36 protein-coding genes and 1 pseudogene are annotated in these 40490 nt (G+C 56.7%); 29 read left to right on the top strand and 8 right to left on the bottom strand.

Translation table 11 applies throughout. The features are described 5' to 3' along the window. Positions 1 to 286, top strand: a 286-nt coding sequence (locus VNZ60_RS02250; protein ID WP_325656758.1) for a hypothetical protein, incomplete at its 5' end; no start/stop codon positions are given. On the opposite strand, the gene VNZ60_RS02245 is transcribed toward VNZ60_RS02250, so the two are convergent. The 3 genes from VNZ60_RS02245 to VNZ60_RS02235 all read right to left on the bottom strand — a co-directional run bounded on the left by VNZ60_RS02245 (position 283) and on the right by VNZ60_RS02235 (position 3194). Next, positions 283 to 831 carry an acyloxyacyl hydrolase gene (locus VNZ60_RS02245; RefSeq protein ID WP_325656756.1) on the bottom strand — a complete coding sequence of 183 codons (549 nt, stop codon included), beginning with the start codon at positions 829 to 831 and terminating at the stop codon, positions 283 to 285. The two genes, VNZ60_RS02250 and VNZ60_RS02245, sit on opposite strands and share 4 nt — an antisense overlap. Before the next feature lie 190 nt (positions 832 to 1021). Then, entirely contained in the window at positions 1022 to 1909 is an 888-nt protein-coding gene (locus VNZ60_RS02240) for an SMP-30/gluconolactonase/LRE family protein (RefSeq protein WP_325656754.1), read from the bottom strand. A gap of 91 nt (positions 1910 to 2000) precedes the next feature. Beyond that, on the bottom strand, positions 2001 to 3194 hold the full coding sequence (locus VNZ60_RS02235; RefSeq protein WP_325656752.1) for a M20 aminoacylase family protein: 1194 nt from the start codon (positions 3192 to 3194) through the stop codon (positions 2001 to 2003). A 126-nt stretch (positions 3195 to 3320) separates the two neighbouring features. Between VNZ60_RS02235 and VNZ60_RS02230 the strand changes: the two genes are divergently transcribed. The 10 genes from VNZ60_RS02230 to VNZ60_RS02185 all read left to right on the top strand — a co-directional run bounded on the left by VNZ60_RS02230 (position 3321) and on the right by VNZ60_RS02185 (position 17956). Next, the gene (locus VNZ60_RS02230; protein WP_414648761.1) at positions 3321 to 4907 is read left to right on the top strand and encodes an ABC transporter substrate-binding protein; all 1587 of its coding nucleotides are present in this window, start codon (positions 3321 to 3323) and stop codon (positions 4905 to 4907) included. Between the two features lie 67 nt (positions 4908 to 4974). Then, on the top strand, positions 4975 to 5952 hold the full coding sequence (locus tag VNZ60_RS02225; protein WP_325656750.1) for an ABC transporter permease: 978 nt from the start codon (positions 4975 to 4977) through the stop codon (positions 5950 to 5952). Position 5953: 1 nt separating this feature from the next. Beyond that, positions 5954 to 6859, top strand: coding sequence for an ABC transporter permease (locus VNZ60_RS02220; RefSeq protein ID WP_325656748.1), 906 nt, complete (start codon positions 5954 to 5956; stop codon positions 6857 to 6859). A gap of 18 nt (positions 6860 to 6877) precedes the next feature. Continuing rightward, entirely contained in the window at positions 6878 to 7867 is a 990-nt protein-coding gene (locus VNZ60_RS02215) for an ABC transporter ATP-binding protein (RefSeq protein WP_325656746.1), read from the top strand. Further along, positions 7864 to 8901 (top strand): ABC transporter ATP-binding protein, encoded by a 1038-nt coding sequence (locus tag VNZ60_RS02210; protein ID WP_325656744.1) that lies wholly within the window; start codon positions 7864 to 7866, stop codon positions 8899 to 8901. Before VNZ60_RS02215 ends, VNZ60_RS02210 begins: the two co-directional genes overlap by 4 nt. Positions 8902 to 8911: 10 nt before the next feature. Next, on the top strand, positions 8912 to 10117 hold the full coding sequence (gene argE / locus VNZ60_RS02205) for an acetylornithine deacetylase (protein ID WP_325656742.1): 1206 nt from the start codon (positions 8912 to 8914) through the stop codon (positions 10115 to 10117). A 79-nt stretch (positions 10118 to 10196) separates the two neighbouring features. After that, positions 10197 to 12302: a molybdopterin-containing oxidoreductase family protein gene (locus VNZ60_RS02200; protein ID WP_325656740.1), complete on the top strand. Its 2106-nt coding sequence runs from the start codon at positions 10197 to 10199 to the stop codon at positions 12300 to 12302. Continuing rightward, a complete protein-coding gene (locus tag VNZ60_RS02195) occupies positions 12299 to 13351 on the top strand; it encodes an aminopeptidase (RefSeq protein ID WP_325656738.1) in 1053 nt (350 codons plus the stop codon). The genes VNZ60_RS02200 and VNZ60_RS02195 overlap by 4 nt, the downstream gene beginning before the upstream one ends. Before the next feature lie 188 nt (positions 13352 to 13539). Further along, positions 13540 to 16167, top strand: coding sequence for an alpha/beta fold hydrolase (locus VNZ60_RS02190; RefSeq protein WP_325656736.1), 2628 nt, complete (start codon positions 13540 to 13542; stop codon positions 16165 to 16167). A 94-nt stretch (positions 16168 to 16261) separates the two neighbouring features. Then, a complete protein-coding gene (locus VNZ60_RS02185; RefSeq protein WP_325656734.1) occupies positions 16262 to 17956 on the top strand; it encodes a long-chain fatty acid--CoA ligase in 1695 nt (564 codons plus the stop codon). A 138-nt stretch (positions 17957 to 18094) separates the two neighbouring features. On the opposite strand, the gene dgoD is transcribed toward VNZ60_RS02185, so the two are convergent. From dgoD to VNZ60_RS02170, 3 genes are read right to left on the bottom strand one after another with little or no spacing between them, the layout of a single operon-like run. Beyond that, positions 18095 to 19243: a galactonate dehydratase gene (gene dgoD / locus VNZ60_RS02180; RefSeq protein WP_325656732.1), complete on the bottom strand. Its 1149-nt coding sequence runs from the start codon at positions 19241 to 19243 to the stop codon at positions 18095 to 18097. A 16-nt stretch (positions 19244 to 19259) separates the two neighbouring features. Then, entirely contained in the window at positions 19260 to 19916 is a 657-nt protein-coding gene (locus tag VNZ60_RS02175) for a 2-dehydro-3-deoxy-6-phosphogalactonate aldolase (protein WP_325656730.1), read from the bottom strand. A gap of 24 nt (positions 19917 to 19940) precedes the next feature. Beyond that, complete coding sequence (locus tag VNZ60_RS02170) at positions 19941 to 20963, bottom strand: 2-dehydro-3-deoxygalactonokinase (protein WP_325656728.1); 1023 nt, start codon at positions 20961 to 20963, stop codon at positions 19941 to 19943. Positions 20964 to 21107: 144 nt separating this feature from the next. Between VNZ60_RS02170 and VNZ60_RS02165 the strand changes: the two genes are divergently transcribed. Beyond that, entirely contained in the window at positions 21108 to 21965 is an 858-nt protein-coding gene (locus VNZ60_RS02165) for an IclR family transcriptional regulator (protein WP_325656726.1), read from the top strand. On the opposite strand, the gene VNZ60_RS02160 is transcribed toward VNZ60_RS02165, so the two are convergent. After that, positions 21941 to 22348 (bottom strand): acyl-CoA thioesterase, encoded by a 408-nt coding sequence (locus VNZ60_RS02160; protein WP_325656724.1) that lies wholly within the window; start codon positions 22346 to 22348, stop codon positions 21941 to 21943. The two genes, VNZ60_RS02165 and VNZ60_RS02160, sit on opposite strands and share 25 nt — an antisense overlap. A 91-nt stretch (positions 22349 to 22439) precedes the next feature. Here VNZ60_RS02160 and VNZ60_RS02155 point away from each other — a divergent pair, with 91 nt between their 5' ends. From VNZ60_RS02155 to coq7, 16 genes are all read left to right on the top strand, one after another. Then, complete coding sequence (locus tag VNZ60_RS02155; RefSeq protein WP_325656722.1) at positions 22440 to 24320, top strand: ABCB family ABC transporter ATP-binding protein/permease; 1881 nt, start codon at positions 22440 to 22442, stop codon at positions 24318 to 24320. A 98-nt stretch (positions 24321 to 24418) separates the two neighbouring features. After that, the gene (locus tag VNZ60_RS02150; protein ID WP_325656759.1) at positions 24419 to 25399 is read left to right on the top strand and encodes a LysR family transcriptional regulator; all 981 of its coding nucleotides are present in this window, start codon (positions 24419 to 24421) and stop codon (positions 25397 to 25399) included. Between the two features lie 257 nt (positions 25400 to 25656). Next, on the top strand, positions 25657 to 26943 hold the full coding sequence (locus VNZ60_RS02145) for a Glu/Leu/Phe/Val family dehydrogenase (RefSeq protein WP_325656720.1): 1287 nt from the start codon (positions 25657 to 25659) through the stop codon (positions 26941 to 26943). A 301-nt stretch (positions 26944 to 27244) separates the two neighbouring features. Then, positions 27245 to 28102, top strand: a complete 858-nt coding sequence (locus VNZ60_RS02140; protein WP_414648760.1) for an amino acid ABC transporter substrate-binding protein — start codon at positions 27245 to 27247, stop codon at positions 28100 to 28102. Between the two features lie 156 nt (positions 28103 to 28258). After that, positions 28259 to 29206 (top strand): amino acid ABC transporter substrate-binding protein, encoded by a 948-nt coding sequence (locus VNZ60_RS02135; RefSeq protein ID WP_325656718.1) that lies wholly within the window; start codon positions 28259 to 28261, stop codon positions 29204 to 29206. Between the two features lie 135 nt (positions 29207 to 29341). Then, positions 29342 to 30094: an amino acid ABC transporter permease gene (locus VNZ60_RS02130; RefSeq protein ID WP_325656717.1), complete on the top strand. Its 753-nt coding sequence runs from the start codon at positions 29342 to 29344 to the stop codon at positions 30092 to 30094. 2 nt (positions 30095 to 30096) lie between these two features. Continuing rightward, positions 30097 to 30792 (top strand): amino acid ABC transporter permease, encoded by a 696-nt coding sequence (locus VNZ60_RS02125; RefSeq protein WP_325656715.1) that lies wholly within the window; start codon positions 30097 to 30099, stop codon positions 30790 to 30792. A 72-nt stretch (positions 30793 to 30864) separates the two neighbouring features. Next, a complete protein-coding gene (locus VNZ60_RS02120; RefSeq protein WP_211461437.1) occupies positions 30865 to 31590 on the top strand; it encodes an amino acid ABC transporter ATP-binding protein in 726 nt (241 codons plus the stop codon). Positions 31591 to 31900: 310 nt separating this feature from the next. Next, positions 31901 to 32935 carry a dihydroorotase gene (gene pyrC / locus VNZ60_RS02115; protein ID WP_325656712.1) on the top strand — a complete coding sequence of 345 codons (1035 nt, stop codon included), beginning with the start codon at positions 31901 to 31903 and terminating at the stop codon, positions 32933 to 32935. Between the two features lie 142 nt (positions 32936 to 33077). Continuing rightward, a complete protein-coding gene (locus tag VNZ60_RS02110) occupies positions 33078 to 33698 on the top strand; it encodes an ANTAR domain-containing response regulator (RefSeq protein ID WP_211461435.1) in 621 nt (206 codons plus the stop codon). A 378-nt stretch (positions 33699 to 34076) separates the two neighbouring features. Beyond that, positions 34077 to 35249 carry a CmpA/NrtA family ABC transporter substrate-binding protein gene (locus VNZ60_RS02105; protein ID WP_414648758.1) on the top strand — a complete coding sequence of 391 codons (1173 nt, stop codon included), beginning with the start codon at positions 34077 to 34079 and terminating at the stop codon, positions 35247 to 35249. A gap of 168 nt (positions 35250 to 35417) precedes the next feature. Beyond that, on the top strand, positions 35418 to 36215 hold the full coding sequence (ntrB, locus tag VNZ60_RS02100; RefSeq protein ID WP_414648759.1) for a nitrate ABC transporter permease: 798 nt from the start codon (positions 35418 to 35420) through the stop codon (positions 36213 to 36215). A 33-nt stretch (positions 36216 to 36248) separates the two neighbouring features. Beyond that, complete coding sequence (locus tag VNZ60_RS02095) at positions 36249 to 37061, top strand: ABC transporter ATP-binding protein (protein ID WP_325656706.1); 813 nt, start codon at positions 36249 to 36251, stop codon at positions 37059 to 37061. A gap of 21 nt (positions 37062 to 37082) precedes the next feature. Continuing rightward, on the top strand, positions 37083 to 37865 hold the full coding sequence (cobA, locus tag VNZ60_RS02090; protein ID WP_325656705.1) for a uroporphyrinogen-III C-methyltransferase: 783 nt from the start codon (positions 37083 to 37085) through the stop codon (positions 37863 to 37865). Between the two features lie 46 nt (positions 37866 to 37911). Next, a complete protein-coding gene (locus tag VNZ60_RS02085; RefSeq protein WP_325656704.1) occupies positions 37912 to 38721 on the top strand; it encodes a DUF3025 domain-containing protein in 810 nt (269 codons plus the stop codon). A gap of 49 nt (positions 38722 to 38770) precedes the next feature. Further along, on the top strand, positions 38771 to 39397 hold the full coding sequence (gene coq7, locus VNZ60_RS02080; RefSeq protein WP_325656702.1) for a 2-polyprenyl-3-methyl-6-methoxy-1,4-benzoquinone monooxygenase: 627 nt from the start codon (positions 38771 to 38773) through the stop codon (positions 39395 to 39397). Between the two features lie 8 nt (positions 39398 to 39405). Here coq7 and VNZ60_RS02075 read toward each other — a convergent pair whose 3' ends face one another. Beyond that, positions 39406 to 39849 carry an OsmC family protein gene (locus tag VNZ60_RS02075; RefSeq protein ID WP_325656700.1) on the bottom strand — a complete coding sequence of 148 codons (444 nt, stop codon included), beginning with the start codon at positions 39847 to 39849 and terminating at the stop codon, positions 39406 to 39408. Positions 39850 to 40403: 554 nt separating this feature from the next. On the opposite strand from VNZ60_RS02075, the pseudogene VNZ60_RS02070 reads away from it, so the two are divergent. Beyond that, positions 40404 to 40490: pseudogene (locus tag VNZ60_RS02070) on the top strand (50S ribosomal protein L13); the annotation flags it as partial.

The raw sequence follows: 40490 nt of genomic DNA, 5'->3' as shown, positions 1-40490 counted from the left end.
TCCCATCCCGAACAGGACCGTGAAACGACTTTGCGCCGATGATAGTGCTGCAACCAGTGTGAAAGTAGGTCATCGTCAGGCTTTTATTAAAAAACCCTCTGTACTCTCGTACAGAGGGTTTTTGCTTTGCGCGGACGGTTTGCATAGTCCGCGTCATACGTTAATTTTTTGTGTACTACCTCAAGCATTCAGCAAAAAAAAGCCAGTCAGCTTTCGCGACTGGCTTTCCTGCTTATATCCTGCCTATCTATCCTGCTTCTTTATCTGGATTAATGGCCCAATTTAGAAGGGATAAGCTACCCGCAACACCGCGAAGTTCGCACCGCTATTCGGCTTCTTGATGCCGCCATTGGAGAAATGCTGCAACTTGAGACCAACATCAATGCCGTTACTGAACACATAGCCAGCGCCGAGATGATCGCCAAACTCAAAAGCGGTGGAGAAACGACGGCTATTGTTGTCATACAGATGTGACATCAGATGCACGCCAATCCCGGCTTCTCCGTACAGACCCTTTTTATCGTTGGCCTGGAAGCGGAACACCGGCGTGAAGCCGATATCAGTCAGGTTTTTCTTCTGGCCGGGAATATTCTGGTACTGGTTTTGACGGAATTCAGCCAGGCTCAAATCCCAATAACCACCGAGTTGCGTGCTGCTCCCTTGCCACAATGCTGTGTTCCAATCCCACTGGGCGGCAACTCTGGCCAGTTGGCTCTTGTTTCCGGTACCCAGTTCGAAGGACGCGGAGTCTACCGCAAAGCTAGTTGAGTGAACACCAGCCAGCAGGCTGGCTGCCGCTAGAAATTTGAGTCCGGTTTGTTTTTTTTGCATGAAAGACTTTCGAACGTAAGAAAATAAAAAAAGCGAAACAAGTCGTCGCGGTATTCATATGGAAGGCTGCGCTGGCCGCTATCTAACTTGTCGCGGCGCGCAGCTACAGCCCTAAAGAATAGTCGAAAACCGGGATCGTTGCCGAACTACAGGCAATTCCTGTCGTAAAACTGTGAATGTCTGCACCGAGTCAAGCAACGTAAGCGGGTTCAATCCTGCCAGGCACATCGACCCGGAGTGACAGGATGCAGCCGGATGAGGGGTATTTTTCAAGCTCTGCAGCGCTGCGCTTTTCCCTTACGCTGGTGATATACAGCGTACGCAAGTCAGGCCCGCCGAACGCCATCATGGTCGGGCAGCGTACCGGCAAGATCACCTCCTGCAGCACCTCGCCTGCGGGCGACAAGCGCAACAACCTGCCGCCTTCGTACATTGCGCACCAATAAGCATCCTCGCTATCGACTGCTGCGCCGTCCGGGCGGCCGCCGTAGTCGGGCGCGTTCTTATCCATGGCGAATTGCTTCAGCACGCGGCCTTCGCCAATTTTTCCGGTTGCCAAATCAAACTCGTAACTACAGATCCTGTGTGCAGTGGTGTCGCTATGATAGAGCGTGCGGCTATCGCCACTAAATCCGAGTCCGTTGGAGACGGTCACGGGATTACCGGCAGGCCGCACAATATTCTTTTCAACTGCATATAGCTGCGCGCCGGCATGATCGCGTGGCTCGTAAATCGTGCCGGCCCAGAAACGGCCGGCGGCGTCGCAACGGCCATCGTTAAAGCGTGTGGTGGCGGTGTCGTAAGGGGCGTCGGCAATCTGCGTGAATTCACCACTGTCAGTATTCAAACGCGCCAGACCGGTGCGCATGGCAACGATCAAGCCACCGCTGGCATGCCGGCCGATACAGCCAGGTTCGGCATTCAGCTGCCACATGGCGTGCTTACCGTCGCCAGGCCGCAGCCGATGTACTTGCATCGCCGAGATATCTACCCAGTAGAGCGCAGCCTCGTCGGGATGCCACAGCGGGCATTCGCCCAATTGCATAGGTTGATCATAGGCGATTTCTAGTTGGTTCATGAGTATGATGATTGGATGAGGTAAGGCGGAACGGGTTGCAGACCGACCCAGAGAAAGCTGCCTTGGCATAGATGCCAGGGCAGTATCGCAATTACAATTTCTTCAGATAGGATTCCGCAAGATTGACCCAGTAACTGGCGCCAATCGGCAGCAAGTCGTCGTTAAAGTCGTAGCTGGCATTGTGCAGATTGCAAGGGCCGAGGCCGTGGCCGCCATCGCGATGGGAGCCTTCGCCGTTACCGATGAATACATAACAGCCCGGCTTGTTTTGCAGCATGAAAGCAAAATCCTCTGCGCCCATGGTTGGCTCCACTTGCGGATTCACATTGCTGTTGCCGACCATTGCCTGCAACACCTCAACCACGAACGCAGTCTCTTTGGCGTGATTCACCAGTGGTGGATAATTGCGGTGGAATTTGAACTCGACGTCAGCGCCGAACGCCGCGCCAGTATGTTGCGCGATTTCCCGCATGCGTGCCTCGATCACATCCAGCACTGCAACCGAGAACGTACGCACCGTGCCAATCAGCGTCGCTTCATCGGGAATCACGTTAGTGGCGCTGCCGCTATGAATCTGCGTTACCGACAAGACCGCCGGATCATTCGGATTGATATTACGCGAGACGATGGTCTGCCAGCTCTGTGCAATCTGCACCGCGACCATCACCGGATCAACGCTCTTATGCGGTTGCGCAGCGTGCGAGCCCTTGCCTTTGACGATCACCTCAAACTCGTTACTGGAAGCCATCATCGGGCCAGGCGTCACACCAAAACTGCCAGCCGGCATGCCCGGCCAGTTATGCATGCCGAACACCGCCTCCATCGGATATTTTTCGAACAAACCGTCGTCGATCATGCGTTGCGCACCACCGCCGCCTTCTTCGGCCGGCTGGAAAATCAGATAGACAGTACCGTCGAAATTGCGGTGTTGCGCCAGATGATGTGCCGCACCAAGCAGCATCGCGGTGTGGCCGTCATGCCCGCAAGCGTGCATCTTGCCCTGATGCTGGGAGGCATGCGGAAAGGTATTCAATTCCTGCATGGGCAAGGCGTCCATATCCGCGCGCAGGCCGATCGCACGGTCGCTGTTGCCGTTTTTAACGATACCGACCACACCGGTCACACCCATGCCGCGTACGATGGGAATCCGCCATTCCGTGAGTTTGCGGGCCACCACATCGGAGGTCCGTTGTTCTTCGTAATTGAGTTCGGGATGTGCGTGCAGATCACGTCGGATTGCTTGCAGTTCCGCCTGGAAGGCGATGATGGGATCAATCAAATTCATATTGTGCTCCTGATATGTGGCACGCCTTTTGCCTAAAAAAATGATGCATGGCGTAAAGTCCAGAATGTGTATATTACGCCTACACGGTCCGTCGGTGTTCACTCACAGGAGAGCATTATGCGTCTGATGTCATGGCCAGCAATGGGATTGCGTGTATTTCTGATTACCTCTTGCCTGCTGTTGCTGGCGCCCATCGCGCCGACAGCCGCCGCACAGGAATTCAAACTGGCGATGAGTTCTCCGCCAACTTCGATGGATCCTCACTTCTATAATTTATTTCCCAACATCAACGTTTCCGATCACATCTTCGAGCAATTGGTAGCGATGGACGCCGACAGTCATATCATTCCTGCATTGGCCGAATCCTGGACACTGGTGAATAATCTGACTTGGGAATTCAAGCTGCGCAAGGGCGCCAGGTTCCACGATGGCAGCCCGCTGACGGCTGAGGATGTTGCCTGGTCCCTGGATCGCCCGGCCACCATCGTCGGCAGTCCGGGAAAATTCGACACCTACACCAAGGCCATCATCAATAAAAAAATCATCGATCCCTATACCATCCAACTCACGACCAAAGAGCCGTATCCGCTGCTCCTGGCCGACCTGACCTCGATCTACATCGTTTCAAAAAAAGCCACGCAAGGGCTCAGCAGCGACGATTTTGCCAGCGGCAAAGGCATGATTGGCACCGGTCCATTCAAGTTCGTTAAATTCCAGCGTGACGACCGCATCGAGCTGGAGCGCAATAACGATTACTGGGGCAAGAAGCCGGCCTGGAGCAAGGTCACCCTGCGTTTCATTCCAAACGATGCGACCCGCCTGGCGGCCTTGCTGGCCGGGGACGTGCAGGCAATCGAAAACGTGCCGACGCCGGACCTGGCGAAAGTCAGGGCGGACAAAAACCTGAGTTTCTATTCCAAGGTATCGCACCGCGTGATTTACCTGTATGCCGATACCCGTCGTGAAAAATCGCCATTCGTCACCGACAAGGACGGCAAGCCCCTGGACAAGAATCCGCTACAGGATGTGCGAGTGCGTCGCGCATTGTCGATCGCCATCAACCGCGACGCAATTCGCGATAGGGTCATGGAAGGGTTGTCGGAACCGACTAATAATCTGGTGCCGGCAGCCTTGTTTGGTCACAATCCGAATCTCAAACCGCCCAAATACGATCCCGAAGCCGCGAAGAAGTTGCTGGCCGAGGCCGGCTATCCCAACGGTTTCGGCTTGACCTTGCATACGCCGAATAACCGCTACATCAACGATGAAAAAATCGCACAGACCATCGCCCAGATGTGGTCGCGCATCGGCATTGCCACCAAGGTCGAGGGCGCGCCGATGTCAGTGTATTCCGCACGCGGCGCCAAGAGCGAGTATTCGATCGGCTTGCTGGGCTGGGGTGCACAGACCGGTGAGGTATCGTCGCCGCTGCGGGCGATGGTGGCTTGCGACAATCCGGCAAAAGGCATGGGCGCCGTCAACTGGCTGAAATATTGCAATCCGAAAATGGATGCGGTGCTGGCCAAGGCCCTGATCAGCGTCGATGACAAGGAGCGCTCACGCTTGCTGCAAGAGGCCACCGCAATCGTCATCGATGATGGCGGCGTGATCCCGATTCATCAGCAAGTGACCACATGGGCCACAAAAAAAGGTATCGTATATATCCCGCGTACCGATGAGCGCACTCACGCTTACGGATTTTACCCACAGTAAAAATCGCGCGGCATCCGCTCATCGACGGTGGCGAGCGGATTTTTTATGGATGAATTTAGGATAAACGATGCTGGCTTTTATCATCCGCCGTGTATTACAGAGCCTGGTCGTGCTGCTGGTCATGTCACTGCTGGTATTTATCGGAGTGTATGCGATCGGCAATCCGATCGACGTGCTAATCAGTCCCGATGCCGACCAGATCGAACGCGCCAAGGTGATCGTCGCCTTCGGCCTCGACAAGCCGCTCTGGCTGCAATATTTCATTTTCCTGAAGAACGCGGCGGGCGGCGATCTGGGCCGTTCGTTTGCCTATTCGACACCGGCCTTGACCCTGATTTTCGAACGCATGCCGGCCACGCTGGAACTGTCTTCGGCGGCGATCCTGCTTTCCATCGTGCTGGGCCTGCCCTTGGGTCTGCTCGCCGGGTTGCGGCCGAATGGCGTGGTCGGTAAAGCCATCATGGCGGTGTCCATCCTTGGATTTTCATTGCCGACTTTTTGGGTCGGTCTGATGCTGATCATGGTGTTCGCGGTGCAACTAGGCTGGTTGCCCACCAGCGGCCGCGGCGAAACGCAATTACTGTTCGGTGTGCCGGTCAGCTTTCTGAGCTGGGACGGCCTGCGGCATTTGCTGATGCCGGCCTTCAACCTGGCTCTGTTCAACATCGCTTTAGTGATCCGCTTGACGCGCTCCGGCGCACAGGAGGCGCTGATGCAGGACTATGTCAAATTTGCTCGCGCCAAGGGCTTGCGCAACAGCCGCATCATCGGCGTCCACGTATTGAAGAATATTTTGATCCCGATCGTCACCGTGGTTGCGCTGCAGTTCGGTTCGATCATTGCCTTCTCCATCGTCACCGAAACCGTGTTTGCCTGGCCCGGCATGGGCAAGCTGATTATCGACTCGATCCGCGTGCTTGACCGCCCGGTGATCGTCGCCTATCTGCTGTTGATCGTCACAATTTTTATCCTGATCAATCTGGTGGTGGACATGTTGTACTCTGCGCTCGATCCGCGCGTGCGCCTGGCAGAAAGCAAAGGTTGATATGGAACTGACACCAGCCTTCGAAGTTGCAGAGACGCCGTGGCAACGCTTTGCGCGAAATTTTTTCGGCAGTAAAATTGCCACTGCAGGGTTCGTGCTGCTGGTATTGATTGTGCTGGCGGCGATCTTCGCGCCTGCCATCTCGCCGCAGAATCCCTACGACCTGGCCAAGCTGGACGTGATGGATTCACGCCTGGAGCCGGGGCAGAAATCGGTCGATGCCAGCATGACCTATCTGCTCGGCACCGACGACCAGGGCCGCGATATGTTGTCGGCGATTTTGTACGGCATCCGCATTTCGGTGATGGTCGGTGTCGTCAGCACTATCATCGCGCTGTCGCTGGGCTTGACGCTAGGATTGCTGGCCGGTTACGCCGACGGCCGCATCGAAGCTTTCATCATGCGGGTTGCCGATATTCAGCTATCGTTTCCGCCTATCCTGATCGCCTTGATTTTGCTGGCCTTGACCGGGCGCGGCATCGACAAAATCATCATCGCTCTGGTGGCGGTGCAGTGGGCCTATTACGCGCGCACCACGCGCAGCGCGGCGCTGGTAGAGCGCAAGAAAGAATACATCGAAGCCGCCACGGCGCTCGGCCTGTCGCCGTTGCGGATAATGTTCCGCCATCTGCTGCCCAACTGCCTGCCGCCGCTGATCGTGGTTGCCGCCCTGCAGGTGGCGTCGGCGATCTCGCTGGAAGCGACATTGTCTTTCCTCGGCCTTGGCTTGCCGATCACGGAGCCGTCGCTTGGTTTGCTGATTGCCAACGGCTTTCAATATCTGCTATCCGGCAAATACTGGATCAGCGTGTTTCCCGGCATTGCGCTGTTGGTGACTGTGGTGACCATCAATCTGGTGGCAGACCAGTTGCGCGACGTCCTCAATCCACGCTTGCAAACACAATAAGCCGCTATAGAACCAGTCATGGACAATACAACGACACTGGTCGTCAATAATCTGCAGACCCAGTTTGCCACCCGGGCCGGACTGGTCAAGGCGGTTGACCAGGTATCGTTTTCGGTCAAGCGCGGAGAAATAATGGGCTTGGTCGGCGAATCGGGATCCGGCAAATCGATGACCGGATATTCGATCATGGGCCTGGTCGATGCGCCGGGAAAAATCGTCGGCGGCGAAATTCTGCTGCAAGGAAAAAATCTGCGCGACTTGCCGGCAGAAGCCATGCGCAAGATTCGCGGCAATCGGATCGCTATGATATTTCAAGACCCGATGATGACCCTGAATCCGGTGCTGCGCATCGATACTCAAATGATGGAAGCAGTGCGGGCGCATCAGGATGTCAGCCGGATGGTAGCGCGCGAGATGTCGCGCGAAGCGCTGGTACGGGTTGGTATTGCGTCGCCGGACGAACGGCTGCAAGCTTATCCTCATCAATTTTCCGGCGGCATGCGGCAGCGCGTGGCGATTGCGATTGCCTTGCTCAATCAGCCCGACCTGATTATCTGTGACGAACCGACCACGGCGCTGGACGTGACGATACAAGGGCAGATCCTGTATGAGATGCAGAAGCTGTGTCGCGAGTCCGGCACGGCGTTGATCTGGATCACGCACGATCTGTCGGTAGTGGCAGGGTTAGCCGATACGGTATCGGTAATGTACGCCGGCCGCATCGTCGAAAGCGGCACGGTACAGCAAGTACTGGATCATCCGCGTCATCCATACACCTACGGTTTGATTGCGTCGGCGCCGTCGCGCAATCCACGCGGCCAGCCGCTGCAGCAAATCCCCGGGATGACGCCATCGCTGCTGAATCTGCCGGACGGTTGCGCATTTCGCACGCGCTGCGCGCATGCAACCGCCGAGTGCCAGCAGACGCCGCAATTGCGCGAAGTGGAACAACGCATGCTGCGTTGCTTCCATCCGTTGCGGGATAGCGTTGCCGAGGTGGTGTCATGAATCATGTAGCAGACAATAACTTGGAACAACCATCGCCCAGCGGCCTGCTGGAACTGCGGGCGGTCAGCAAGCAGTTCGTCAAGACGCTCGACAGCGCGGCCAGGATCGCCAACCTGTTCGGCGCCGGCATGCAGCAGGAAGTGGTGCATGCGGTGGACCAGGTGAGCCTGAGTATCAGACGCGGTGAGGTGGTCGGACTGGTTGGCGAATCCGGTTGCGGCAAGTCGACGTTGGGGAGGATGGCAGTCGGCTTGCATAGCCTCACGGCCGGCACGCGGCTCTGGAAAGGGCAATCGCTGGAGCAGCTCGACGTCGCTGAAAGGCGCAAGAAGCAGCTGGCGATCCAGATGATTTTTCAGGATCCTTATGCATCGCTGAATCCGCGCATGCGAGTGCAGGATATCGTCGGCGAAGCACCGCTGGTGCATGGTTTGGTCGACGCATCGCAACAGCGCGACTACGTTGAAAGCTTGCTGCAACGGGTTGGCTTGGACGCTGCCATGCTGCGCCGTTTTCCGCATCAATTTTCCGGCGGCCAACGGGCGCGCGTGGGCATCGCACGAGCGCTCGCGGTCAAGCCGGAGTTCCTGGTCTGCGATGAAGCAGTGGCAGCGCTGGATGTGTCGATTCAGGCTCAGGTGTTGAATCTGTTCATCAAGTTGCGCGACGAACTGGATCTGACCTATTTATTCATCAGCCACGACCTGGGCGTGGTTCGCCATTTGTCGGATCGAGTGGTAATCATGTATCTTGGCCGTATCGTCGAATCGGCCGCGGCTGATTCGATATTTACCCGCGCCAATCATCCGTATACGCAGGCGCTGCTGGCGTCGGCACCCAAGCTGGAAGTCCGGCGCACGGAATTTTTTGCGGTAAAGGGAGAAATCCCATCGCCGCTGCATCCGCCGTCGGGCTGCCATTTCCACCCGCGCTGTCCGCATGCGATGCCGCGCTGTAAAGTAGAAAAGCCGGAATTGAGAGAAATCAGCGTCAACCATTTTTCCGCCTGCCATCTGAACGATGGTACGGCTTAGAGGACACGATATGAACACCTTGAATACTTTGAACAATGCCGGACTGACTCCTTCGGCCGACGTCATGGCAATGATCGAACGCCTGATTGCTTTCCAGACCGTATCGCGCGATTCCAACCTGGGCTTGATCGAATGGACCCGCGATTACCTGGCCGGCCTCGGCGTCAAGTCACGTTTGACCTACGACGCTAGCGGCAAGAAAGCCAATCTGTTTGCAACCTTGGGCGAAGGCCCTAAACCCGGCTTGATCTTGTCTGGCCATACCGACGTCGTGCCGGTCGACGGCCAGGCCTGGGATACCGATCCGTTCAAGGCCACCGTCAAGGATGGTCTGCTGTACGGCCGTGGCTCGGCCGACATGAAGAGTTATATCGCCACCGCCCTGGCGCTGGCGCCGCAATTCCTGGCCGCCGGGATGGCCGCACCGCTGCACTTCGCCTTGTCGTATGACGAGGAAGTGGGTTGCATCGGCGTGCAAGGATTGATCAAGGATTTGCAAGAACTGGGATTGCAGCCGGCGGGTTGCATTGTCGGTGAACCGACCTCGATGCAGCCGATCATCGCGCATAAGGGCACGCATCGCTTTCGTTGTTGCATCCGCGGCCGCGAAGCGCATTCCAGTTACACCACCATGGGCGTCAATTCGATCGAGTACGCGGCGCGCATCATCGTCTATATCCGTCAGATGGCAGATCGTTTTGCGCAACTGGAAACCCGCGATTACGGCTTCACCGTGCCCTACACCACCATGCAGACCGGGCTGATACACGGCGGGCTGGCGTCGAATATCGTGCCCAAGGATTGCAAGTTCGAATTTGAAGCCCGCACCATGCCGGGCATCGACGTCGAGCATCTGTATAAAGAAATTCAAGGTTTCGCCGCCACATTGTTGCCAGAGATGCAAAGAGTCGAGCCAAACGCAGCCATCGATTTCGAATGGCTGGCGTCGGCGCCTGGCTTGAGCATGCAAGAGAGCGACGCCGTGGTGCAACTGGCGGCAGCCTTGGCGCGCAACAAGCCGAACGGCGCGGTTTCCTACGGCACCGAAGCGGGCTTGTTTCAACGAGCCGGCATTCCGACCGTGGTTTGCGGCCCCGGCAGCATCGAACAGGCGCATCGGCCGAATGAATTTGTTGCGCTGGAACAAGTTGCGCAGTGCGAAGCTTTCATGCTGCGCTTGATGGACCCGGAAATGCAGCTGAAAGTCGCAAAATAAGCAGAAGTCATCAAATCCATCTTGTTTCACTGGATTTTGCTAAAGTAGCGGATTGAAGCGCCTTGGTTCCGATAACATTATGACTACTTCGATTGTCCGTGCCGCCTGCCCGCACGATTGCCCCGATACCTGCGCGCTGTTGGTGACCGTCACCGATGGCGTCGCCACCGAAGTCCGCGGCGATCCGGATCATCCGACTACCGCCGGTGTGCTCTGCACCAAGGTATCGCGCTATACCGAACGGACTTATCACAAGGACCGCCTGCTGCATCCGCTCAAGCGGGTCGGAAAAAAAGGCGAAGGGAAATTCGTACAGATCAGCTGGGATGAGGCGATCGCCACGATTGCCGAACGGCTGGGCGCGATCGCCGCCCGCAATCCGCAAGCCATCCTGCCTTACAGCTACGCCGGCACCATGGGCCTGGTGCAGGGCGAATCGATGTCGATGCGCTTTTTCAACCGCATCGGCGCTTCGCTGCTGGACCGCACCATTTGCGCTGCGGCTGGCGGCGCCGGCTACAAATATACGATAGGCGCCAGGATCGGCACCGACCTCGAACAATTCCAGAACGCCAAGCTGATCCTGATCTGGGGCGGCAATCCGATCGCCTCCAATCTGCATTTCTGGATGCGCGCACAGGAAGCCAAGCGGCGCGGCGCCAAACTGATCGCGATTGATCCTTACCGCTCCTTAAGCGCGGACAAATGCCATCAGCATATCGCCTTGCTGCCCGGTACCGATTCAGCGCTGGCGCTCGGCATGATGCATGTGCTGATTGCTGAAGACCTGCTGGATCACGACTACATCGCGCAATACACGCTAGGTTTCGAGCAGTTGAAACAGCAAGTGTCGGCATGGACGCCAGAGAAGACGGCTGAAGTGTGCGGCATCAGCGCCGAGGAAGTGCTGGAGCTGGCGCGCACTTATGGCGGTGCGGCGCAACGCGGCGAAGCGGCGGCGATTCGCGTGAATTATGGTTTGCAGCGCGTGCATGGCGGCGGTATGGCGGTACGCAATATCACTTGCCTGCCGGCCCTGGTCGGCGCCTGGCGTCATGCTGCCGGCGGCGTTCAATTGTCGGCCTCGGACAGTTTTCCGAAGAATAACCAAGTCCTGCAGCGCCCTGATTTCCTGACTAAGCAGGGACTGGCGCCGCGCACCATCAACATGAGCACCATCGGTGACGATCTGTTGCGCGAAGCCTCACCAGAGTTCGGCCCGAAAATCGAAGCCCTGATCGTGTATAACTCGAATCCGGTAGCGGTAGCGCCGGAATCAAGTGTCGTCGCGCGTGGTTTCGCGCGTGAAGATTTATTCACCGTGGTGCTGGAACATTTTCAAACCGATACCGCCGACTACGCCGACATCGTGTTGCCGGCGACCACTCAGCTGGAGCATGTGGACGCCCATTCGGCATACGGCCATCTGTACATGCTGGCAAATAATGCCGCGATTACGCCGCTCGGCGAGGCCAAACCGAATACCGAAATTTTCCGCCTGCTGGCGGCGCGCATGGGTTTCGACGACGCCAGCTTCCGCGAGAGCGACGATGAAATTGCGGCGCAAGCTTTCGACCGCAAGAATCTTCACGCGGTCCATTTCGATTGGGATGCGCTGAAGCAAAAGGGCTGGCAAAAACTGAACGTACCGGATGCGCCGTTTGCCAACGGCGGCTTCCCAACGCCGTCTGGCAAATGCGAATTCTACAGTGCGCAAATGCTGAAAGACGGACTCGATCCTTTGCCGACTTATATCGCGCCGTATGAATCGCGGGCCAGCAATCCCGAGCTGGCCGGGAAATATCCGCTGGCGATGATTTCACCGCCGGCGCGTAATTTTCTCAACTCCAGTTTCGTTAACGTTAAAAGCTTGCGCGACACCGAAGGCGAGCCGCATCTGGACATGCATCCAGCCGACGCCGAAGCAAGAGCCTTGTCCAGCGGCGACACCGTGCGTATCTATAACGACCGCGGCAGTTTCAATGCCAGGCTGAGAGTGACGGACAAGGCCAGGATCGGCCTGGTGGTGGGCTTGTCGATCTGGTGGAAAAAAATGGCCAGCGACGGCAAGAATGCCAACGAAGTGACTAGCCAGCGACTCACCGACATGGGCCGGGCGCCGACCTTCTACGATGTGTTGGTGGAAGTGGAAAAAGTCGCGGCCGGAGATAGTGCCGCCGTATGAACGCGCGGCTGCTCACGGTTTTGCTGTTAGCCGTGCTGGCAGCCGGTTGCGCCCAGCTTGCCTACTACGGACAAGCCGCAAACGGCCATTTTTCCTTGCTCGACCGAGCGCATCCGATTGACGATTGGTTAACCGATCCCAGCGTTGACGCCGGCCTCAAAGCCAAACTGGAACGTACCAAGCAAATGCGCCGTTTTGCGGTGAGCGATTTGAGTCTGCCGGACAATCGCAGTTATACCGAATACGCTGATCTGCAACGGCCGTTCGCGCTATGGAATGTGGTAGCGACGCCGGCCCTTTCGCTGGAGCCCAAGCAATGGTGTTTCCCGATTGCCGGCTGCGTCAATTATCGCGGTTATTTCAGTCAGAGCGCGGCACGGAAATTCGCCGCCGGCTTACGACAGCAAGGCTACGACGTGCAGGTCAATGGCGTGCCTGCCTATTCCACGCTCGGCTGGTTTAACGACCCGCTGTTATCAACCTTTATCCGCTATCCGGACGGCGAAGTGGCGCGCCTGATTTTTCATGAGCTGGCGCATCAGACGGTATACGCAAAAGGCGATACCCAATTTAACGAGTCGTTTGCAACCACCGTCGAACAAGCCGGTGTCGAACGCTGGCTGGATGCAGTAGGCAATCAGAAAACGCGCGACGCTTACGTTCAGTTTGAAGGACGCAAAGAGGAATTCGTGGCGCTGCTGCTGCGGTATCGGCAACGGCTTGCAAGCAACTATGCAAGCGATCTCAGCGATACGCAGAAATTGCAGCAGAAGGCGGAGATTTTTCTCGCTCTGCAAGCGGATTATCAGGTACTCAAAACAAAGTGGGGCGGCTACACCGGTTATGACCGCTGGTTTGCCGAACCGCTGTCGAATGCTCATCTGGCATTGGTGGCGACGTATTACGATCTGGTTCCAGGTTTCAAGGCGTTGCTGGCGCAGCAGCAGACCTTCAAGAAGTTTTATGCAGCTGTCGCCAAGCTGGCGGCCTTAAGCAAGGAAGAAAGACATCGGCAGCTGGAGGAGCTGGCAAAAACCAAGCCCATGTAACACCCACCTTGGTTACAATAATGTGAGCCTGTCGAACTTAGGGACGATCGGCTGCAAAAATACCTGAGCGGTCCATATTTCACCGACTTCTTGGTCAATAGCTTGCTATTGACACTGCGAACCCGGAAAAATCTGTCCTCGCCCAGCTATTTTTTCGCTTCGATCCCCCTAAGTCCGACAGGCTCCTGATGACATTTAACGCCGACCTGCATCGCAGTACGTTGAAATTGCCCAATCGCCTGGCGCGCAATGGGGACGGGGTCTATGACTCTGTGCTGGAAATGAGTGTGCTGGACGCCGGCCCGGAATCGAGCTCATCCAATGGCCCCGGGCCCAGAAACCAGCAGCCAACCATGGTGTTTATCCACGGCTTTGGCGGTCGCGCTGCCTACTGGGAATATCAGCTTGAGCAGTTCCAGCTTGACTATCGGGTGATTGCCCTCGATCTGCGCGGACATGGCTATAGCGACGCGCCGACCGCAGCCGATGGCGCCAGCTACGATGTGCCGGAACTGGTAGCAGATATCGCCGCCGCGCTGGATCAGCTGGACCTGCCGCCGCGTTTCATCCTGGTTTGCCACTCGTTCGGCGGCGCACTCTCCGCCTATTTTCTCAAGCTGTTTCCGCAACGTGTGTCGGCGCTGATCATGATTGCGTCGGCAGCACGCTTCCGTTTGCGTCTGGCGGGCCGCATCTTGCTGCGCATGCCGCCGACCGTGTTTGATATGGTGCGCAGACTGATGCCGTATGTCGGTATCACCGCTGCCCGTATCTATCCACCGTCGCATGTGGTGTACCTGCAAAACAAAAATGCCTTGCTGCCGTGGGATGGCGCCGAATACATGCGTGCGATCAATGTGCCGACGTTGGTGATCCTTGGCCACCGCGATATCTTGTTCGATGAAGAAGCGTACAAGGAAATCGCGCGTTTGATTCCGGGGGCAGAAGAGGTGGTGGTGCCGGTCTCCGCGCATCAGGTGATGGTGGAGCGACCCGATGCTGTCAATCGTGCGATAGAACGATTTTTGCAGATGCAGTCCGATCCGTCAGAACTAGCGGAACGGCGTACACAGAAAAAGGCCGAACGGCGCGCCGCCCGCAAGCAGCTCGAAGCCGAGCGGCCGTGGCTGAAATTCTACGATGCCCGCACGCCATACCGCATCAAGATGCCGACCGTGCCGTTGCCGCGTTTGTTGGAAGCGACCGCCAGGCGTTTTGGCAAAACCACGGCGCTGTTTTATCGCGGCGGCAAGATCGACTGGCGCGAACTGGATCGGCAAGCCAATCGTTTTGCCCATGGCTTGCTGGACATGCGCATCAAGCCCGGCGACAGGGTTTTGCTGGCGCTGCCGAATATTCCATCTTTGGTGATAGCTTATTTCGGTATTCTCAAAGCCGGCGCGGTCGCCGTTCTCAGCGATGCCGCTACGCCTAAAGAGGTGTTGCTGACGCGGATTGCAGACAGCACCGCCGTGATGCTGGTGATCACCACCAACCGCTACGACGAATTGCGCGATGCGCTGCAAAACGATCGGCGCGCAGCGGGCTTGCGGCGGGTGATATTTGCTTCAATGATCGATCACATGGGCTGGCGCGAAAAACTCAAGTTCGCGGCCTTGCATCATGTGCAGGAAGGACATTGGCTACCCTGGTTCCGCCAGGACAAACAGCATCGCAGGCAGGAGCGGCGCTATCTGAAATTCAAGCAAGTGCTGGGACGCGGCAGCGTTGCGGCTACCGAGCTGACGCAGGAGGTCGACGCCATTGCGGTGGTGGTCTACACCTACGGCGCCACCGGTACACCGTTGCCGGTGGCGCTATCGCATCGCAATCTGGCGGCAAATGCGTTGCAGCTGCGGCATTGGCTGCCGGAATCCAGGCCTGGCGACGAGCGTTTCCTGGCGCAGCAACCCTTATCCAGCGCCTATGGCCTGACCGGTTTGTTGCATCTTGGGGTTTATCTGGGCGCGACCCTGATCCTGTTGCCGGGAGCCGAGCTGGAGCCGCTGTTAAAGACCGTCAAGAAGATGCGGCCGACCTATTTTCCGACTACGCCGCGCATGGTGCGCGAACTGGCGCACACGCCGGGCGTGCGGCGCTACGGTCTGGCCTCGATCCGGGTCTGCGCTGTCAGCGGTTCGCCGCTGCCGCAGGAAATCCGCGAAGAATTTGAAAAGCTGACACGCGGTCGGCTGGTCGAAGCCTATGGCTTGACCGAGGCATCGCCGGCGGTGCTGGCGATGCCGCTGGCGGCGCGCCGGCATCCGGGAGTGGTCGGCGTGCCATTGCCGGATACGGAAGTGAAAGTGGTCGATCTGGATACCGACGCCGATCTGCCCAGCGATACGCTGGGTGAGCTATGGGTGCGCGGGCCGCAGTTGTTCTCCGCTTACGATCAGGGCCACACCTGCGCCGCCGAACACAACGCGACGGCATTGAACCTGATTGCCAGAAAAATAAGCAAGGAGCGCTTGCATGACGGTTGGCTGGCTACCGGCGACGTTGCCAGCATTGACGAAGACGGTTTCGTTTCCATCATCGACCGCAAGAGTAATATGTTGATACGGGGCGGCCAGCGCGTGTTTCCAAGACAGATCGAAGAAGTCTTGTTCGAGCATCCGGCGGTGGCGCTGGCTCACGTGAAATGGAGTCCGGACGAGGAGGGCGTCAACCATCTGCGGGCAGAGGTTTTGTTGCACCGCAACATGGAGCTCAGTGTCGATGATTTGCTCAAATATGCATCAAAACGCTTGCATGCGGAGGCTTTGCCCGATAGCATCGCGATAGAACAAAAAAATACAACCGTGCTTTTTTAGCGGATGCAGCAATACTCCCCTATCGGCGTGTTTTCTTCCAGTGAGACAAGCCAAAAACAATGCATTTATAACAAGCAGAGACTAAAGGCAGAACATGGATAAATTTTGGCTCAAATCGTATCCTGAAGGCGTGGCCACCGAGATTGACTACACCCAATATCAGTCCCTGGTGCAGTTGCTGGAAGAAGCGTTCCAGAAGTATGCATCGCGTAACGCCTATGCCTGCATGGGTAAATCCCTGACTTATGCCGAGGTTGACCAGTTGTCTCGCAAAGTCGGCGCCTGGTTGCAAAGCAAGGGACTGGAAAAGGGTGCGCGAGTCGCCATCATGATGCCCAACGTCTTGCAATATCCGGTGGCGATTGCCGCGATTTTGCGTGCCGGTTATACCGTGGTCAACGTCAATCCTTTATACACGCCGCGTGAGCTTGAACATCAACTGAATGATTCGGGCGCGGAAGCTATCTTCATCCTCGAAAATTTTGCCACCACCCTGCAGCAGGTCATCGCGCGGACCAAGATCAAGCATGTGGTGGTCGCCAGCATGGGCGACCTGATGGGCGTGAAAGGCTTGCTGGTGAATCTGGTGGTGCGCCATGTCAAGAAAATGGTGCCGAGTTTCTCTTTGCCGGGTTCCGTTCCGTTCAACAGCGTATTGTCGCAAGCGTCCTCGCTGCAATTGAAACCGCTGACGCTGACGCCGGACGATGTCGCCTTCCTGCAATACACAGGCGGTACTACCGGCGTCTCCAAAGGCGCAACGCTGACCCATCGCAACGTGGTGGCCAACGTGCTGCAGGCGGAAGCCTGGCTCTCGCCTGGTTTGGCTAGCGGTCCGAAAATCGAGCAACTGGCTTTTGTCTGTGCCTTGCCGCTGTATCACATCTTTGCATTGACGGTTTGCAGCTTGCTCGGCATGCGTGAGGGCGCCTTGAATCTGCTGATCCCGAATCCGCGCGATATCGCGGGTTTGATCAAGGAAATGTCTAAGTACCAGATCAATACTTTTCCAGCGGTGAATACGCTGTACAACGCCTTGTTGAATCATCCCGATTTTGCCAAGCTGGATTTCTCCGGTTACCGGGTCTGCGTCGGCGGCGGCATGGCAGTGCAAAAGGCGGTTGCGGACAAGTGGAAAGAAGTCACAGGTTGCCCGATTATCGAAGGCTACGGCTTGTCGGAAACTTCGCCTATCGCCAGCGCCAATCCATGCACCATCACTGAATACAGCGGCACCATCGGCTTGCCATTGCCGTCGACCGAGATCGCGATTCTGGACGACGCCGGTAATCCGGTAGCGTTGGGTCAGCCGGGTGAAATCGCGATTCGCGGTCCGCAGGTGATGCGCGGTTACTGGAATCGTGACGACGAAACCGCCAAGGTCATGACGGCCGACGGCTTTTTCAAATCCGGCGATATCGGCATCATGGATGAACGCGGTTACACCAAGATTGTTGATCGCAAGAAAGACATGATCCTGGTATCCGGTTTCAATGTGTATCCGAATGAAGTCGAAGGCGTGGTAGCGCAGCATCCTGGCGTGTTGGAATGCGCTTGCGTTGGCGTGCCGGACGAGCATGCCGGTGAAGTAGTGAAAATTTTTGTGGTGCGCAAAGATCCGTCGCTGACGGCTGAGCAACTGATGGCGTATTGCCGTGAGCAGCTGACTGGTTACAAGCGGCCGAAATATATCGAGTTCCGCAGCGATTTGCCGAAGACCAATGTCGGCAAGATTCTGCGCCGTGAATTGCGCGACGAAAAGCCGGCTGAGCAAAAACAAGCCGCCTGAGTTTGCAAGGAAAGTGGCATCTTGCCGGACGCCACGCTTCTGAAGTGAAAACCCCGGATGTGCCAGACGCACATCCGGGGTTTGTTTTTTAACGTGACGCCAAGCGCCGATGCTTCCTGCGCGCGTTTAGTCTGTGCTTTACCACTCGGCGAAGCTGCCATCCTTGTGACGCCAGATCGGATTGCGCCAGCGGTGGCCGATAGCGGCGCGTTCCTTGACATACTCTTCGTTGATTTCGATGCCTAGTCCCGGCCCCTGCGGGATGGTCACGTAGCCCTTATCGTAGGCAAATACCTCGGGCTGCTTCACGTAGTCGAGCAAATCGTTGCTCTCGTTGTAATGGATGCCCAGGCTCTGCTCCTGGATGAACGCGTTGTACGACACCGCATCCACCTGCAGGCAAGCAGCCAGGGCAATCGGACCGAGCGGGCAATGCAACGCCACCGCCACATCGTAAGCTTCGGCCATAGTGGCGATCTTGCGGGTTTCGGTGATGCCGCCGGCGTGAGAAACATCGGGCTGGATGATGTCGACATAACCTTCGCTCAGGATGCGCTTGAAGTCCCAGCGCGAATACAGCCGCTCGCCCAGTGCGATCGGCGTGCTGGTCAGCGGCGCCAGCTCTTTCAGCGCTTCGTAGTTTTCACTGAGTACCGGTTCTTCGATGAACATCAGCTTGTACGGTTCCAGCTCCTTGATCAGGATCTTCGCCATCGGCTTGTGCACCCGGCCGTGAAAGTCGACGCCGATGCCGATGTGCGGCCCGACTGCGTCGCGCACTGCGGCGACGTTGGCCAGCGTCGCTTCCACTTTTTCATAGGAATCGACGAATTGCAGTTCTTCGGTGCCGTTCATCTTCACTGCGGTAAAGCCGCGCGCCACCGCATCCTTAGCTGCTGCGGCGGTATCGGCCGGGCGATCGCCGCCGATCCAGGAATAGACGCGGATGCTGTCGCGCACCGGGCCGCCCAGCAACTGGCTGACCGAGACGCCGAGCGCCTTGCCTTTGATATCCCACAGCGCCTGGTCGATGCCGGCCAAGGCGCTCATGTGGATCGCACCGCCGCGATAAAAGCCGCCGCGATACAGCACGGTCCAATGGTCTTCGATATGGCGCGGATCCTTGCCGATCAGGTAGTCGGACAATTCTTCGACGGCCGCAACCACGCTATGCACGCGGCCCTCGACGACCGGCTCGCCCCAACCGACCACGCCTTCGTCGGTTTCTATTTTCAGAAAACACCAACGCGGCGGTACGATGTAAGTGGTCAGCTTGGTGATCTTCATTAATCTCGTCTCCTGGTCAATTTTTTTTCGATGTTTCCGGGGCATTCGCAGTTTCTTGCGCTGCACGCCATGCGGCCACAAATTGATCGGCGTTCTGGCCGACCTGTTCGGCGCTCAGGCCGGGTTTGTACAACGCCGATCCCAGGCCGAAGCCGGAAGCGCCGGCGCTGATAAATGTTGCCAGATTTTCCGGCGTGACGCCGCCCACCGGCAGCAACGCCACTTCGCGTGAAATCACCGCGCGCCATGCTTTGACTACGCTCGGCCCCAGTTGCTCGGCCGGGAACATTTTCAAGACGTCGGCGCCCGCCGCCAGCGCGGCAAATGCTTCGGTTACCGTAGCGACGCCCGGTGCGCAAGCCAGCCCGGCCTGTTTGGCGGCCGCAATCACCAGCGGGTCGCTATGCGGCATCACGATAATCTCGCCGCCGGCGCGTTTGACTGCCGCCACTTGATCCGTGGTCAAGACGGTGCCGGCGCCGATTACGCAGTCTGCCGGCAAGGTATCGCGCAAGGTGCGGATGCTGTCGAAAGGTTCGGGGGAGTTGAGCGGGACTTCAATAATTCTGAAGCCGGCCTCGTACAGTTTTAAGCTGATCGCCGCCACTTCATGCGGCTGGACGCCACGCAGAATGGCGATCAAACCGCATTGTTTCATTGCCGTTTTTAACATGATGATTTCTCGATATTCCGCTGGTTAAGCATGTTGTAATAATCCCGCTGTCAGCGCCAGTTGCCAGAGGCCGCGTTCGGTGGCCTGGGCCACTACTTCTATCGCTCCAAAATCGTATGCGCGCAACACTCGTGTGTAGCGTTCGCACAAGCCGCTCTCGCCGACCAGCATCACTTTAGAAGGTTGCCGTCCCTGATCTCGCAGCATGGATTTCAATGCGGCGATTTCGTGGCCGATCAGCAGCCCGGATAAGTACTCGCGCTGGCTGGCGCCGTCCAATACTCCGGTCAGGCCCAGTGTGCGTGTGCTGAATATGGTCGACAGCACGCCAGCCTTGCCCGCTGCTGTTTGTGCGACCAGAGTGCCGCGCTCGAACGCACGCTGTCCTGCGTCCGCGTCGCCGCCGCTGGCCTGCATGCTGCGCCCTAGAATGGTATGGCCGCATAAGGCGGCGTAGACTTCGCCGGTCATGAAAGTATCGAAATGCGCCACCTGGTCTTGTGCTGCCGAGCGGTGTATCTGTACCCATTTCGAATGGGTGCCGGGCAAGCCGATCAAGATATCGCGGCTTGGCGCATCTGCTCCGCCATTGCCGGGCAGAGCGGACCAGGCGTTCAGGACGCCAACTACCTGAGTCTCTTCGCCGCGCATGACATTTGGCAGCAAGGAATTCTCAATCAGGCCGGGCACGATATGGATCAGTTGGCCTTGGCGGCTGCGCAATGTGCTTAAGTTGCCACCGATATTGTCGACAGCAATCGGCACTTCCAGATACGGAGCCTCACACCATCCCTGGCGGCTGCCTACCATGCCTGCCGCGATTACCGGAGTATCTGGTGCGGCCCGCAACCAATCGCCGCAAGCTTGCTCGAAAGCGGCATCGAAACCGCTCTTGTCGTCAGCATCCGCTTCAGGCAGTTGCATCACGCCGCATGGCAGGGCGCGCAACTCCAGCGTCATGCCGTTGGCTCCGAGCCGATAGGCGCGGAGCGACGAAGTGCCCCAGTCGAGGGCGATTAAGCGCGTTTGATGCTGTGCAGGCGGCATGGGTTTGGCTGGCTTTAAAGGTGCGGAGCAGGATTTAAGAGTTCCGTAGTGTGGCGTACTTTATTCCGCTAGCAATTTCCTGTCAATATATGATATTGTGTCCCAATATATGGGATTCAAAATATTTTCTGACAGGTTTTCATAATGCGCAAATCGCAAGACTCAACAGGTTCGCATGACAATCCGGAGCCGGCTGTGCCGACTGGCACCCAGACCCTGACGCGTGGACTGGCGGTATTACAGGCAGTGGCCGGCGGTGCGCGCGATCTGAAACAAATCTCGCAAGTGCTAGGCACCACACGCAGCACTACGCACCGGCTGGCGAACTGCCTGGTGCAAGAGCGCTATCTGCGCTTTACGCCAAACGCGGGTTACGTGCTGGGGGCGAAACTGATTGAATTAGGTTTCCAGGCGCGCGAAGAAGTATCGCTGAGCGTGGTGGCGCGGCCGTATCTGGAGCAGTTGGCCGAGCAATCCGGCGACACCATCCATCTGGCCTTGCAGGACGCCGACGACGTGCTCTATCTGGACAAGATCCCCGGTAAAAAGGGTTTGGAAATGCGTTCGCGCGTGGGGCATCGGATGCCCATCGCCACTACCGGCGTCGGTAAAGCTTTGATGCTGGGCATGCGTGAAGAGCAATGGAAAAATCTGTACCAGAAGCGCAGTACCAGCGCCAGCAACTATGCTTCGGGTCTATTGCCCAAGCGTAGCTGGACCGAGTTTCGCGATCAGATGCGCGAATATGTCAAAGGCGGTTATGCCTTTGATCTGGAGGACAACGAACCGTCGATACGCTGTGTGGCGGCGCCGATCTATGACGCCAGCCACATGATTGTCGCTGCGATCAGCGTCTCCAGTACCTTGCCCTACATGCCGCTCAAGCGCATGCATTCGCTGATCGCGGTAGTGCAAGCGGCAGCCGCAGGCATCTCCAGCGAACTCGGTGCAAACCAGGATCTAAACCAGGAGGCAAATCAGGGCGTGAGCGGCGGCAGCTGACGCGGCTTGCGCTGCTCATCGGTGGCGACATAAGTCAGCGTCGCTTCCGTCACTTTCACGATTTCTGTCTGCAAGCGGTTACGCTCGGCATACACCTCAACGTTGACCGTGATCGAGGTATTGCCGACCTTGACGATGTCGGCGTAAAACGACAGCAGGTCGCCGACAAATACCGGTTGCTTGAACAAAAAGGAATTCACCGCAATTGTCGCTACCCGGCCATTGGCGCGGCGTGTGGCCGGCAACGAGCCGGCAATATCAACTTGTGCCATGATCCAGCCGCCGAAGACGTCGCCGTGGACATTGGCGTCGGCCGGCATCGGCATCACGCGCAGTTGCGGCATGGTGTCTGGCGGTAATTGGTTGTTGTTTTGATCAGCCATCTGTTATTTCCCCCGAGAGCTACAATTAGTTTTATATCTGTACATTTCCCTAGCTTAAACCATTTAAACCATTCTTTAAGATCGTCATCCTATGCGCCACCATTCTTCTACGTCGCCAGAGCCGGCTGCCTCCACGGGCAGCGGCCAGCCTAAGCGCAGCGACTGGGCCACACTCAAGACCTTGCTGCCCTATCTCTGGACTTACAAGTGGCGAGTCTCGCTGGCGCTGCTGTTCATGCTGGGCGCCAAGCTGGCGAATGTCGGCGTGCCGCTGGTGCTGAAGAAACTGGTCGACAGCATGACCATCACGGCCAGCCATCCGCAGGCGATGCTGGTGCTGCCGCTAGGAATACTGGTGGCATACGGCGCGCTGCGTTTGAGCACCACTTTGTTTACAGAATTGCGCGAGTTCGTATTCGCCCGCGTTACTCAGCGCGCGGTGCGCACCATTGCATTGCAGGTATTCCGCCACCTGCATTCGCTGTCGTTGCGGTTTCACTTGAACCGCCAGACCGGCGGCATGACGCGCGATATCGAACGCGGAACGCGTGGCATCTCGTCGCTGGTGTCCTACGCGCTGTTCAGCATCTTGCCGACCTTGATAGAAATCTCGCTGGTGCTCGGCTATCTGGTGCTGCATTACGATATCTGGTTTGCCGGGATTACGGTGGTGGCGCTGGTCAGTTACATCACGTTTACGGTGACCGTCACCGAGTGGCGCACCCATTTCCGGCGCACCATGAACACGCTCGATTCCAGCGCCAATACCAAGGCCATCGATTCGTTGATCAACTATGAGACCGTCAAGTATTTCGGCAACGAGGATTACGAAGCGCGACGCTACGACGATGGTTTGATGCGCTACGAAACTGCTGCGGTGAAATCGCAGAGTTCACTATCTTTGCTCAACACTGGGCAATCGCTGATCATCGCCATCGCGGTGACGCTGATACTGTGGCGTGCAACGCAAGGCGTGATTGACGGCAAGATGACTCTGGGTGATCTGGTGCTGGTCAACTCTTTCATGATCCAGTTATACATACCGTTGAATTTTCTCGGTGTCATCTATCGCGAAATCAAACAGAGCCTGGCCGACATGGAGCGGCTGTTCCATCTGCTGGATGAGAATCGCGAGATTGCCGACGCCGCCGAGGCCCGGCCGTTATTGACCGGCGGCGCCCAGGTGCGTTTTGCGCATGTCGATTTCAGTTACGAAAGCAAGCGCCAGATTTTGTTTGACGTCGATTTCACGATAGTTGCCGGCACCACTACTGCGGTGGTCGGCCACAGCGGTTCCGGCAAGTCGACCTTGTCGCGCCTGCTGTTCCGTTTTTACGATATCAACAGCGGCCGCATCACGATCGACGGCCAGGATTTGCGCGACATCACGCAAGCCTCGCTGCGCCAGGCGATCGGCATCGTGCCGCAGGACACGGTGCTGTTCAACGATAGCATCGAGTACAACATCGCCTATGGCAAGCCGGGCGCCAGCAAGGAAGAAATCATTGCGGTTGCCAAGGCTGCACATATCCATGATTTCATCGAGTCTCTGCCGGACGGTTATAACTCGATGGTGGGCGAGCGCGGCTTGAAATTGTCGGGCGGCGAAAAACAGCGGGTGGCGATCGCTCGCACTTTGTTGAAGAATCCCGCCGTGTTGATCTTCGATGAAGCCACTTCCGCGCTCGATTCGAAATCCGAACAGGCGATCCAGGCCCAGCTGAAAGAAATCGCCAAGGACCGCACCACGCTGGTGATCGCCCATCGTTTGTCGACCATTGCCGACGCCGCGCAGATTCTGGTGCTGGATCACGGCCACATCATCGAACGCGGCACGCATGCCCAGCTGCTGGCGGCGGACGGCGCTTATGCGCAAATGTGGCTGCGCCAGCAAGCGCATCCTGAAGAGGCGGCGAGCCCGTCGCCCGGCGTCGATGACGGTTACCCTGAAAACGTGGTGCGGATGGTGTAGCCGCGGATGGTGTAGAAGTACAACGCCGGCGCAGATTGTTGACTGGATCTGCGCCAATTTCCTATGCCGCCGGCGCCGACTCGCGTTACGATAGCGGCATGGAAAGCAAATGGTTAGAAGACTTCATTTCGTTGGCGGAAACGCATAGTTTCAGCCGCTCTGCAGAATTGCGTCACGTCACGCAGCCGGCCTTTTCGCGCCGCATCCAGTCGCTGGAGGCGTGGCTGGGAGCCGATCTGATCGATCGCACTTCCTATCCGACGCGCCTGACCGCAGCCGGCGAGGTCTTTTACGAGCAGGCGCTGGAGATGCTGGGCCAGATTAACAACGCGCGTGCGCTGATGCGCGGCAAACGCCCGACCGCTTTGAGCACAGTCGATTTTGCCGTGCCGCATACCTTGTCGCTGACCTATGTGCCGCGCTGGATCCGTTTGCTGGAAAATGGCTTCGGTCCGCTCAACACACGCTTGCTGGCGCTGAATGTGCACGATGCCGTGATGGCCATGGTCGACGGCGGCTGTGATCTGCTGCTGTGCTATCACCATCCGCGCCAGCCGGTACAGCTCGATACCGGCCGCTACGATTTGATCACCTTAGGCAGCGAAGTACTGCGCGCGTATGCCCATTGCAATAAGGCCGGCGTGCCTGATTTCGCGTTTCCCGGCAGCGCGGCCGCGCCTTTGCCATTCTTGTCCTATACCAGCAATGCCTATCTCGGGCGCATGGTTGAATTGATTCTGGCCGACGCCAAAAAACCGCTTTACCTTGAAAAACGCTATGAGACAGACATGGCGGAGGGTTTGAAAATGATGGCGCTGGAAGGACACGGCGTGGCGTTTTTGCCGGAGTCCGCCGTGACGCGGGAAGTCAAGCTGAAGCAACTGGCCAGCGTCGACCATGATACGCCGGAGTGGGAGGCCACCATGGAAATCCGCCTGTATCGCGAACGTCCCACCGTGCAAAGGCCGGGCAAGCCGGTGGTGGCAAGGTTGTGGGCCTATCTGCTGCAACAGCAGGAAGAGGCGGCCAAAGGCGCGGCCAAAAGCGCAAAACGCAAAACCCCGCAAGCTCTCGCTTAAATTCTGAGCCGGCCAGCGATCCGGCATTGTTTTGGATCCCCTGTGGGCGAAATCGCGTTTGCCGCGCGCATTCGCTACGTCTAAATTGCATATTTAATATCAATGCAAAAAAAACATAGTTACATGCGCACAAAGCATTGGCTTTGCCCTATGCCGGTGTCCTACGATTCGCCACTAGATCGATTTAGCCCCGCTGTAGTTTCAAAGGTTGTCCTTTTCCAGGGGCCGGTCTGCAACTTCCAGGAGCGCGCAAAAATATGACTATCAAGCACGAAGTTCCATCCTATCTCACGCAACATGGCATCGGCCCATGGGGCGACTATCTCGAACAAATCGATCGCGTAACCCCCTATCTTGGCAATTTGGCCCGTTGGGTTGAAACCATGAAACGTCCGAAGCGGATGCTGATCGTCGACGTCCCTATCGAACGTGACGATGGCACCATTGCTCACTTCGAAGGTTATCGCGTCCAGCACAACACATCGCGCGGCCCAGGCAAGGGCGGTGTGCGTTTCCACCAGGACGTGACCCTGTCCGAAGTGATGGCCTTGTCGGCCTGGATGACGGTCAAGAACGCAGCAGTCAACGTCCCGTACGGCGGCGCCAAGGGCGGCATCCGGGTTGACCCGAAGACCTTGTCGCAAGGTGAATTGCAGCGCATGACGCGCCGCTACACCAGCGAGATCGGCATCATCATCGGCCCTAACAAAGACATCCCGGCGCCGGACGTCAACACCAACGAACAGATCATGGCTTGGATGATGGATACCTATTCCATGAACCAGGGCAGCACTGCATCGGGCGTCGTCACCGGCAAGCCGATTTCCCTGGGCGGCAGCCTGGGGCGGCGTGAAGCTACCGGTCGCGGCGTGTTCGTGGTCGGTTGCGAAGCCGCTGTCAAGCGTGGCTTGGATATCCACGGCGCCAAGGTTGCCGTGCAGGGTTTCGGTAATGTTGGCGGTATTGCTGCACGCTTGTTCTCGGAAGCCGGCGCCAAAGTGGTGGCGGTGCAGGATCATATTTCTACCGTGGTGCGTTCCAGCGGCCTCGACGTCGCGGCGTTGCAAGCCCACGTTAATGAAACCGGCAGTGTCGCCGGTTTCAAAGGCGGCGAAGAAATCAGCGACCGTGCGCAGTTTTGGGCGGTCGATTGCGATATTTTGGTGCCTGCCGCATTGGAGCAGCAAATCACCGTAGAGAATGCGCCGAAGATCCGCGCCAAGATCATTCTCGAAGGCGCGAACGGTCCGACCAGCCCTGCAGCAGATGACATCCTGCACGAGAAGGGTGTGCTGGTAGTGCCTGACGTGATCGCCAACGCCGGCGGCGTGACCGTGAGTTACTTCGAATGGGTGCAGGATTTCTCTAGCTTCTTCTGGACCGAAGACGAAATCAATCTGCGCCTTACCCGCATCATGCGCGAAGCGTTCACCGCAGTCTGGCAACTGGCTGAGGAAAAGAAAGTATCGCTGCGCACCGCGGCCTTTATCGTCGCTTGTACCCGCGTGTTGCAAGCGCGCGAAATGCGAGGTTTGTATCCTTGATTGATGTTGCGTTATAGTCGAAATGTTTTGCACAAGCTCAATCGGCATGCCGCTTGAGCTTGTGTTGTTTGGCCCTGCTTGCATGCGGGGCATTGTCTGCATAAGAGTGACGCGATAGCAGTTGCCACGGACAAGGAAACAGCTGGCTTGAATATTGCATTAAGAATATTCATTGCATAAAAAATATATCGACAGCGCAAATCAACAGGAGAGTAACGTGGCAATTCGGGAAGGCAAGGACGGTCAGGGTAGCAAGGTGGTGGCACGGCGTAATGCAGGCGTGGCCGTGGCGTTGGCATTGATGTTGAGCGTCGCGGCGGCAGCTGCTCACGCGGAAGATGTACTGGCAAAAATCCGTGATAGCAAGACCATCACGCTTGGCTATCGAGAAGCCTCATTCCCGTTTTCTTTTGTGGATCAGGATAAAAAGCCGGTTGGCTATGCTGTCGATCTGTGTCTCAAGATAGCCGATGCGGTGAAGCAGCAATTGAAGCTGCCGCAATTGAATATCGCTTATGTTCCAGTCACCTCATCTAATCGGATCGATATGATTGCAAGTGGAAAAATCGATCTGGAATGTGGCTCAACCACTAACAATGCGGAGCGGCGCAAGAAGGTCGGCTTTACCATTGCGCATTTCATGGCTTCGTCGCGGATGCTGGTGCGGACTGAAGACAAGATTAAAAACTGGCCGGATCTGCGCGACAAAAAAGTGGTGACGACCAAAGGCACGACCAGTGTCAAATCGCTGATAGACCGTGGCCAGGTACGTTCGCTGAATATGACCGTGTTGGAAGGACGTGATCACAACGAATCATTCAAGATGGTGGAAGACAAGGCTGCCGATGCCTTTGTGATGGACGATGTACTGCTCTATGGATTAAAGGCTACCGCCAAGGATCCGGCTGCATACGCGGTGGTTGGAGAACCTTTGACCACGGAACCTTACGCTATCATGCTGCCTAAGAACGATGCCGCATACAAGGCAGTAGTCGACCGTGAAATGGGGCGCATCATCCACGACGGCGAGATCTATAAGTTGTACACCAAGTGGTTCCTGAGTCCGATTCCGGCAAAAAATAATCTTACGTTGAATATGCCGATGGGCTATCTTTTCAGAGAGTCGTTGCGCTTTCCGTCGGATCAGGTTGGCAACTAAACACAAGAAAATTGGCTGTAATTGTTAATTTATACAAAGGTGGAGACAGGGATTTTTGGAGAAGAGGTGAGAATAATAAATAAGCATGAGTTTAAGTCTGCTGCTGAGGCAGCGAGTTTGTTAAACTATACAGATAATTTTTCTACGGGAGTTGTTATGATGTCATCGAAATTAGTTGCTGCTTTGGTTAGCTTGGGAGTGATGGTTGGCTCCGTACAAGCGCAAGAACTGACCGGAACACTCAAAAAAATCAAAGATACCGGCACTATTACTCTGGGTGTACGCGATTCTTCCATTCCTTTTTCTTACCTTGATGACAAACAGTCCTATCAAGGTTATTCAATCGATTTGTGCCTGAAAGCCGCGACCGCCATTCAGAAGCAACTCGGTATGACCGCTCTGAACGTCAAGATGGTGCCAGTGACTTCGGCTACCCGTATCCCGCTGATCTCGAACGGCACGATCGACCTGTCCTGCGATTCCGCCACCAACAATGCAGAGCGTCAAAAGGTGGTTTCCTTTGCGCCGACCATGTACGTGACGGCAAACCGCTTGCTGGCTAAAAAATCGTCCAACATCAAGACGCTGGATGACCTGAAGGGCAAGACCATCGTCTCGACTTCCGGTACTTCGAACCTGAAGCAAGTCACCATTCTGAACGGTGAGCGCAACCTGGGCATGAACATCCTGGCTGCCAAGGATCATGCTGAAGCTTTCCTGATGGTCGAAACCGGCCGTGCCGTAGCGTTTGCGATGGATGACATCTTGCTGGCGTCGCTGGCTGCAAGCTCGCGGGCACCAAACGATTACGTGATCACTTCGGAAGCCTTGTCGGTTGAGCCGTACGGCATCATCGAGCGCAAAGACGATCCAGCTTTCAAGAAGGCGGTCGATACTGCATTGGCCAATGTCTACAAATCAGGCCAGATCAATGATATCTATGCAAAATGGTTCTTGAAGCCAATCCCACCTAAGGGCGTCAACCTGAACGTGCCAGTCAGCCCGCAATTGAAGGCTGCATTTGCCAATCCGACTGATTCGGGCGATCCGGCTGCTTACGCTGCCGTGCCTGAAGCACAAAAACAATCTTTGAAGAAAAAATAAGATTGGCAACATAAGAACGGAATGGGAGGCGCAAGCCTCCCGTTTTGTATCTGGAATTGAATTGCTGCGGCGCACAATACGTGCGCCGGATACAGGCAGCAGCAATCGAACAGAGAGTAATAGAGGGGACTTAATATGCATTACAACTGGAACTGGGGCATCTTCTGGCAAGAGTCTCCCGACGGTGTCAGTACTTATCTGGACACCTTGCTGGCCGGTCTGAAGTGGACGCTTGCGCTGTCCGCAGGGGCCTGGATCATGGCGCTGGTCATTGGCACGGTGATTGGTACGATTCGCACCATGCCGAACAAATGGGCAGTCCGCGTGGCCAATGGCTACGTTGAATTATTTCGTAATATCCCGCTGATCGTGCAGATGTTTCTCTGGTATTTCGTCATGCCGGAAATCGTCCCTGCGAGCATTGGCGGCTGGCTCAAGAGCCTGCCGAACGCATCATTTATCACCGCCTTCCTGGCGCTGGGTTTTTTTACGTCGTCGCGGATTGCTGTACAAGTATCCGCTGGCATTAATGCACTCCCTCGCGGCCAAAAGCTGGCGGGTACTGCACTTGGTCTGACGTTGCCACAAACATATCGCTACGTATTGTTGCCGATGTCGTTCCGGATTATCGTACCGGCGCTGACCAACGAATTTGCAGCAATCATCAAGAACAGCTCGGTCGCATTGACGATAGGCCTGGTGGAACTGACCGCCGCTACCTACTCGATGCGTGAATTCACTTTCCAGACTTTCGAATCTCTCACCGGCGCCACCGTGATCTACGTGATCATTTCGGGGATTGCCTTGTTACTGGCGCGCTGGCTTGAAAAGGTGATAGCGATACCAGGATTTATTGCCGCCGGCAGCACCAATACAGGGGGGCATTGATCATGTTTTCGAATTTCGATTTTGACGTCATCCAACGCTCCTGGCTCTACCTGTTCACCACCGGCATGAAGTTCACGCTGACGCTGACCGTGGTGGCCATGATCGGCGGCATTCTGTTCGGCACCTTGCTGGCGATGATGCGTTTGTCGCATAGCAAGCCGATCTCGTTTGTCGCCACCAGCTATGTCAACCTGATCCGCTCGGTGCCGCTGGTGCTGGTGATTTTCTGGTTCTACTTTCTGGTGCCGTACATCGGCGCCTGGATCGTGGGAGCTTCAGAGCCGATCCAGGTCGGTGCGTTCTCATCGGCATTGATCACGTTCATCTTGTTTGAAGCAGCTTATTATTGCGAAATCATGCGTTCCGGGATCCAGTCGATTCCGCGCGGCCAGATTTCTGCCGGCTATGCGCTTGGCATGAATTACTGGCAAATGATGGGCAATGTGGTGCTGCCGCAGGCATTCCGCAACATGATCCCGATTCTGCTGACGCAAACCATCGTGCTGTTCCAGGACGTCTCGCTGGTCTACGTGCTGGGATCGGTGCCTGACTTCGTCACTGTTGCATCAAAGATCGCGCAACGTGACGGCCGTCTGGTGGAAATGTATATGTTTGTCGCCGTGGTGTACTTCGTGATGAGCTTCGGTTTGTCGTCGCTGGTCAAGAAGCTGCAACTACGGGTTGCGATTATTCGATAACGGACAGTGCCTTGTCATCGGAGGACAAGGCCTGGCCTGCAAAACAGAATTCAGGAATTAGGAGAAATACTCATGATCAAACTTAACAACGTCAGCAAGTGGTACGGCCAATTTCAAGTCCTGACCGATTGCACTACGCAAGTGGCCAAGGGCGACGTGGTGGTGGTGTGCGGTCCGTCGGGTTCGGGTAAGTCGACATTGATCAAGACCGTCAACGGCCTGGAGCCTTTCCAGAAAGGCGACATCACTGTCGACGGCATCTCGGTCGGCGATCCCAAGACCAATCTGTCGAAACTGCGCGCGCGCATCGGCATGGTGTTCCAGAACTTTGAGCTGTTTCCGCATATGTCGATCCGCGAAAACCTGACCATCGGTCAAGTCAAGGTGCTGGGGCGCAGCCAGGATGAAGCAAACGAAAAAGGCTTGAAGTATCTGGATCGCGTCGGCCTGATTGCGCAGAAAGACAAGTTCCCAGGCCAGTTGTCCGGCGGCCAGCAGCAACGTGTGGCGATTGCCCGCGCGTTGTCGATGGACCCGATTGCGATGCTGTTCGATGAACCGACTTCGGCGCTCGATCCGGAAATGATCAATGAAGTGCTGGACGTGATGGTCGGCCTGGCTCAGGAAGGCATGACCATGATGGTCGTGACGCACGAAATGGGCTTCGCCAAAAAAGTTGCCAATCGTGTGGTGTTCATGGACAAAGGCCTGGTAGTCGAGGATTGCAAGAAGGAAGAATTCTTCGGCGCACCGCGTTCCGACCGCGCCCGCGATTTCCTGGCGAAAATCATTCACTGATCAGTGTGTTGATCGCAGGACAAGAAGCCGCTTTGGATCATATCCAGGCGGCTTTTTTATTGCCGGTTTGAGCGCAGCGGCAGTGCCTGCCAGACGGAAAATGGCGGGGCCAGGTGAGGCCTCGCCCTCGGCTGCGGTAAAATGGCAATCCTCACAGACGCCGCCGCACCATGCTTGCCATCACACCTTATCTGCGCAGCCTGCAATTCAATCCCGATCTGGCGATTGATCGGACACTATGTGACCACACGCCATTTCCTAAATAATCCGGCAGCCATGCCGGAACGATTTTTTGCAGAAGAGAATGAACATGACTGACACCTTGACCATTACCCGCCCCGACGACTGGCACTTGCATCTGCGTGACGGCGTGGCGCTAGCTAGCGTCTTGCCGCACAGTGCGCGCCAGTTCGGCCGCGCCATCGTGATGCCGAACCTGAAGCCGCCGGTGACCACCGTTGCGCAGGCAGCTGCCTATCGCGACCGGATCCTGGCCGCCTTGCCAACGGGCTTGGCGTTCGAGCCGCTGATGACCCTGTATCTCACCAACAATACGCCGCCCGACGAAATCCGGCGCGCCAAGGACAGTGGTTTCGTCCACGCGGTAAAGCTGTATCCAGCCGGCGCCACCACCAATTCCGACGCCGGCGTGACCGACCTCAGCAAGTGCTACAAAACGCTTGAAACCATGCAGCAGCTCGGCATGCCGTTCCTGGTGCATGGCGAAGTGACCGATCCGGCGATCGATATTTTCGATCGCGAAGCAGTTTTCATCGACCGCGTGATGCAACCGCTGCGCCGCGACATGCCTGAACTGAAAGTGGTGTTTGAACATATCACCACCAAAGAGGCTGCCCAGTATGTCGAGAGCGCGGAAGGACCGGTAGCCGCCACCGTCACCGCCCATCACCTGCTGTATAACCGCAACGAGATTTTCAAGGGCGGGATCCGGCCGCATTATTACTGCCTGCCGGTATTGAAGCGGGAAGAGCACCGCCAGGCGCTGGTGCGCGCGGCAACTTCCGGCAGCACCCGATTCTTTCTCGGCACCGATTCGGCACCGCATCCCAAGGGTTTGAAAGAACATGCCTGCGGCTGCGCCGGCTGTTATACCGCGCTGCATGCGATGGAGTTGTATGCGCAAGCCTTTGACCAGGCGGGTGCGCTGGATAAACTGGAAGCCTTCGCCAGCTTTAACGGCCCGGCTTTCTACAATCTGCCGCGCAATCAGGGCAGCATCACATTGAAACGGCAGTCGTGGACCTTGCCGGCTGAATTGCCGCTGGGGGACGCCACCCTGGTGCCGTTGAACGGTGGCGAGGCGATAGACTGGCAGATGGCGTAAAGCCATTTAAGCGCACTGCCAAATCCCTTTTGCATCGTCATGGTGCGATTTTTGCTTGCATGCAGGGCAGGGATGGATAAATTGTCTTTCCATCCTGTCTAACCGTAGCTCACTGATTCGTCTTCGGACACGGGTTTCAAGCATGCAAAGTCTACGTATAGTTGTTGTCAATCCAGTCGCCATCGATGGCGACGACGACCCTGCGTTCGAGGCCCAGGCCGCGCGCGGCAAGGCTCTGCGCATCGGTTTGCTGGAGGCCGGCTACAACATCATCGCTTCGCTGCCCGCCGATTTATATCTGCCTGAGCGCATTGCTCAACTGCAACCAGACATGATCATCGTCGACGCTGAATCCGACGCCCGTGACGTGCTGGAGCACGTGGTAGTGGCAACCCGCGATGCACGCCGCCCCATAGTCCTGTTTACCGAAGATGCAAAAACTTCCAGCATGGAAGCCGCGATGGCGGCCGGCGTCTCCGCTTACATCGTGGCGGGGCTGCAGACCGCGCGCATCAAGCCAGTGCTGGAGGTAGCGCTGGCGCGCTTCCGGCAAGAGCAGAAGCTGCTGGCGGAGCTATCCGACACCAAGCTGAAGCTGGCGGAGCGTAAGCTGCTGGAACGGGCCAAAGGCTTGCTGATGGAACACCACAAACTGAGCGAGCAGGAGGCTTATCAAAAGCTGCGGCGGCTGGCAATGGACAAGAATCTGAAACTGTCCGAGGTCGCGCAACGCATCATCGACGCTGCCGACTTGCTGGGCTGAACAAACTTTCAACAGAAATGCCCGATTGTTGCGAGCGTGTTTGGTGCAACGCACAAGGCGAGTGCGTTTTTTGAGCGAAAAACCAGCGACTCCCTGAAGAATTTCCTGGCACGTGGTTTGCATAGTTAATTTCAAGCGCCAACGCTGGCGCCGCTGGAATCGGCTAACGGCGGTCTTTTCCACATAAGACAAAGGTGTCTTTCCGCATGACTTGTTCATGGCGGGACGACGCCTTTTTTTGTTGCCGAAACAATGTGGAGCCATGCGATGGAAACAAAAAATGCAATGCCTCTAGACACCCCGGACATGCCGAACACGCTTGTCGACGGCAAGCGCCGCCAAATACTACAAACCGCAACTCTCGCGGCAGGAGCCAGCATGTTGGGACTATCTAGCACCGGTGTATGGGCCGCAGGCTCGGACAAGCCGGAAAAAACCGAGGTCAAGATCGGCTTCATTCCTTTGACCGATTGCGCATCGGTTGTGATGGCGTCGCTGCTCGGCTTCGATAAAAAGTACGGCATCAAGATCATCCTCAGCAAGGAAGCTTCATGGGCCGGCGTGCGCGACAAACTGGCCAATGGCGAGCTGGATGCGGCGCATGTTTTGTCGGGTTTGATCTACGGCGTGCAGATGGGTATCGGCGGCCAGAAAAAGGACATGGCGATCCTGATGGGACTCAACAATAACGGCCAGGCCATTACGCTATCCAAAAAACTGGCTGACAAGGGGGCGGTTGATGGCGCATCGCTAGCCAAACTGATGGCCAGCGACAAGCGCGAATACACTTTCGCCCAGACTTTCCCGACCGGCACCCACGCCATGTGGTTGTATTACTGGTTGGCCGCCAACGGTGTCAATCCGCTCAAGGACGCCAAGGTGATTACAGTGCCACCGCCGCAGATGGTTGCGAATATGCGGGTCGGCAATATGGATGGCTTTTGCGTCGGCGAACCGTGGGGCCATCGGGCGATTGTCGACGGTGTCGGCATTACTGCGATTACCACCCAGGAAATCTGGAAGGATCATCCGGAAAAAGTACTCGGCACCACTGCCGAATTCGCCGCCAAAAATCCGAACACCTGCCGTGCCTTGATCGCCGCCGTTCTGGAGGCGGGAAAATGGATCGACACCTCGCTCGCCAACAAGAACAAGATGGCCGAAGCCATCGCCGACAAATCCTATGTCAACACCAGCAAGGATGTGATCGACCAGCGCATCATGGGGCGCTATCAGAACGGACTGGGCAAGACCTGGGACGATCCGAACTACATGAAGTTTTACAACGATGGCTTGGTTAACTTCCCGTATCTGTCGGACGGCATGTGGTTCATGACGCAGCACCGGCGCTGGGGCTTGTTGAAATCCGATCCGGATTACCTGGCGGTGGCCAAATCTGTCAGCCAGATCGCTCTCTACAAAGACGCGGCGGCGATGACCAAGACACCGCTGCCGAAGGACGTGTTGCGGACCTCGAAATTGATGGATGGCACGGTATGGGATGGCAAGGATCCGAAAGCCTATGCCGCTTCTTTCAAGATCCGTGCATAAATAAATCCAGACCAAGCTGAACCTGCAACCGCGATTTATCTGAGAGTCAATATGAGCGCAATCATGGACACAGCGGCAAACGAAAATCGTCAAGCGGCAACAATGAACAGCGTGACGGCCGAGGCCGTTCCTGAAGCCGCTGTCGTCACACCCAGGCCAGCACCGAAAATGAGTAGCCGTCGCAGCAGCATGCCGTCCTGGCTGATGAAAATCATTGCGCCGCTGCTTGGCCTGGCGTTCCTGGTGCTGATCTGGCAGATCATCGCGATGAGCAACAGCCAGTTTCCGACGCCGCTGCTGACCTTGCAGGAAGCGCTCAAGCTGTTTGCCGATCCGTTCTACCGGACCAGTCCCAACGATCAGGGCATCGGCTGGAATATCCTGGCTTCGCTGCAACGCGTCGCCGTCGGTTTCGGCTTGGCGGCGTTGATTGGGATTCCATTGGGATTCATGATTGGCCGCTTCAAATTCTTGTCCAGCATGTTCGGCCCCATCATCAGTTTGCTGAAACCGGTATCGCCGCTGGCCTGGCTGCCGATTGGCTTGCTGGTATTCAAATCGGCCAATCCGGCAGCGATCTGGTCGATCTTCATTTGCTCGATCTGGCCCATGATCATCAACACCGCTGTCGGCGTGCAGAGAGTGCCGCAGGATTACATGAACGTGGCGCGCGTGTTGAATCTGTCGGAATGGAAAATCATCACCAAGATTCTGTTGCCATCGGTATTGCCCTACATGCTGACCGGGGTGCGGCTGGCGATTGGCACTGCGTGGCTGGTGATCGTTGCCGCGGAAATGCTGACCGGCGGCGTTGGCATCGGTTTCTGGGTCTGGGATGAATGGAACAACCTCAATGTGCCGCACATCATCATCGCGATTGTGGTGATCGGCGTGGTCGGGCTGCTGCTGGAGCAATTGCTGGTGGCCCTGGCCAAGGCATTTACCTACGAACAGGTTTCGAACTAGGGTTTGCGAAATCAAGTCATGACAGGGGAAAACATGGAACCACGCGACGCCAAATTCATCGATATCCATCAAGCCGAAATGGTGTTCAACACCAGCAAGGGCCAATTCCATGCACTGCGCGATATCAACCTGACTGTGCGCAAGGGCGAGTTCGTGACCTTGATCGGCCATTCCGGTTGCGGTAAATCGACCTTGCTGAATCTGATCGCCGGCCTGCTGCTGCCGAGCGACGGTGTGTTGATTTGCGCCAACCGCGAAATTGCCGGCCCGTCGCCAGAACGCGCGGTAGTGTTTCAAAACCATTCCTTGCTGCCTTGGCTGACCTGCCATGAAAATATCCATCTCGGCGTGGAACGCGTATTTTCCGCTACCGAAAACAAAAGCGCCTTGAAGGAACGCACCAAGGCGGCCTTGGCGATGGTGGGGCTGACGGCGGCCGGACAAAAACGTCCGCATGAAATTTCCGGCGGCATGAAACAAAGGGTGGGCATTGCCCGCGCCTTGGCGATGGAACCCAAAGTGCTGCTGATGGATGAACCGTTCGGCGCGCTCGACGCCTTGACCCGCGCTCACCTGCAGGATGAGTTGCTGAAGATTGTCGCCAAGACCGAATCGACGGTGGTGATGGTGACCCACGATGTTGACGAAGCGGTATTGTTGTCCGATCGCATCGTGATGATGACTAACGGTCCGGCCGCCACCATCGGCGACATTGTGCAAGTAAGGCTGGCCCGGCCGCGCGAACGTGTGGCGCTGGCGCAAGATCCTTTGTATGCCGAGTACCGGACTTCGGTGCTGGAATTTTTGTATCGCAAACAAGCCCATCCGGTCGCGCAAGCGGCGTGATGTCTGACTGGGAGCGCAAATATGAAACAAGTTGTGGAATACGCAGGCAAAGTAATGCTGGTAGGCGCCGGACCCGGTGATCCGGATTTGCTGACGTTGAAGGCAGTAAAGGCGATCGCCCAGGCCGATGTACTGCTGGTGGACGATCTGGTCAATCCCGCGGTGTTGATGCATGCTCAAGCTAACGCACGCGTGATCCACGTCGGCAAGCGCGGCGGTTGCCAATCGACTTCGCAGGAATTCATCGAACGCCTGATGGTGGTGGAAGCCCAGGCGGGTCATTGTGTGGTCCGTCTGAAAGGCGGCGATCCCTATCTGTTCGGCCGTGGTGGTGAAGAGCGCGCCCATTTGCGCCGGCAAGGTGTGATGGTCGAGGTGGTGCCGGGGATTACTAGCGGCATGGCGGCAGCGGCCAGCATTGGCGTTGCGGCTACTCATCGCGACTATAGCCAGGGCGTGATTTTCGTCACTGGCCACGGCAAGAGCGAAAGCGCGCAGCCGAACTGGACGGCGTTGGTGGCAACCGGCTTGACGCTGGTGGTGTACATGGGTGTTGCGCGTTGCCAGCAATTGCAGCAGAGCTTGCTGGCGGCGGGCATGGCCGGCACCATGCCGGTGGCAGTAATCCAGTCGGCGACCTTGGCGACGCAAGCGCAACTGCTGACCAGTCTGGATCAGTTACCGCAAGCTTTACATGACAGCGGCCTCGGCAGCCCCAGCATTATCGTCATCGGCGAAGTAGTGCGTTGCGCCGACGCCTTCGCCGGGATCGGTCTGGAGAATTTGCGACGGGCGATGGGCTGAGCCGATCGCACACGAGATAAAATGCGCGAGGTAAAATGCGCGGCAAATGTCTACTCCCGCCGCCCTCATCGATTGGTCACAACCCTGGCTCAAACCGTTTCGCGTTCTCGGCCAGCGCTTGAGCGCAGCTGGCGACTGGCGGCTGGCCTTGAATACGCTAGCGCAAGAACGCGGCATCTGCAATTATCAGGGTTTGCCGATCAGTTTTGTGGCGCAGGCCGAACTGCCTGCAGCGACTGCTTACGAAGCATTTATCGGCAACAGCGGCAAAGTGCCGACGCGCGACAATCTGCACGATTTCCTGAATGCGCTGATCTGGCTGTCATTCCCAACCATCAAAGCACGCCTGAATGCACTGCAAGCCGCCGAACTGGCCAAGGCCGGCACCCTCTCCGGCAGCAGCAAACCGCGCGGCGCGGCACGCGACGCCGCCACCATCTTTGATGAAAATGCCGCTTTGCTATTGGTGCAGGACAATGCCGCCGGGCATGCGTTGATTGCCGCTTTGCGCCAGCATCTGTGGCAGCAAGTGTTTATCGAACACGGCCCTATGTTTGCCAGGGATGCGGAAGTCTGGCTGTTTGGCCACGCCTTGCTGGAAAAACTGGTGCGGCCCTATAAGGCCATCACTGCGCATACCTTGGTGATCAGCGTTCCAGAATCTTATTTTGGATTGGGAGACGAAGCCAAGCGTGGCTGGATCGACCAGCATGTCGCCGCTGACCTGACGCAGCAAGATGCGCTGATCGGACGTCTGACACCATTACCGGTGTTGGGAGTGCCGGGCTGGAGCCGTGACCAGGACCAGGATTTTTATGCGGACGCGGCGGTGTTTCGGCCCAAGCGCAGCAGGTGACGCCGGCCTGATAAAATTCAGCCACTTCCTTACATAAATGATTCTTCACATGCCATTCATAGACAAAGCCATCGCCGATTTCGACAACGCCTTGCGGGTGATCACCGGGCAAGCTTCGGCTTCACGACCGAACCCGGCCTTGCAGGCCGCTGATGGCGTGCTGGATGCCGCCGAGCAGCGCCACAGCGCTGGCCTGATGCGGGTCAATCACGTCGGCGAAGTCTGTGCGCAGGCGCTGTATGACGCCCAGGGCCGCTTCGCCCAAGGCGAGGCGATCAAACAGCAATTTGCCGAAGCGGGCAGGGAAGAGGAAGACCATCTGGCCTGGACTGCGGAACGCTTGCGTGAGCTGGGTTCGCACGTCAGCTTCCTGAATCCGCTTTGGTACGCCGGTTCCTATGCGCTGGGCACGCTGGCGGCGCGCCTGGGCGATGTGCGCAGCCTGAGTTTTGTATCGGAAACCGAACGCCAGGTCGAAGCGCATTTAAGCAGCCATCTGGAACAGCTGCCGCTGCAAGACGCCAAGTCGCGCGCCATTGTCGAGCAGATGCGCGACGATGAAATCGCTCACGGCGAGGCGGCGCGGACATTGGGGGCCGCTGAAATGCCGCGCCCGGTGCAAAAAGTGATGCAGGCGATGTCGAAAGTGATGACAACAGTCGCCTACCATATCTAAAGCTAAAGTTAGTCGGCGGCAACTTCTGCCAGGTCGTCGACGATTTCGAAGGAATGGGTGATCTCGGCAGTTTTTTCCAGCATGATCGAAGCCGAGCAGTATTTTTCATGCGACAGCTTGATCGCGCGCTCCACCAGATTAGGCTTCAGATTGCGGCCGCGCACGGTGAAGTGGAAGTGGATCTTAGTAAATACCTTAGGATCTGTCTCCGCCCGTTCCGATTTCAGCGTGACGTCGCAGCCGCGGATATCCTGGCGGCTTTTGCGCAGGATCAGCACCACGTCATAAGCGGTGCAGCCGCCGGTGCCGGCCAGCACCACTTCCATCGGCCGCGGCGCCAGATCGCGGCCGCCGCCGTCAGGGGCGCCATCCATCGCCAATACATGGCCGGAGCCGGTTTCGGCTAAAAACGTCATGCCGGACGAGCCGGTCCAGCGAACTGTGCATTCCATATGATCTCGTGGGAAGTGATTGTGTCGCAATATTCTAACTGCTCTTGGCGGACGGGGTTAAGCCTTGATTTTGTTGGCTAAAAGAAAATTCAAGACGTATTTTTGGGTAAAAACCTCAGTTTCTCACCTTGCGATGCACAATTCCGTTTGCTAAGATCAATCTAACAGTTGCGTGATTGAATTGATTTCCTTCCGGCAATTGACGCCATGTCTCCTCCACCCCTCCATCGGAGTGGATTTAAACCCGATGCCAAAGCGCAGTTCGGGTTTTCTTTTATTCGTATCAGCGGCACGATCTTATTTGCAGGCGCATTCACAACCGCATTTACAACAATTCCTAGCGTAAATGGCGATTTTATTCAATCGGTTTGACCTCAAGTCCTTGAAAAGGCTATAATTTACGGCTTTTCCGTTTGCTCAGGAAAAGATAACAAGGAAGAGTCTGTCGCCGATGCAGGACGAGGATCAGGGTTAACAGCCTCGGGTGTAACAACCCGGTCTCCGGTAGCGATGGAACCACCATTTGAGCGAATTAAACTAGTTAGGAAGTCAACATGAAAACTTTTTCCGCTAAGGGCCATGAAGTCCAGCGTGATTGGTTCGTGATTGACGCGACGGACAAAGTCCTCGGACGTGTTGCC

The organism is Collimonas sp. (genome assembly GCF_035566375.1).
Taxonomy (GTDB): Bacteria; Pseudomonadota; Gammaproteobacteria; order Burkholderiales; family Burkholderiaceae_D; genus Collimonas.
The sequence above is the reverse complement of the archived record's forward strand: the minus strand, read 5'-3'. Positions and strand labels throughout refer to the sequence as shown.

What these genes read in the sequence shown, in the direction of transcription:
- VNZ60_RS02175 (WP_325656730.1), bottom strand. Translation starts at nt 19,916, where the DNA reads ATGTTAAAAACGGCAATGAAACAATGCGGTTTGATCGCCATTCTGCGT.
- VNZ60_RS02125 (WP_325656715.1), top strand. Translation starts at nt 30,097, where the DNA reads ATGTTTTCGAATTTCGATTTTGACGTCATCCAACGCTCCTGGCTCTAC.
- VNZ60_RS02120 (WP_211461437.1), top strand. Translation starts at nt 30,865, where the DNA reads ATGATCAAACTTAACAACGTCAGCAAGTGGTACGGCCAATTTCAAGTC.
- VNZ60_RS02200 (WP_325656740.1), top strand. Translation starts at nt 10,197, where the DNA reads ATGACTACTTCGATTGTCCGTGCCGCCTGCCCGCACGATTGCCCCGAT.
- VNZ60_RS02140 (WP_414648760.1), top strand. Translation starts at nt 27,245, where the DNA reads ATGTTGAGCGTCGCGGCGGCAGCTGCTCACGCGGAAGATGTACTGGCA.
- cobA (WP_325656705.1), top strand. Translation starts at nt 37,083, where the DNA reads ATGAAACAAGTTGTGGAATACGCAGGCAAAGTAATGCTGGTAGGCGCC.
- VNZ60_RS02230 (WP_414648761.1), top strand. Translation starts at nt 3,321, where the DNA reads ATGTCATGGCCAGCAATGGGATTGCGTGTATTTCTGATTACCTCTTGC.
- VNZ60_RS02165 (WP_325656726.1), top strand. Translation starts at nt 21,108, where the DNA reads ATGCGCAAATCGCAAGACTCAACAGGTTCGCATGACAATCCGGAGCCG.
- argE (WP_325656742.1), top strand. Translation starts at nt 8,912, where the DNA reads ATGAACACCTTGAATACTTTGAACAATGCCGGACTGACTCCTTCGGCC.
- VNZ60_RS02130 (WP_325656717.1), top strand. Translation starts at nt 29,342, where the DNA reads ATGCATTACAACTGGAACTGGGGCATCTTCTGGCAAGAGTCTCCCGAC.
- VNZ60_RS02145 (WP_325656720.1), top strand. Translation starts at nt 25,657, where the DNA reads ATGACTATCAAGCACGAAGTTCCATCCTATCTCACGCAACATGGCATC.
- VNZ60_RS02210 (WP_325656744.1), top strand. Translation starts at nt 7,864, where the DNA reads ATGAATCATGTAGCAGACAATAACTTGGAACAACCATCGCCCAGCGGC.
- pyrC (WP_325656712.1), top strand. Translation starts at nt 31,901, where the DNA reads ATGACTGACACCTTGACCATTACCCGCCCCGACGACTGGCACTTGCAT.
- VNZ60_RS02135 (WP_325656718.1), top strand. Translation starts at nt 28,259, where the DNA reads ATGATGTCATCGAAATTAGTTGCTGCTTTGGTTAGCTTGGGAGTGATG.
- VNZ60_RS02160 (WP_325656724.1), bottom strand. Translation starts at nt 22,348, where the DNA reads ATGGCTGATCAAAACAACAACCAATTACCGCCAGACACCATGCCGCAA.
- ntrB (WP_414648759.1), top strand. Translation starts at nt 35,418, where the DNA reads ATGAGTAGCCGTCGCAGCAGCATGCCGTCCTGGCTGATGAAAATCATT.
- VNZ60_RS02075 (WP_325656700.1), bottom strand. Translation starts at nt 39,849, where the DNA reads ATGGAATGCACAGTTCGCTGGACCGGCTCGTCCGGCATGACGTTTTTA.
- VNZ60_RS02110 (WP_211461435.1), top strand. Translation starts at nt 33,078, where the DNA reads ATGCAAAGTCTACGTATAGTTGTTGTCAATCCAGTCGCCATCGATGGC.
- VNZ60_RS02215 (WP_325656746.1), top strand. Translation starts at nt 6,878, where the DNA reads ATGGACAATACAACGACACTGGTCGTCAATAATCTGCAGACCCAGTTT.
- VNZ60_RS02225 (WP_325656750.1), top strand. Translation starts at nt 4,975, where the DNA reads ATGCTGGCTTTTATCATCCGCCGTGTATTACAGAGCCTGGTCGTGCTG.
- VNZ60_RS02095 (WP_325656706.1), top strand. Translation starts at nt 36,249, where the DNA reads ATGGAACCACGCGACGCCAAATTCATCGATATCCATCAAGCCGAAATG.
- VNZ60_RS02220 (WP_325656748.1), top strand. Translation starts at nt 5,954, where the DNA reads ATGGAACTGACACCAGCCTTCGAAGTTGCAGAGACGCCGTGGCAACGC.
- VNZ60_RS02105 (WP_414648758.1), top strand. Translation starts at nt 34,077, where the DNA reads ATGTTGGGACTATCTAGCACCGGTGTATGGGCCGCAGGCTCGGACAAG.
- VNZ60_RS02150 (WP_325656759.1), top strand. Translation starts at nt 24,419, where the DNA reads ATGGAAAGCAAATGGTTAGAAGACTTCATTTCGTTGGCGGAAACGCAT.
- coq7 (WP_325656702.1), top strand. Translation starts at nt 38,771, where the DNA reads ATGCCATTCATAGACAAAGCCATCGCCGATTTCGACAACGCCTTGCGG.
- dgoD (WP_325656732.1), bottom strand. Translation starts at nt 19,243, where the DNA reads ATGAAGATCACCAAGCTGACCACTTACATCGTACCGCCGCGTTGGTGT.
- VNZ60_RS02170 (WP_325656728.1), bottom strand. Translation starts at nt 20,963, where the DNA reads ATGCCGCCTGCACAGCATCAAACGCGCTTAATCGCCCTCGACTGGGGC.
- VNZ60_RS02155 (WP_325656722.1), top strand. Translation starts at nt 22,440, where the DNA reads ATGCGCCACCATTCTTCTACGTCGCCAGAGCCGGCTGCCTCCACGGGC.
- VNZ60_RS02190 (WP_325656736.1), top strand. Translation starts at nt 13,540, where the DNA reads ATGACATTTAACGCCGACCTGCATCGCAGTACGTTGAAATTGCCCAAT.
- VNZ60_RS02195 (WP_325656738.1), top strand. Translation starts at nt 12,299, where the DNA reads ATGAACGCGCGGCTGCTCACGGTTTTGCTGTTAGCCGTGCTGGCAGCC.
- VNZ60_RS02245 (WP_325656756.1), bottom strand. Translation starts at nt 831, where the DNA reads ATGCAAAAAAAACAAACCGGACTCAAATTTCTAGCGGCAGCCAGCCTG.
- VNZ60_RS02235 (WP_325656752.1), bottom strand. Translation starts at nt 3,194, where the DNA reads ATGAATTTGATTGATCCCATCATCGCCTTCCAGGCGGAACTGCAAGCA.
- VNZ60_RS02185 (WP_325656734.1), top strand. Translation starts at nt 16,262, where the DNA reads ATGGATAAATTTTGGCTCAAATCGTATCCTGAAGGCGTGGCCACCGAG.
- VNZ60_RS02240 (WP_325656754.1), bottom strand. Translation starts at nt 1,909, where the DNA reads ATGAACCAACTAGAAATCGCCTATGATCAACCTATGCAATTGGGCGAA.
- VNZ60_RS02085 (WP_325656704.1), top strand. Translation starts at nt 37,912, where the DNA reads ATGTCTACTCCCGCCGCCCTCATCGATTGGTCACAACCCTGGCTCAAA.